General features: G+C 68.2%; 50 protein-coding genes (2 of these 50 running past the window's edge). 22 read left to right on the forward strand and 28 right to left on the reverse strand.

Annotated elements, in window-relative coordinates; all coding sequences use genetic code 11:
• From EV216_RS09740 to EV216_RS09750, 3 genes are all read right to left on the reverse strand, one after another.
• Positions 1-130: the beginning of an MBL fold metallo-hydrolase gene (locus EV216_RS09740; protein ID WP_132695007.1), read on the reverse strand. 701 nt of this gene lie to the left of the window's left edge; 130 of the gene's 831 nt are visible here — the first part of the coding sequence; it begins with the start codon at positions 128-130; its stop codon lies beyond the left edge, outside the window.
• 78 nt (positions 131-208) lie between these two features.
• Positions 209-550: a DUF427 domain-containing protein gene (locus EV216_RS09745; protein ID WP_132695009.1), complete on the reverse strand. Its 342-nt coding sequence runs from the start codon at positions 548-550 to the stop codon at positions 209-211.
• An 87-nt stretch (positions 551-637) separates the two neighbouring features.
• On the reverse strand, positions 638-2,443 hold the full coding sequence (locus tag EV216_RS09750; protein WP_132695011.1) for an aminopeptidase P family protein: 1,806 nt from the start codon (positions 2,441-2,443) through the stop codon (positions 638-640).
• A 150-nt stretch (positions 2,444-2,593) separates the two neighbouring features.
• Here EV216_RS09750 and EV216_RS09755 point away from each other — a divergent pair, with 150 nt between their 5' ends.
• A complete protein-coding gene (locus EV216_RS09755) occupies positions 2,594-3,034 on the forward strand; it encodes a BLUF domain-containing protein (RefSeq protein ID WP_132695013.1) in 441 nt (146 codons plus the stop codon).
• 6 nt (positions 3,035-3,040) lie between these two features.
• Here the strand turns inward: EV216_RS09755 and cobT are convergent, their stop codons facing one another.
• Positions 3,041-4,915 carry a cobaltochelatase subunit CobT gene (cobT, locus tag EV216_RS09760; protein ID WP_132695014.1) on the reverse strand — a complete coding sequence of 625 codons (1,875 nt, stop codon included), beginning with the start codon at positions 4,913-4,915 and terminating at the stop codon, positions 3,041-3,043.
• An 86-nt stretch (positions 4,916-5,001) separates the two neighbouring features.
• Positions 5,002-5,970, reverse strand: a complete 969-nt coding sequence (gene cobS, locus EV216_RS09765; protein WP_132695016.1) for a cobaltochelatase subunit CobS — start codon at positions 5,968-5,970, stop codon at positions 5,002-5,004.
• Positions 5,971-6,598: 628 nt separating this feature from the next.
• Between cobS and EV216_RS09770 the strand changes: the two genes are divergently transcribed.
• A complete protein-coding gene (locus EV216_RS09770; RefSeq protein WP_132695018.1) occupies positions 6,599-7,975 on the forward strand; it encodes an FAD-binding oxidoreductase in 1,377 nt (458 codons plus the stop codon).
• 151 nt (positions 7,976-8,126) lie between these two features.
• On the opposite strand, the gene recN is transcribed toward EV216_RS09770, so the two are convergent.
• From recN to EV216_RS09850, 15 genes are all read right to left on the reverse strand, one after another.
• A complete protein-coding gene (gene recN / locus EV216_RS09775) occupies positions 8,127-9,779 on the reverse strand; it encodes a DNA repair protein RecN (protein ID WP_132695019.1) in 1,653 nt (550 codons plus the stop codon).
• Positions 9,780-9,803: 24 nt separating this feature from the next.
• Positions 9,804-10,649, reverse strand: coding sequence for an outer membrane protein assembly factor BamD (locus EV216_RS09780; protein WP_132695021.1), 846 nt, complete (start codon positions 10,647-10,649; stop codon positions 9,804-9,806).
• 127 nt (positions 10,650-10,776) lie between these two features.
• The gene (gene lpxC, locus EV216_RS09785) at positions 10,777-11,694 is read right to left on the reverse strand and encodes a UDP-3-O-acyl-N-acetylglucosamine deacetylase (protein WP_132695022.1); all 918 of its coding nucleotides are present in this window, start codon (positions 11,692-11,694) and stop codon (positions 10,777-10,779) included.
• Between the two features lie 315 nt (positions 11,695-12,009).
• Positions 12,010-13,635, reverse strand: a complete 1,626-nt coding sequence (gene ftsZ, locus EV216_RS09790) for a cell division protein FtsZ (RefSeq protein WP_132695024.1) — start codon at positions 13,633-13,635, stop codon at positions 12,010-12,012.
• A 176-nt stretch (positions 13,636-13,811) separates the two neighbouring features.
• Positions 13,812-15,146, reverse strand: coding sequence for a cell division protein FtsA (gene ftsA, locus EV216_RS09795; protein ID WP_132695026.1), 1,335 nt, complete (start codon positions 15,144-15,146; stop codon positions 13,812-13,814).
• Entirely contained in the window at positions 15,143-16,021 is an 879-nt protein-coding gene (locus EV216_RS09800) for a cell division protein FtsQ/DivIB (protein WP_132695028.1), read from the reverse strand. Before EV216_RS09800 ends, ftsA begins: the two co-directional genes overlap by 4 nt.
• On the reverse strand, positions 16,009-16,887 hold the full coding sequence (locus tag EV216_RS09805) for a D-alanine--D-alanine ligase (protein WP_243642038.1): 879 nt from the start codon (positions 16,885-16,887) through the stop codon (positions 16,009-16,011). Before EV216_RS09805 ends, EV216_RS09800 begins: the two co-directional genes overlap by 13 nt.
• Positions 16,888-16,975: 88 nt before the next feature.
• Positions 16,976-17,896, reverse strand: a complete 921-nt coding sequence (gene murB, locus EV216_RS09810; RefSeq protein ID WP_132695097.1) for a UDP-N-acetylmuramate dehydrogenase — start codon at positions 17,894-17,896, stop codon at positions 16,976-16,978.
• 5 nt (positions 17,897-17,901) lie between these two features.
• Positions 17,902-18,168: a hypothetical protein gene (locus EV216_RS09815; protein ID WP_132695032.1), complete on the reverse strand. Its 267-nt coding sequence runs from the start codon at positions 18,166-18,168 to the stop codon at positions 17,902-17,904.
• Positions 18,165-18,425, reverse strand: a complete 261-nt coding sequence (locus EV216_RS09820) for a DUF2484 family protein (protein ID WP_132695033.1) — start codon at positions 18,423-18,425, stop codon at positions 18,165-18,167. The genes EV216_RS09815 and EV216_RS09820 overlap by 4 nt, the downstream gene beginning before the upstream one ends.
• A 43-nt stretch (positions 18,426-18,468) precedes the next feature.
• Positions 18,469-19,656, reverse strand: a complete 1,188-nt coding sequence (locus EV216_RS09825; protein ID WP_132695035.1) for an APC family permease — start codon at positions 19,654-19,656, stop codon at positions 18,469-18,471.
• A gap of 34 nt (positions 19,657-19,690) precedes the next feature.
• A complete protein-coding gene (locus EV216_RS18265; RefSeq protein ID WP_165899215.1) occupies positions 19,691-21,373 on the reverse strand; it encodes a hypothetical protein in 1,683 nt (560 codons plus the stop codon).
• 12 nt (positions 21,374-21,385) lie between these two features.
• Complete coding sequence (gene murC, locus EV216_RS09840) at positions 21,386-22,783, reverse strand: UDP-N-acetylmuramate--L-alanine ligase (protein ID WP_132695099.1); 1,398 nt, start codon at positions 22,781-22,783, stop codon at positions 21,386-21,388.
• A 28-nt stretch (positions 22,784-22,811) separates the two neighbouring features.
• On the reverse strand, positions 22,812-23,906 hold the full coding sequence (locus tag EV216_RS09845) for a UDP-N-acetylglucosamine--N-acetylmuramyl-(pentapeptide) pyrophosphoryl-undecaprenol N-acetylglucosamine transferase (RefSeq protein WP_132695039.1): 1,095 nt from the start codon (positions 23,904-23,906) through the stop codon (positions 22,812-22,814).
• The gene (locus tag EV216_RS09850) at positions 23,903-25,072 is read right to left on the reverse strand and encodes an FtsW/RodA/SpoVE family cell cycle protein (protein WP_132695040.1); all 1,170 of its coding nucleotides are present in this window, start codon (positions 25,070-25,072) and stop codon (positions 23,903-23,905) included. The genes EV216_RS09845 and EV216_RS09850 overlap by 4 nt, the downstream gene beginning before the upstream one ends.
• A 352-nt stretch (positions 25,073-25,424) precedes the next feature.
• Here EV216_RS09850 and EV216_RS09855 point away from each other — a divergent pair, with 352 nt between their 5' ends.
• A complete protein-coding gene (locus EV216_RS09855) occupies positions 25,425-25,817 on the forward strand; it encodes a hypothetical protein (RefSeq protein ID WP_132695041.1) in 393 nt (130 codons plus the stop codon).
• A 51-nt stretch (positions 25,818-25,868) separates the two neighbouring features.
• On the opposite strand, the gene EV216_RS09860 is transcribed toward EV216_RS09855, so the two are convergent.
• The 7 genes from EV216_RS09860 to thrC form a co-directional block, all read right to left on the reverse strand.
• Entirely contained in the window at positions 25,869-27,191 is a 1,323-nt protein-coding gene (locus EV216_RS09860; RefSeq protein ID WP_132695043.1) for a lytic murein transglycosylase, read from the reverse strand.
• Positions 27,192-27,278: 87 nt separating this feature from the next.
• The gene (gene rnr / locus EV216_RS09865) at positions 27,279-29,531 is read right to left on the reverse strand and encodes a ribonuclease R (protein ID WP_132695044.1); all 2,253 of its coding nucleotides are present in this window, start codon (positions 29,529-29,531) and stop codon (positions 27,279-27,281) included.
• A 54-nt stretch (positions 29,532-29,585) separates the two neighbouring features.
• Positions 29,586-30,734 (reverse strand): succinyl-diaminopimelate desuccinylase, encoded by a 1,149-nt coding sequence (gene dapE, locus EV216_RS09870; protein WP_132695046.1) that lies wholly within the window; start codon positions 30,732-30,734, stop codon positions 29,586-29,588.
• Between the two features lie 82 nt (positions 30,735-30,816).
• A complete protein-coding gene (locus EV216_RS09875; protein ID WP_132695048.1) occupies positions 30,817-31,995 on the reverse strand; it encodes a type III PLP-dependent enzyme in 1,179 nt (392 codons plus the stop codon).
• Positions 31,996-32,212: 217 nt separating this feature from the next.
• Entirely contained in the window at positions 32,213-32,803 is a 591-nt protein-coding gene (locus tag EV216_RS09880) for a GNAT family N-acetyltransferase (protein WP_132695050.1), read from the reverse strand.
• Positions 32,803-34,044, reverse strand: coding sequence for a M16 family metallopeptidase (locus EV216_RS09885; RefSeq protein WP_424511179.1), 1,242 nt, complete (start codon positions 34,042-34,044; stop codon positions 32,803-32,805). Before EV216_RS09885 ends, EV216_RS09880 begins: the two co-directional genes overlap by 1 nt.
• Before the next feature lie 17 nt (positions 34,045-34,061).
• Complete coding sequence (thrC, locus tag EV216_RS09890; protein ID WP_132695053.1) at positions 34,062-35,453, reverse strand: threonine synthase; 1,392 nt, start codon at positions 35,451-35,453, stop codon at positions 34,062-34,064.
• Positions 35,454-35,790: 337 nt separating this feature from the next.
• Here thrC and tldD point away from each other — a divergent pair, with 337 nt between their 5' ends.
• The 8 genes from tldD to EV216_RS09930 all read left to right on the forward strand — a co-directional run bounded on the left by tldD (position 35,791) and on the right by EV216_RS09930 (position 46,121).
• Positions 35,791-37,212 carry a metalloprotease TldD gene (tldD, locus tag EV216_RS09895; protein ID WP_132695055.1) on the forward strand — a complete coding sequence of 474 codons (1,422 nt, stop codon included), beginning with the start codon at positions 35,791-35,793 and terminating at the stop codon, positions 37,210-37,212.
• 425 nt (positions 37,213-37,637) lie between these two features.
• Entirely contained in the window at positions 37,638-38,792 is a 1,155-nt protein-coding gene (dprA, locus tag EV216_RS09900; protein ID WP_243642037.1) for a DNA-processing protein DprA, read from the forward strand.
• Positions 38,793-38,929: 137 nt separating this feature from the next.
• Positions 38,930-41,554, forward strand: a complete 2,625-nt coding sequence (gene topA / locus EV216_RS09905; RefSeq protein ID WP_132695057.1) for a type I DNA topoisomerase — start codon at positions 38,930-38,932, stop codon at positions 41,552-41,554.
• An 88-nt stretch (positions 41,555-41,642) separates the two neighbouring features.
• Complete coding sequence (locus EV216_RS09910) at positions 41,643-42,338, forward strand: CoA transferase subunit A (RefSeq protein WP_132695059.1); 696 nt, start codon at positions 41,643-41,645, stop codon at positions 42,336-42,338.
• 10 nt (positions 42,339-42,348) lie between these two features.
• Positions 42,349-42,978: a 3-oxoacid CoA-transferase subunit B gene (locus tag EV216_RS09915; RefSeq protein WP_132695061.1), complete on the forward strand. Its 630-nt coding sequence runs from the start codon at positions 42,349-42,351 to the stop codon at positions 42,976-42,978.
• A gap of 113 nt (positions 42,979-43,091) precedes the next feature.
• Entirely contained in the window at positions 43,092-44,090 is a 999-nt protein-coding gene (locus tag EV216_RS09920) for a lysylphosphatidylglycerol synthase transmembrane domain-containing protein (RefSeq protein WP_132695062.1), read from the forward strand.
• The gene (locus tag EV216_RS09925) at positions 44,071-45,387 is read left to right on the forward strand and encodes an FAD-binding oxidoreductase (protein WP_132695064.1); all 1,317 of its coding nucleotides are present in this window, start codon (positions 44,071-44,073) and stop codon (positions 45,385-45,387) included. The genes EV216_RS09920 and EV216_RS09925 overlap by 20 nt, the downstream gene beginning before the upstream one ends.
• Entirely contained in the window at positions 45,384-46,121 is a 738-nt protein-coding gene (locus EV216_RS09930; protein ID WP_132695066.1) for an SDR family NAD(P)-dependent oxidoreductase, read from the forward strand. The genes EV216_RS09925 and EV216_RS09930 overlap by 4 nt, the downstream gene beginning before the upstream one ends.
• A gap of 149 nt (positions 46,122-46,270) precedes the next feature.
• On the opposite strand, the gene EV216_RS09935 is transcribed toward EV216_RS09930, so the two are convergent.
• Positions 46,271-47,098, reverse strand: a complete 828-nt coding sequence (locus tag EV216_RS09935; RefSeq protein ID WP_132695068.1) for a lytic transglycosylase domain-containing protein — start codon at positions 47,096-47,098, stop codon at positions 46,271-46,273.
• Between the two features lie 363 nt (positions 47,099-47,461).
• Between EV216_RS09935 and EV216_RS09940 the strand changes: the two genes are divergently transcribed.
• From EV216_RS09940 to EV216_RS09990, 11 genes are all read left to right on the forward strand, one after another.
• Positions 47,462-47,665, forward strand: coding sequence for a Flp family type IVb pilin (locus tag EV216_RS09940; RefSeq protein ID WP_132695069.1), 204 nt, complete (start codon positions 47,462-47,464; stop codon positions 47,663-47,665).
• A gap of 233 nt (positions 47,666-47,898) precedes the next feature.
• Positions 47,899-48,735: a Flp pilus assembly protein CpaB gene (gene cpaB / locus EV216_RS09945; RefSeq protein WP_132695071.1), complete on the forward strand. Its 837-nt coding sequence runs from the start codon at positions 47,899-47,901 to the stop codon at positions 48,733-48,735.
• Between the two features lie 206 nt (positions 48,736-48,941).
• The gene (locus EV216_RS09950; RefSeq protein WP_132695073.1) at positions 48,942-50,312 is read left to right on the forward strand and encodes a type II and III secretion system protein family protein; all 1,371 of its coding nucleotides are present in this window, start codon (positions 48,942-48,944) and stop codon (positions 50,310-50,312) included.
• A gap of 4 nt (positions 50,313-50,316) precedes the next feature.
• Entirely contained in the window at positions 50,317-50,943 is a 627-nt protein-coding gene (locus tag EV216_RS09955; RefSeq protein ID WP_132695075.1) for an OmpA family protein, read from the forward strand.
• Positions 50,944-51,159: 216 nt separating this feature from the next.
• Positions 51,160-52,407, forward strand: a complete 1,248-nt coding sequence (locus tag EV216_RS09960; RefSeq protein WP_132695077.1) for a CpaE/TadZ family protein — start codon at positions 51,160-51,162, stop codon at positions 52,405-52,407.
• Positions 52,408-52,426: 19 nt separating this feature from the next.
• Entirely contained in the window at positions 52,427-53,839 is a 1,413-nt protein-coding gene (locus EV216_RS09965) for a TadA family conjugal transfer-associated ATPase (protein ID WP_132695079.1), read from the forward strand.
• A 3-nt stretch (positions 53,840-53,842) separates the two neighbouring features.
• Entirely contained in the window at positions 53,843-54,811 is a 969-nt protein-coding gene (locus EV216_RS09970; protein WP_132695081.1) for a type II secretion system F family protein, read from the forward strand.
• An 11-nt stretch (positions 54,812-54,822) separates the two neighbouring features.
• Complete coding sequence (locus EV216_RS09975) at positions 54,823-55,812, forward strand: type II secretion system F family protein (protein ID WP_132695083.1); 990 nt, start codon at positions 54,823-54,825, stop codon at positions 55,810-55,812.
• Positions 55,775-56,377: a tetratricopeptide repeat protein gene (locus EV216_RS09980; protein WP_132695085.1), complete on the forward strand. Its 603-nt coding sequence runs from the start codon at positions 55,775-55,777 to the stop codon at positions 56,375-56,377. The genes EV216_RS09975 and EV216_RS09980 overlap by 38 nt, the downstream gene beginning before the upstream one ends.
• Before the next feature lie 29 nt (positions 56,378-56,406).
• Positions 56,407-57,258, forward strand: coding sequence for a tetratricopeptide repeat protein (locus EV216_RS09985; protein WP_132695087.1), 852 nt, complete (start codon positions 56,407-56,409; stop codon positions 57,256-57,258).
• A gap of 96 nt (positions 57,259-57,354) precedes the next feature.
• Positions 57,355-57,671 carry the 5' portion of a prepilin peptidase gene (locus tag EV216_RS09990; protein WP_132695088.1) on the forward strand. The gene runs 304 nt beyond the window's last position, so only the first 317 of its 621 coding nucleotides appear in the window; it begins with the start codon at positions 57,355-57,357; the stop codon falls past the right edge of the window.

Here is a 57,671-nt window from a genome sequence, read left to right on the forward strand (position 1 = left end):
CGGCAAGCTGGACATATTCCAACGCGGGATCGGCCTCGGCGATGGCGATGCAATGGCTGGGGCGGCGGTCCTGGGCGGCAGCGGGCAGCGCCAGCAGGACGGCAAGCGCGGTCAGGCAGGATCGGATCATCGGCAGGCACCTCCTGCGCCAAAGGATAGGGCGCCGCCGCCCGCTGTCATGGTGCCACGCCGCCGGGGCTGGCCACGATCACAACTGCTCGACCGTCACCTTGTCGGCGTAAAAGGCCAGATGGCCCGCGATCCGCTCTACCCCCGGACCCGGGTTTTCGTAGCACCAGCCCGCATCGGGGATGTCATAGCTCTTGGCATGCAGGGTGTAATAGCTCGCCTCGCCCTTGAGCGGACAGGTCGTCCGGCTGTCCGAGCGTTCGAGGAAGGCCATCGCCACATCCCCGCGCGGGAAATAGATCACCGGGGCGCGGTCGCCCTCGACCAGTTCCAGCGCATTGCGGCTTTCGGCAATCACCGCGCCGCCCGCCCGGACCACCCAGGCCCCCTCGGCCCGATGAATCGCGACATGTTCGGCCATGGCTACACTCCCCTCGCTGGTTTCGGCGTCTGACGCGCCGCCGTTCAGTCACACGATCGTCAACGGAATGTCCAGACGGCGGAAAGGTCAGATCGGCAGGGTGGCCGCCGCCAGCCAGTCGCGCGCGGGCTGCGAGACCTCGGGGCCGACCAGATCGGCAACGCGCGCGTGATAGGCATTCAGCCACTCGCGCTCCCCGTCATTCAGCATCGCCGCGACGATCAGGCGTCGGTCGATGGGCACGAAGGTCAGCGTCTCGAAACCCAGCATCTCGCGGTCGTCGCCGCCGTCCGGCACCGGCGCGGGCTGGACCACGATCAGGTTCTCGATGCGGATGCCGAACGCGCCCTCGCGGTAATAGCCCGGCTCGTTCGACAGGATCATCCCCGGTTCCAGCGCCACATGCGACAGCCGCGAAATCCGCTGCGGCCCCTCATGGACCGACAGATAGGCACCGACGCCGTGGCCCGTTCCATGGTCGTAATCCTGTCCCGCCAGCCACAGCGGATAGCGCGCCAGCGCATCCAGATCGCGCCCCGCGACCCCCTTGGGAAACCGCGCGCGGGAAATCGCGATCATGCCTTTCAGCACCCGGGTAAAGGGCGCGCGCGCCGCCTCGGGCGCCGTGCCGACCGCCACCGTGCGGGTGATGTCGGTGGTGCCGTCCAGATATTGCCCGCCCGAATCCACCAGCAGCACCTCGCCCGGAGCCACGCGCCGGTTCGTCGCCTCGCTGACCCGGTAATGCACGATGGCCCCGTTCGGCCCCGCCCCCGCGATGGTGTCGAAGCTGATATCGCACAGCTTGCCGGTCGCCCGCCGGAACCCCTCCAGCCGCTTGACCACGTCGATCTCGGTCAGTTCGCCCCCCGGCGCCTCGGCATCGAGCCAGGACAGGAACTCGACCATGGCCGCCGCATCGCGCAGATGCGCCGCCCGCGCGCCCGCCAGTTCCGCCGCGCTCTTGCGCGCCTTGGGCAGGATGCAAGGGTCCTCGCCCCGCGCGACCTCGATCCCCGCCTCCTGCAACTGGCGCAGCACCCAGAGCGGCGCGCTGGCGGGGTCGATCCGCACCGGGCCGACAAGGCTGCGCAGCCCCGGGCCAAGGGCGGTAACGGGGCGCAGGGTGACATCGGGGCCAAGATGGCGGCGCAGGTCGTCCGAAACCTTGGCCGCATCGGCGAAAAGCGTCACGCGCGCATCGTCATGCAGCACCGCAAAGGCGTGCGGCACCGGGTTGCGCGGCACATCCGCCCCCCGCACGTTCAACAGCCAGGCAATGGAATCGGGCAGGCTCAGCACCGCCGCCGCCTGCCCGGCCTTGCGCAGGATCTCGGCCAGGCGCGCGCGCTTCTCGGCATGGCTTACCCCCGCCAGCGCCTCGGGATAGGCCGAGATCGCGCCCTGCGGGGCGGCGGGTTGGTCAGACCAGAGGCGGTCGATCGGGTTCTCGACCTCGCGCAGCGAAATCCCGGCATCCCGCAACGCCTCGGTCAGCTTTTCCACCTGCTCGGGCGTGTGCAGCCAGGGGTCGAGGCCCAAGACGCCGCCCCGTGGCAGCGCCGCGCGCAACCAGTCCGCAAGCTGCGTCTCGGGCCAGTCGACCGGCGTGAAATGGTCCGGATCCACCTGGCTCCTGACCTGCACCCGGTAGCGGCCATCCACGAATACCCCCGCGCGGTCCATCAGCACGCAGGCAAAGCCCGCCGACCCGGTGAAGCCCGTCAGCCAGGCCAGCCGCTCGTCGCGCGCGGCGACATATTCGCCCTGATGGGCATCCGCGCGCGGCACAAGGAACCCCGCCAGCCCCGCCCGGGCCATCTCGGCGCGCAAGGCGGCAAGGCGCGGGGGGCCATCCTGCGGCGATGTGGGGCTTTCGAAGCTCTGGAACATGGCGGGCCTTGCGCGGAAAGGCGCCCCGCAGGGCGCCGTCGGCGCCAGACTAGCAGCCCGCGCATCGACGGCAAGCCATGTGCATGCGCCTTCACCGATGCTTAAGCCGATCCGGCTATCGACAGGAAACCGTTTGGCCGGAGGTCGAGCATGAGCGCAGACCTGTTCTTCCTGCTCTATCGCAGCACCGCCCGCAGACCACTGGACAGGGCAACCGTCACCGACATCCTTGCCGCGAGCCTGCACAACAATCCCAGGGACGGCGTGACCGGCTTTCTGCATGTCGACCGGGGATGTTTCCTGCAATATCTGGAGGGGCCGCGCGCGCCGCTCCTGCGCATCGCCACGCGCATCAACAAGGACCGGCGCCACACCGATTTCCGGATTCTGGCCGAAGGCACGATCGACGAACGCTTCTTTCCCGACTGGGACATGGGCCAGATCGCCAGCGAGAACCTTCCGACCGACGGCCTCCTCGCCGAACGCTCCTGGCTTCGCTCCGAACCGGATATCGACCCGCTGCCGCTGATCCGGGCCTTCGCGGCCCATGCGAATCGACAGGACGGGCTGGACATCGCCCCGATCGACTGACCGCGCCTAGACCGCCTTGCGGATTCCGATCATCCGCGCCCGCCCGCGCGGATCCTTGTCGAACAGCGCGGCCAGTTGCTCGGTCATCGCGCCGGCCAGTTGCTCGACATCGGTGATCGTCACCGCGCGCTGGTAATAGCGGGTGACGTCATGGCCGATGCCGATGGCGATCAGTTCGACCGCCTTGCGCCGCTCGACCATCGCGATCACGTCGCGCAGGTGTTTTTCCAGGTAGTTCGCGGAATTCACCGACAGCGTGGAATCGTCCACCGGCGCCCCGTCCGAGATCACCATCAGGATCCTGCGCGCCTCGGGCCGGGCCATCATCCGCCGATGTGCCCATTCCAGCGCCTCGCCGTCGATATTCTCCTTCAGCAAGCCTTCCTTCATCATCAGCCCGAGATTCTGGCGCGCCCGCCGCCAGGGCGCATCCGCCCCCTTGTAGATGATGTGGCGCAGATCGTTCAGCCGCCCCGGCGCCATCGGCCGCCCCTCGGCCAGCCATTTCTCGCGGCACTGTCCGCCCTTCCACGCCCGCGTGGTGAAACCCAGGATTTCCACCTTGACATCGCAGCGTTCCAGCGTGCGCGCCAGAACATCGGCGCAGATCGCGGCAATGGAAATCGGCCGCCCGCGCATCGAGCCGGAATTGTCCAGCAGCAGCGTCACCACCGTGTCGCGGAACTCGGTATCCTTTTCAACCTTGAAACTCAGCGGCGTCGTCGGGTTCGCGACCACACGGGCCAGCCGCCCGGCATCGAGGATCCCCTCCTCGCAATCGAATTCCCAGGACCGGCTCTGCTGCGCCTGCAAGCGGCGTTGCAGCTTGTTGGCCAGCCGCCCCACCGCCCCCTTCAGCGGGTCGAGCTGCTGGTCCAGATAGGCGCGCAGCCGCTCCAGCTCGGCGGGTTCGGCCAGGTCCTCGGCCTTCACCTCCTCGTCGAAGACGGACGTGAAGACCTTGTAATCGGGATCGGCCTCGGAATGCGGCGCGGGCGGCGGCGGTTCAAGCGGCGCCTCGCCCTCGGGCAGTTCGGCTTCCTCGCCCATGTCCATATCGGCCATGTCGTCCGGGCTGACATGGGCCTGGGCGGCGTCCTGCAACTCGTCCTGCGACCGTTCGGAACTGGCGTCGGCCTCGTCGCTCTCCTCGCCCTGCTCCTCGCCATATTCCTCGGGCGCGTCCTCGTCGGTCTCGGCGCCCTCGTCCTCGGCCTCGTCCTGCTCGGCATCCGGATCGTCGCCAAGCTGGTCGCCATAACCCAGATCCGAGATCACCTGCCGGGCGAAGCGGGCAAAACCCGCCTGATCGGCAAGCACCTCCTCCAGCCGCTCCAGCGTGCCGCCCGCCTGCTCCTCGATGAAGCCGCGCCACAGCGCCATCGCATTGTCCGCCCCTTTGGGCAGCGGCCGCCCGGTCGCCAGATGCCGCAGCATGTAGCCCGCCGCCACCGACAAGGGCACCTCGCCCGCCTCGCGCGCCTGGGCATAGCCGCGCTTGGCGGCCTCGGCGGCGATCACCGCGTCGATATTTCCCGCCGTGCCGGGCATCGCGCGCGCGCCCACCGCCTCGCAGCGGGCGGTCTCCAGCGCCTCGTAGAGATCGCGCGCCATCTGGCCCTGGGGGCGATAGCGCGCATGCAGCCCCGCATCGTGAAACCTGTGGCGCAGCGCAAAGCCGTCCGCCGTGCCGCGCGCGATCAGCACCTCGTCGCGCGTCATCCGCCGGCTGACCTGCGGCAGGCGCACCGCATCCGCCATCAGCCCCGGCGGATCGACCGAATAGGACACGCCCAGATCGGCATCGTCGGCCAGCACGCGCGTGGCCTCGGCCAGCGCCTTCTTGAACGGATCGGCGGGGTTGTCAGATGGTTTGCTCATCCCGTCGCGGCGCCGCGCGCGCCCTCACCCTTCTTCTGGCCCGAAATATCCCCGCCGAAGGCACGCGCCCGCAAGGGCGCGTCCCCCTACCCGACGGCGACGCTCGCCGCACTTTCGGGCAGTTCCTCGTCGAACAGCCGCTGGTAGAACTCGGCCACCGTGGCGCGTTCCAGCTCGTCGCACTTGTTCAGGAAGGTCAGCCGGAACGCATAGCCCACATTGCGGAAGATCTCGGCATTCTGCGCCCAGGCGATCACCGTGCGCGGGCTCATCACCGTGGACAGATCGCCATTCATGAAGGCCGTGCGCGTCAGGTCGGCCACCGTCACCATATGGCCGATGGTCTTGCGGCCCTTGTCGGTGTTGTAATGCGGGCACTTGCCCAGCACGATCGCGCATTCGGCGTCATGGGACAGGTAGTTCAGCGTGGCGACCAGCGACCAGCGGTCCATCTGGCCCTGGTTGATCTGCTGGGTGCCATGGTAAAGCCCCGTGGTGTCGCCCAGGCCCACCGTGTTCGCCGTGGCGAACAGCCGGAAAAAGGGATGCGGCGTGATCACCTCGTTCTGGTCCAAGAGCGTCAGCTTGCCATCGGCCTCCAGCACCCGCTGGATCACGAACATCACATCCGCGCGGCCCGCATCATATTCGTCGAAGACGATGGCACAGGCATTGCGCAGCGCCCAGGGCAGGATGCCTTCCTGGAACTCGGTCACCTGCTTGCCGTCGCGCAGCTTGATCGCGTCCTTGCCGATCAGGTCGATCCGGCTGATATGGCTGTCGAGATTGACCCGCACGCAGGGCCAGTTCAGCCGCGCGGCGACCTGCTCGATATGGGTGGACTTGCCGGTGCCATGATAGCCCTGGATCATCACGCGGCGGTTATGGGCAAAGCCCGCCAGGATCGCCAGTGTCGTGTCGGGATCGAACTTGTAGGTCGGGTCGATATCGGGCACCCGGTCGGTGCGCTCCTCGAACCCCTTCACCACCATGTCGGTGTCGATCCCGAAGACCTCGCGCACCGAGATCTCCTCGGTCGGTTTGACTAGGCTCATGATGCTCGATCCGTCCAGCTCGCTTTCCTCGCGACGTAGTGGAACATATCGCCCGGTCGCGCAAGGGGAAGGGGCGTGTCCCCCGTCGCGGCGCGCGCCGTTGAACGGATTCTCAACCTTTTCGGGGCATCTTCCGGTCGAGGCGGATTGTCCGGATGACACCCCGCAAACAGGGTCACGGTCGGTCTGTCCGGTTCGACGGTTCCAGGAAACGTATCGCCGCCACGCGAGTGTCGTAGGTGCCAGTGCCATCGGCGATACCCGCATGTGCGCCCGTGGTCGGGACGCGCCTGCGGACCCCGCCCGCCATCGGAATGGCGGGCGGGGCATTTGCGTGCGGCCGCGCGCAGGGGAACCGGTCGGCAGACGGGCGTCGAATCCGGGGCGGCCGCGGCCTGCCCGGATCCGCACCGGCCCGGGCGGCCGCGCGGATTCCGTTCTCCCACGCACCCACCAAAGGTTGTGTACCAAGGCTGGCATTCGGACATGGGTTGACATTCATTGCACGGACGCACAATCGGAGACCCATTTTCCGCCCCTGTCGCAGACGCGGCGCGCGTTGCCCTTTCGCCTGCCGCCGGTCTCGCCTAGGGTGCCCGCCGTCGCCCGATGATCCAGGAGTTGCCGGATGCCCCTTCCCGCCGAAGCCGTGACCGCGTTGGGAAACATCCTGGGCAACCGGATCAGCCTCTCGCGATCCGATCTGGACCTGCACGGCCGCAGCGAGGCATGGTTTCCGCCAACCCCGCCCGAGGCGGTGGTCTATCCCGAAACGACCGAGGAGGTCGCCGCCATCGTGCGGGTCTGCGCCGCGCATGGCTGTCCGCTGACCGCCTGGGGCGCGGGCAGCTCGCTGGAGGGCCACGCGCTGGCGGTCAGGGGCGGCATCAGCGTCGATTTCACCCGGATGAACCGGGTGCTGAAGGTGAACCCCGAGGACATGGACGCGGTGATCCAGCCCGGGGTCACGCGCGAGGCGCTGAATGTCGAGCTGCGCGCCACGGGACTGTTCTTTCCGGTCGATCCAGGCGCGAACGCGACGCTGGGCGGCATGGCCTCGACGCGCGCCTCGGGCACGACCGCCGTGCGCTACGGCACGATGCGCGAGAACGTGCTGGGGCTGCAGGTGGTGCTGGCCGACGGGCGGGTGATCCGCACCGGCACGCGGGCGCGCAAATCGGCGGCGGGCTATGACCTGACGGGGCTGTTCGTGGGGGCCGAGGGCACGCTGGGCCTGATGACCGAGCTGACGGTGAAGCTATATGGCCAGCCCGAGGCGATCTCGGCTGCGGTCTGCGCCTTCGACGCGATCGGGCCCGCGGTCGAGACGGTGATCCAGACCATCCAGTCGGGCATCCCGATGGCCCGGATCGAATTCGTCGATGCCGCGACGGCGGCGGCCGTCAACGCCTATGCGGGCGCCAGCTTCCCCGAAAAGCCGCATCTGATGGTGGAGTTCCACGGCTCGACCGCGGGCGTCGCCGAACAGGCGCAAAGCTTCGGCGAGATCGTGGCCGACAATGGCGGCTCGGGGTTCGCCTGGTCATCGCGACCCGAGGAGCGCAATGCGCTCTGGACCATGCGGCACAACGCCTATTACGCCTGCCTCGCCTCGCGGCCCGGCGCGACGGCGCTGGTGACCGATATCTGCGTGCCGATCTCGCGGCTGGCCGAGACGGTCGAGGAGACCCGCGCCGATATCGCCGCCTCGCATGTGCCCGGGCCGATCCTGGGCCATGTGGGGGACGGCAATTTCCATGCGATCCTGCTTGTCGATCCGCGCAGCCCGGTCGAACTGGCCGAGGCCAGGCGGCTTGCGCACCGGATGGTCGAGCGCGCGCTGCGGCTGGGCGGCACGATCTCGGGCGAGCACGGGATCGGCATGGGCAAGCTCGGCCACATGGCCGCCGCGCATGGCGAGGCCTGGGACGTGATGGGCGAGATCAAGCGCGCGCTCGACCCCGCGGGGCTGATGAACCCGGGCAAGATGCTGCGCCAGGGCTAACCGGACCCGCATCAGCGAACTCTCCCGCCCCCGGCCCGCGCGGGGCTTGCGCCCCGCTTGTCCGGCGTTGGGCCGGGCGCACCCGCCAGGGCGGGCGCGCGCGCTCCGCGCGGGGGTATTTGAACCAAAAAGAAGCCCGGGCCGCGTGCCCCTACCCGGCCAGCAAGGCACGGGCGGCGGCGCGGGCCTCGTCGGTGATCGTGTCGCCCGAGAGCATGCGCGCGATCTCGTCCACCCGGGCCGGGGCGTCGAGCGGGGTGACAGAGGAAAGCGTGCTGCCATGCGCGACGCGCTTTTCCACGCGCCAGTGATGGCCGGCCCGTGCCGCGACCTGGGGCGAATGGGTGACGACCAGCACCTGCGCGCTGCGGCTGAGCTCGGCGAGGCGGCGGCCCACCGCATCCGCCGTGGCGCCGCCCACGCCGCGGTCGATCTCGTCGAAGATCAGCGTGAGCGGGCTGGAGCCTTGCGCGAGGCAGACCTTGAGCGCGAGCAGGAAGCGCGACAGCTCGCCGCCCGAGGCGATCTTGTCCAGCGGACCGGCCGGCGCGCCGGGATTGGTGGCGACCGTGAAGCTGACCAGGTCGATGCCTTCGGGGCCGGGCTCGGCGCGGGTGATGGCGGTGGCGAAACTGGCGCGGTCGAGTTTCAGCGGCGGCAATTCGGCGGCCATGGCGGCATCGAGCCTGCGGGACGCGGCATGGCGGGCCGCGCTCAGCGCTGCGGCGGCGGCATCATAGGCCGCCCCGGCAGCATCGCGCGCCTTTTCCAGCGCCGCAAGGTCATGCGCGCCCGCATCCAGCGCGGCGAGCCGGGCGCGCAGCCCGTCGGCGAAACCGCCCAGATCGTCGGGCAGCACCGAATGCTTGCGCGCCGCCGCACGGATCGCGAATAGCCGCTCCTCGGTGGCCTCCAGCGCGCCGGGATCGAATTCGAGCGCCTCGAGGCAGGTTTCCACCCCCTGCCCGGCCTCGCCCAGTTCGATCAGCGCGCGCGACAGCGCCGCGATCGCCCCGTCGAGCCGCCCCTCGGCGCGGTCGGCCACGCCGTCGAGCCAGCGTAGCGCGTCGCCCATCCGCCCCTCGGCGCCCTCGCCCGGCCCCAGCGCGGCCAGGGCGCGGGCGATATCCTCGCGGATGCGGTCCGCCGCCTGCATGGCGCGGCGGCGCGCGTCCAGTTCTGCCTCTTCGCCGGGCAGGGGGGAAAGCGCGTCAAGCTCGGCGACGGCATGGCGCAGGTACTCCTCCTCGGCGCGCAACGCGGCCAGCCCCGCCTCGGCCTCGGCCAGCGTGCGCTCGGCGCGGGCCCTGGCCGACCAGGCCGCGCGCAGCGCCTCGACCTCGGGCTCCAGCCCGCCAAAGGCATCCAGCAGCGCGCGATGGCCGCGCGGGTTCAGCAGGCCGCGGTCATCCTGCTGGCCATGCAGTTCCACCAACGCGTCGGACAGCGCGCGCAGCACCTCGCCCCCGGCGCGGCGGTCATTGACCCAGGCGGTCTTGCGCCCGTCCACGCTGTTGACGCGGCGCAGGATCAACTCGTCCCCGCCGGGCAGCCCGGCCTCGTCCAGCACCGCGCGCGCGGCATGGCCAGGCGGCAGGTCGAACACCGCCACCACCTCGCCCTGGCTGGCGCCTGCGCGCACCAGATCGGCCCGGCCGCGCCAGCCCAGCACGAAGCCCAGAGCATCCAGCAGGATCGACTTGCCCGCCCCGGTTTCCCCGGTCAGCACGTTCAGACCGGGCCGGAACGCAAGCTCCAGCCGGTCGATGATCAGCACATCCCGGATGTCGAGACTGCGCAGCATCGCCACCCCCCTCGACCGGTCAGATCAGAGCCATTCGCCCTTGATCATCTGGCGATAAACAGTCCGCAGGAAGCCGGTGCCGATCGGATCGGGCTCCAGCCCCCTGCCCTTGAGCAGCTTGTAGGCGTCGGCATACCAATCGGTGCCCTGGAAATTGTGGCCAAGGATGGCGCCCGCGGTCTGCGCCTCGGCATCGAGACCCAGCGCGAGATAGGCCTCGACCAGCCGCAGCAGCGCCTCGGGCGTGTGGGTTGTGGTCTGGAAATCCTCGACCACGACGCGGAACCGATTGATCGCGGCGGTGTGGTGGCCGCGTTTCAGGTAATAGCGCCCGACCTCCATCTCCTTGCCCGCCAGATGGTCGAAGGCCAGGTCGAATTTCAGGATCGACGAGCGGGCATACTCGGTGTCGGGATAACGCTCGATCACCGTGCGCAGCGCCTGCAACGCCTGGAAGGTCAGGCCCTGGTCGCGCCCGACAAGGTCGATCTGGTCGTAATAGGACAGCGCCAGCAGGTATTGCGCATAGGCGGCGTCGTCATCGGCCGGGTAGAAGTCGATATAGCGCTGCGCGGCGGTGCGGGCGTCCTCGTAGTCGCGCGCGCGGTGATGGGCATAGGCCTGCATGATCAGCGCGCGCTTGGCCCATTCGGAATAGGGATACAGCCGCTCGACCTCGCCATAAAGGCGGGCCGCTTCCTGGGGCTTGCGGTTGGTCTCCAGCTCGACCTCCGCCTTCTGGTAGATCTGTTCGGCGGTGAAGGTCTCCAGCGGCTGCTCGCGCCGCGACCCGATCGCCCCGCAGGAGGCCGTCAGCGCAAGGAGCACGACCGCCCCCACTGCCCGGATGCGTATGCTGCGCTTCGCCATCTGCCCGCTACCCCGTCCTCGGATCGTCCGACCACCGTTCATGCGCGTTCGCCGCGCGCGATTATGCGGCTGTCCTAGCACAGATAATCGGGAGGCAAAACGCCTTTGGGGCGGAAAAAAGTGCGCCTCAGGCGACCGCGCGCAGGTCGGCCGCCTCAAGGCAGGCCCCCGGCAGCCGGGCGGCCTCGGCGGGCGAACAGGTCACCAGCCGGAACGCACCGGGACGGGCGAACAGCGCGCGAAGCAGCCGGTTGGTCAGCGCATGCCCGGCCCGTTCGCCACGATAGCGGCCAAGGATCGGCGCACCCGCCAGCGCCAGATCGCCCAGCGCGTCCAGCATCTTGTGGCGCACCGCCTCGTCGGCATGGCGCAGCCCGCCGGGGCTGAGCACCCGGTCACCCTCGACCACGACGGCATTCTTCAGCGTGCCGCCCAGCGCCAGACCCGCCGCGCGCATCGCCTCGACATCGGCATTGCGGCAGAAGGTGCGGCTGTCGCTCAACTCGCGCAGGAAGGCACCGTTGGCCATGGTCAACCGCTTGGCCTGATGGCCGATGGCGCGTTCGGCGAACTCGATCTCGAAATCGATCTCCAGCGTATCGGACGGCGACAGGCTGGCCCGCGCATCGCCCTCGCTCACCTCGACCGGTTCCAGGATGCGCAGCGCGCGCACCGGGGCGGACAGCCGACGCAACCCGCGCGACAGGAAGCCCTCGACAAAGGGCTGGGCCGATCCGTCCATCACCGGCACTTCGGGGCCGTCGATCTCGATCAGCGCGTTATGAATGCCGCAGCCCGCCAGCGCGGCCATCAGATGCTCGACCGTCGAGACCTCGGCCTGGCCATTGGCCAGCTTGGTGCACAGCCGCGAGGGCACGACCGCGTCCCAGCGCGCCGGGATCATCGCGTCGGGGCCGTCCAGGTCGGTGCGGCGGAACCAGATGCCGTATTCGGCCGAGGCCGGATGCACGGTCATGCGCACCGAACGACCGGAATGCAGGCCAATGCCGGAAAAGGTGATCGGGGATTTCAGCGTCGTCTGCACGGGGACACCTGCTCTTTATCTGTGGACTTCGACCGGTCCGTGATTTCAGAACTAGGCCTGCGGCGTTTTCGACACAATTCAAACTTTGCAACCGCGTGAAACATCCCCGCGGTGACGCCCCTTGCCTGAAGGACGGGCCGGAAGGGCACGATTTCGTTTTCCTTTCCGAAAAACTCCCGCCGCGCCGACCGCCCCGGCCCGTTGGCGCCGGATCACGCGCGAACCCTGCGTGACACCGCTTCGTGACGGCCCGCAAAGCAGGAAGGGGCCGGTTTCCCGGCCCCTTGCAGGGGATTTCCGCGGCAGGATGCCCGCTCAGTTCGCCTGACGGCGCAGGAAGGCCGGGATCTCGATGCGCTCCTGCTCGGGATCGAGCTCTTCCTCTTCGCGCTGATGCAATGCGGGTCCGCGGCCATAAACCGGAGGTTGCTGGCGCATGCTGTGCCCGCCCCGGTCAAACGGCTCGTTGCCATGGCCCGACATGCGGTTGATCAGCGAACCGATGCCGAAGCGGCCCCGGGCTTCCTCGGGATGGGGCTGCGGCGCTGCGCGCTGGGGCGCGATCGTCGCGGCACCCGGCCGGGGCGCCTTGTTGACGGCGGCACGCAAACGCTCCAGCGCCTCGGGCGTCGGCGTTCCCGGCGCGCGCGGACGCGGCGCGACGAACGCGGCCTCGGACTCGCGCTCGGGCTCTTCCGCGGGCTGGTAGGCCGGCGGCGGCACCTCGTCATGGGCGGTTTCGACTGGGGACCGGGCCTCGGCGGCGGCGGCGGCCGGATCGAACCCCGCGAACAGCGAGGGCTCCTGCACCGGCTCCTGCGCGGCCACTTCGCGCGCGACTGCCGGTTCGGCAGGCCGGGGCGTCGCGCTCTGGGCCGGGGCCGGCGCCGGCGCCGGCGCCGGGGCGGCTGCGGCCTGACGGTGCAGCGGTTCGCTCATCGGGCGACGCGGCACCGGGATCTCGTTCTTCTTCTCGGCCGCGTCGATGCCGGTCGCCACGACCGACACGCGCATCATGCCTTCCATGTTCGGATCGAGGGTCGAGCCGACGATGATGTTGGCGTCCGGGTCCACCACATCGCGGATGCGGTTGGCGGCCTCGTCCAGCTCGAACAGCGTCAGGTCATAGCCGCCGGTGACATTGATCAGCACGCCCTTGGCGCCGTTCAGGCTGACCTCGTCCAGCAGCGGGTTGGCGATCGCCTTCTCGGCGGCCTGGATCGCACGATCCTCGCCGCTGGCCTCGCCCGTGCCCATCATCGCCTTGCCCATCTCGTCCATCACCGACCGCACATCGGCGAAGTCGAGGTTGATCAGGCCCGGCCGCACCATCAGGTCGGTCACGCCCTTGACGCCCTGATACAGCACGTCGTCGGCAAGACTGAACGCCTCGGTGAAGGTGGTCTTCTCGTTCGCCAGCCGGAACAGGTTCTGGTTGGGAATGATGATCAGCGTATCGACCACCTTCTGCAGAGCGTCCACGCCTTCCTCGGCCTGGCGCATCCGCTTGGCGCCCTCGAACTGGAACGGCTTGGTCACCACACCCACCGTCAGCACGCCCAGTTCGCGGGCCGCCTGCGCGATGATCGGCGCCGCACCCGTGCCGGTGCCGCCGCCCATGCCCGCGGTGATGAAGCACATATGCGCGCCCGCAAGGTGATCGACGATCTGCTCGATCGATTCCTCGGCCGCCGCCGCACCGACCTGGGGCCGGGCACCTGCGCCCAGACCCTCGGTCACCTTGACCCCCATCTGGATGCGCGCGGGCGCATTCGACTGTCGCAGAGCCTGCGCGTCGGTATTCGCCACCACGAACTCGACGCCCTCAAGGCTCTTCTCGATCATGTTGTTGACGGCGTTGCCGCCGGCGCCTCCGACCCCGAAGACCGTGATCCGGGGCTTCAGCTCGTCCTGCTCGGGCATGGATAGGTTCAAAGCCATTGGTATGTCCGCCTGCTGTCGTTTCTGGTGCCCCGCCGGGCGTTTTTCCCAAGATCTTGCGTCATCCTACGCAAGGGCTCACGCGACGTCACGAAAAAAACGTGGTTTTCACACAAAATATACACTGTGCCGCTATGCGATCCGCGGGATTTTGCCGATAAGACCACATCTAGCGATCACCAGTTCTCCTTGAACCACCTGACCGCCCTTTTCAGCGAGCGCGCCGGGTAGCGTTCGGCGGGAATGTCGAAATCCCACCATTCGTCCTGCGGATGGGCCGCGAACAGGCACAAGCCCACCGAGGCCGCGAATCCCGGCCCCGTGGCCGATTGCGGCAGGCCCTGGATGCGCAGCGGTCGGCCGAAACGCACCTGCTGGCCCAGGATGCGCGCCGCCAACCCGTCCAGCCCGGGGATCTGGCTGCCCGCCCCCGTCAGCACGATCTGGCGCGAGGGCAGATGATCGAACCCCGCCACGTCCAGCCGGGTGCGCACCTCTTCCAGGATCTCCTCGACCCGCGGGCGCATGATGCCGATCAGTTCCGTCCGGCTGATCCGCCGCGTGTCGCGCTCGTAATCGCCGCTGTCGCCGCCCAGGTCGATCATCTCGCGATCGTCCACCCCGGTCGCGACCACGCCGCCATGCAGCGTCTTGATCCGCTCGGCGGTGGAGATCGGCACATGCAGCCCCTTCGAGATGTCCGAGGTGACATGCTCGCCGCCCATGCGCACGCTGTCGGCATAGATCATGTGCTTCTTGATGAAGATCGACAGGCCCGTGGCCCCGCCGCCCATGTCGATGCAGGCCGCGCCCAGTTCCTGCTCGTCCTCGACCAGCGCCGACAGGCCCGCGGCATAGGCCGAACTGGCCAGCCCCGCCAGTTCCAGGTCGCAGCGCTTGACGCATTGCACAAGGTTCTGGATCGCGCCCGCATCCACGCTGAGAAGATGCATGTCGCAGGCCAGCCGGTTGCCGGTCTGCCCGCGCGGATCGACCAGCCCGGACCGGTGATCCAGCGCGAAATTCACCGGCTGGGCATGCAGCACCTCGCGCCCCGGGCCGATATCGGGCATCTCGCAGGCCGACAGCACGCGCGCGATATCGGCCTCGGTCGCCATGCTGTCGGCAAGCTCCACCTGCCCGTCCAGCCCGTAGGAGCGCGGCTCGGCCCCCGAGAAGCTGGCGATCACATGATCCACCCGCACCTGCGCCATCTTCTGCGCGGCCTGAACGGCGGTGCGGATCGCGCGCTCGGCCTCGTGCATGCCGTGGATCTCGCCGAAACGCACCCCGCGCGAACGTGTCGTCGCCGCGCCGATCACCCGGAACCGCGACTGGCCCGCCAGCGCGCCGATCTGCTCGACGCCGCCCACCGGCCGGATGCCGTCAAAGCGCAGCACGAGGCAGGCGATCTTGGAACTGCCCACATCCAGGATCGCGATCACGCCCCGGTCCATCGCCTGCTTGCGCATCCGCCGCATCGCCCGCTGCGCCTGGTAGAGATCGGTCATCCGTTGGTCGCTCCTGCCCCTGATCTTCTGATCTTCCTGAATTCCTCGACCGCGTCCGGCGCCAGCCGCACCGTCGGCCGCCCCGGATTGCGCAGATCGACCACCGCGATGTCGCGCCCCAGCATGTCCGTCACGCCGTCCAGCGCGATCACCCGCTCCAGCGCCGCCACCGCGTCCTGCCCGGGCAAGAGGATGCGCTGGTTGCGGTCCAGCACAACGTCCCAGCGCCGTTCGCCCACCCGCACCAGCCCGCGCAGCCGTTCCTCGATCGGCGCGGCGGCCGCGACCAGCGCCAGCGCCTCGGGCACCGCACGCTGCGCGCCCTCGCCCGCGATCAGCGGCAGATCGGCGCGCAGGCTGCGGGTCTCGATCGGCGCGACCCGGTTGCCCTGCGCGTCCAGCAATTCCAGCCCCGCGGCGCCCCGCCAGACCACCGCCGGAACCCGCTCGACCACCTTCAGTTCCAGCACCCCGCCCGGGCGCACCCGCAACTCGGCGGCTTCGACAGCGTCCAGCGCCTCGGCCGTGCGGCGCATCTGCTGCAGGTCCAGGTCGAAGGACGACACCGGAAAATCCAGTGGCAGCACCTCGCGGATGTCCTCGGCGACCAGGTCGGTCGCGCCCTCGATCGCCATCAGCTTGACCATGAATTCGGGCCGCGTCTCGACCTGGCGGCGAATGTCGGCGATCTGGCCCGCGACCTCGGCCCGCCGGTCGGCATCCGAAAACCACAGCGCCGGGATCGCCAGAACCGCGGCCAGCGGCAGCCCGCGCAGCACCGCAAGCCGGAACAGCGGCGTCAGCCACAGCCGCTGCATCCGGTAGGTCAACCGCGAGGGCGCAGGATCGCGCGGCGGCAGGATCACCGCGCACATGAGGCATCCTCCACGATCCAGCGGCAAAGCGCGCCGAACGGGATGCCGCAATGGGCCGCCTGTTCGGGGCTCAGCGAGGTGGGCGTCATGCCGGGTTGCGTGTTCGTCTCCAGCAGGATCAGCCCGTCCAGCCCGCGCGCCTCGTCCCAGCGGAAATCCGTGCGGCTCAGGCCCCGGCAGCCCAGCGCGCGATGGGCGCGCAGCGCGTAGTCCAGACAGGCGTCGAACACCTCGCCGGGCAATTCGGCCGGGACGACATGGCGCGAGCCGCCCGTCGCGTATTTCGCGTGATAATCGTACCAGCCTTCGGTCAGGATATCGGTCACGCTCAGCGCCCGGTCGCCCATGACGGTCGTGGTCAGTTCCCGGCCCGGCGCATAGGCTTCGACCATGACCAGATCGGGCATGTCCTCGCCCATCCGCGGCGGCGTGTTCGCATCGGCCTGCACGATATGGATGCCGACCGAGGACCCCTCGTTGTTGGGCTTGACGACATAGGGCGGCGGCAGGACATGGCGCGCGGCGACCTCGGCCTTGTGCGCAATCACGCTGTCCACCACCGGCAGGCCCGCGGCGCGATAGACCTCCTTGGTCCGCTGCTTGTCCATCGCCAGCGCCGAGGCCAGAACGCCCGAATGGGTATAGGGCAGGCCCAGCCATTCCAGCAGGCCCTGCACGCAGCCATCCTCGCCCCAGCGGCCATGCAGCGCGTTGAACACGACATCGGGGGCACACTCGGCCAGACGCGCGGGCAGATCCCGACCGGCGTCGATCTCGACGACGTCGAAGCCTTCCCCACGCAGCGCCACGGCACATTCGTGCCCCGAAGACAGCGACACCTCACGCTCGGCCGAGGGGCCACCCATCACTACCGCCACGCGGAGGGCTGACCTGCTCGGCTTGCCCGCCACCTTTGCCTCTTGTCCCGGGGCGTCTGCCGGCCCCGTTCGCCTATTAGTTGTCAGGGGCCGGTTCACCGACCCTCATGATTTCCCACTCTAACTGTATTCCGGCATTTTGAAAAACCCTTTTTCGGACCTCCTCGCCCAGCCCTTCCAGGTCCGCCGCGCTCGCCCCCCCGGCATTGAGCAGGAAGTTCGAATGCTTCTCCGACATCTGCGCACCGCCGCGCCGCGCACCGCGCATCCCCGCCGCGTCGATCAGCGTCCAGGCCTTCAGCTCGTGGCTGTCATCCGCGCGCCCCGTGGAACTGAACCCCGCCGGGTTGCGAAAGGTGGACCCCGCGCTGCGCTCCTTCGTGGGCTGGCTCGCGTCGCGTTTCGCGATCTGATCGGCCATCGCCGCCTCCAGCGCCGCAGGATCGCCCTGCGGCCCCTCGAATGTGGCCTCGATCAGCACCCAGCCCTCGGGCAGGTCGGTCTGGCGATAGCGAAAGCCCAGATCGGCTGCGCCCAGCGTCACGATCCGGCCATCCCGCGTCACCGCCCGGGCCGAGACGAAGACATCGGCCACATAGCGCCCGTAGCAGCCCGCATTCATCCGCACCGCGCCCCCCACGGCGCCGGGAATGGTGCGCAGGAAGGTCAGGTCCACGCCTGCCTCGGCCGCACGCCGCGCCACATGGGCATCCAGCGCCGCCGCCCCGGCGGTGACGCGGCACCCCTCGACGGAAATGCCATTGAACGCGCGGCCCAGCCGGATCACCACGCCGCGGATCCCGCCATCGCGCACGATCAGGTTCGACCCCACCCCCATCGGAAACACCGGCACATCGGCGGGCAAGGCGGCGAGGAAGGCGGCCAGATCCTCGGCATCCGCAGGCTGGAACAGCCAGTCCGCCGGCCCGCCCACGCGCAGCCAGGTCAGATCGGCCAGCGGCCGGTCCGGTGTCAGGGTGCCGCGCGCGGCGGGCATCGGGGTCATCTGTCGCGTCCGATCCATGCGCCCAGGGCATAAAGCAGCCCCGAAAGCACCGCAACGCCCGCCCATGGGCCGATCACCGACATCGGCGCAACCGGACCGCCCGCGCCGCGGACCAGCGCCGCCCAGGTCAGCCAGACGAAGACCGAATAGCCCCCGATCAGCGCCAGGAATTCGGGCAAGGCCCGGCGCAGCCCGTGCGACAGCGCGGCATAGACCACGATCGGCCCCGCCGCCCAACCGGCAAAGACCAGCAATATGGTCATTCCTCGCGCTGGCCGCGGCGCAAAGGCCGCGCCAGCCAGCGCAGCAGGTAAAGCGTGGGCCAGCGCAGCACCGAAACCCCCGCCGCCATCGCCACCATGCCCAGCATCGGCCCGTTCTGATAGGTGACATAACCCAGCAGCGGGATGCCCAGCGCGATCAGCCCATAGGCCGCGGGCCAGTGATACCGCTGGGGCAGCATCCCCAGCCCGGCCGCGACAACGACCCACAGACAGGCCAGGATCAGCGAAACGGTCATGGCGTGGCCTCCTTCTCCGCGCGACGGATGCACCCCGCCCCGCTCATGCCAGCCCCCCAAGCGACAGCACCAGCGCCGCAAGCGCCCCGCCCAGACCCGCCCAGGGCACCCAGGCGGGCACCCGGAACGGCGCCTCGGGCGCGCGGCGCTTGAGCACGATCAGCGACAGGTTCACCACCGCGAACACCAGCAGCAGCACGACCGAAGTCGCCCCCGCAAGGGCCGCGACCGGCAGCACAAGCGCCGCGACCAGCACCGCGCCACCCACGACAAGCGTCGCCAGAACCGGCGTGCCGAACCGCGGATGGGCATGGTGGAATGCCGCCAGCCGCGCCTCGCTCCGGCCCAGGCCGAACAGCACGCGGGCGGCCATCACCACCTGCGCCAGCACCCCGTTCAGCGCCGCCGCCCCCGCGATCAGCGACAGGAACCCCGCCGACCCGCCCGTGCCCCGCTCCCAGACCAGCGCCAGCGGGCGCTCGCTCGCGGCCAGGTCGGCCACGGGCACGGCGCGCAGGGTCACTATGGACACGACCGCATAGACCAGCGTCGTGATCGCCAGCGCCAGCAGGATCGCGCGCGGCAATGTGCGGGAAGGGTCGGCGACCTCCTCGGCCATGTTCACCATGTCCTCGAAACCGATGAAGGCGAAGAAGGCCAGCACCGTGGCCAGACCCAGCCCCGCCAGCGGCAAGGGGCCCGGCCGGATCCAGTCCTCCACCGGCGCGGCCAGAACCCCGGCATAGACCACCAGCCCCAGCCCGATCAGTTCCACCACCGTCAGCACCGCGGCCAGCACCAGGCTTTCCAGAACCCCCAGCACCGCCACCAGCACCAGCCCGCCCCCCAGCACCAGCATCAGCGGCGCGAAAGGCAGGCCAAGCACCGCCACCAGATAGCCCGTGCCGCCGCGCAGCACCGCCGCGGCCGAGATCGTGCCCGCCAGCACGATGGCCAGCCCCACCGCCACCGCCAGCCAATGCAGCCCCAGCGCCTGCTCGACATAGGACGCCTCGCCCGCGGCCTCGGGAATGCGCGCCGAGAGTTCCGCATAGGACAGCGCCGCAGGGGCGGCGACCAGCGCCGCCAGCAGGAAGGCCAGCGGCGTCCACACCCCCACCACACCCGCAATCGCGCCGACAAGCACATAAATGCCCGCCCCCACGATCACCCCCACCCCGTAAGCCGTCAGAAGGCCAAGACCGATGCGCCGCTTGAGGGTTTGGGTCATCGCGCCGACCTCGCTCTGTCCACGACCGACCGCATCAGAAGAGTCCCAACAACAAGTTGATCACCGCCACGACCGCGGCCGAAGACCCGGCGATAACGGCAACATCCCTCGAGATGCCCGCAACCTCCGCCAGGGCACCCCGCGTCGTCTTGTAGATCAGAGACCCAATCCGGAAACAGCGGCTCGCGAAACGGTAGATCGCATGGGCGCGTGTCGTGGGGTCGGCCCGCGGATCGGCCGCGACGGCGGCATCTTCGACCAGTTCCTCGGCCAATTCCCCTTCGGCGGCTTGCGCAAGAACAGCAGCGGCGGCGGGCAAGCCCACGGCGGCCTCCGGGGAAACCTCGATCAATCGCTCTGTGGTCCGCGCAAGCGCGACCTCGCGGACCTTTTCGTCCTGCTGGCGGAAATCGGCAGCAATCCCGATCAGTTCCAGCTTGAAATCGGCGATCAGCGGGTCTTTCGCCGCCTCGGGACATTCGCCCAGCGCTTCCTTGTGGTCCACCCGGCGCGCGACCTGAAGCGCGATGTCATGCAGGCGCTGCGGCCGATCGCGATAGCGGTCGAGACCCGACCTGAGCTGTTCGACCTCTCCCTTGAGTCCCCCGTATTGATTGTCGGCTCTCGCGAGATCCCCGAACATCCCCGCCGCATCGGTCATGCGGTCGCGCGCATCCTGCAGGAAATCCCGGTCGATATCCGACAGCGGAACGGCACGGGCGAGGTGCGTATCGGGGTTGACCTCGACGATCTCGGCATTCGGGGTTCTGGCGGCGGCAGCATCCAGAACGGCCGGATCCGGTGCTTCCTCCCGCGACCGACTTTCGCCCTCACCGCCCTGCAACCGCGCGATTTCGGCGGCGACGGCCTCGGGCCCGGCCTTCCACACCGCGTCGTCGATCAGCGCGATCTTGCGCAGCAGGTCCCAGCGCGTCTCGGTGCCGTCGAGGGCGCGTTGATACCAGTCGATCCAGAAGGCCCAGGGGTGATCGCCATCTAGCGGGTATTTGGCGCGCAGGGACCGCCATGCCCCGTCGAAGGGCCGCTCCGCCGCGTGCCAGAGCGGGGCGGCCATGAGCCGCGGAACATCGGCGCGCGCGGCGCAATCCTCGCGCAGCGCAGCCCAGACGGCGTAGACGGGGGCGGCGTCGGCGGCGGCGGCGTAGGCGGCGGCGTCGGCGGCGGCGACGGCAGAGGCAGAGGCAGAGGCAGAGGCGGTGGTCGAGGCGGTGGTCGAGGCGTCGGCGGCATAGGTCGAGGCGGCATTTGCGGCTGCGATGACGGAGCCGCCTCCAGCGTAAATCGAGGCGGCGGCCGCTGCGGCACGAGCGGAAAACTCGACATCGAGTGTCACAGGATTAGTTAAAAGCCTAGCCGCGGGACTGCGCATTCGAAGTCGCTTGGACAAACCCGAATTCGTTGAATCTTGCATTGTAGAATCGCGGGCTGCATCGGCAGCGGCGAATCTTCTTTCGGCGATTTCACCACGCGTCGAAATGGCAAACGCCCCTGAAATAGCGTTGCACCACAACACCGGTACAGGTGTTAGACCACCTTTGCGCGCCCAGTCTGCGGTATCAACCCCCGCCCACCACACCGGAAAAACCCGCATCGCCGCACGATGGGCCAGCGCCACCATGGCCTCTCGCGGCAGGTCTTCCTGGTCGAGCCACGCCCGGAACGTCTTTTGGTCCGTGATCTCCGCAATCTCGACCATCGGCCTCCGCCCCTAGCCCCCCAGCCGTTTCGGCAGCCCGTTCGCCCAGGCGCTGATCGTACCTGCGCCCAGGCACACCACCATGTCGCCCGGACCGGCCTCGGCGCGGACCAGGCGTTCCAGGTCGTCCTCGCACAGGATCGCGTGGGCGTGGCGGTGGCCGTGGCGGATCAGGCCCGCGACCAGGTCGTCGCGGCTGATGCCGGGGATCGGGTCCTCGCCCGCGGCATAGACTTCGGCGATGCCGACCACGTCGGCATCGTTGAAGCAGGTGCAGAACTCCTCGAAGAGCGAATGAAGCCGCGTGTAGCGATGCGGCTGGTGCACGGCGATCACCCGGCCCGTCGTGGCCTGGCGGGCGGCGCGCAGCACGGCGGCGATCTCCACCGGATGGTGGCCGTAATCGTCGATGATGGTGACGCCGCCGACCTCTCCGACCTTGGTGAAGCGCCGGTTCACGCCGCGAAAGCCCGCCAGCGCCGAACGGATCTCGTCGCCCTTCATCCCCAGATGCCGCGCCACGGCCACCGCGCCCAGCGCGTTCGAGACATTGTGATCGCCCGGCATCGGCAGAGTGCAGCCCTCGATCAGGACATCCTCGGCCTGCAACGCGATGTCGAACTGCGCCACGCCCGCCTTGTAGCTGAGGTTCACCGCGCGCACATCGGCCTGCGCGTTGAAGCCGAAGGTCACCACCCGGCGGTCGGTGACGCGGCCGACCAGCGCCTGCACCTCGGGGTGATCGGTGCAGCAGACCGCCAGCCCGTAGAACGGGATGTTCGAGACGAAATCGTGAAAGCCCTGCCGCAGCCGGTCGAAATCGCCCCAATGCTCCATGTGCTCGGGGTCGATATTGGTCACGATGGCGATGGTGGCAGGCAGCCGGGTAAAGGTGCCGTCGGATTCGTCGGCCTCGACCACCATCCATTCGCCCGCGCCCAGCCGCGCGTTCGAGCCATAGGCGTGGATGATGCCGCCATTGATGACGGTCGGATCCAGCCCCCCCGCATCCAGCAGCGTGGCGACCATGGTGGTGGTGGTGGTCTTGCCATGGGTGCCGGCCACCGCGACATTCGACTTCAGCCGCATCAGCTCGGCCAGCATGTCGGCCCGGCGCACCACCGGCAGGCCCGCCAGCCGCGCAGCGTCAAGCTCGGGATTGCCCGGCTTGATCGCCGAGGAAATCACCACGACCGCCGCGCCGCCCAGATTCTCGGCGCGCTGGCCCTCGAAGATGGTGGCGCCCATCGCCCGCAGCCGGTCGGTGATCCTGGAGCCCTTCAGATCCGAGCCCTGCACCCGGTAGCCCAGGTTCAGCAGCACCTCGGCAATGCCCGACATGCCGATCCCGCCAATGCCGACGAAATGGATCGGCCCCACATCGGTCGGAAGCTTGGTCGCCGCGTTCATCCAGTCCTGTCCCGTTACAAGGTTCATGCTATCGCCCTTCTCCGCCCAGCGCCTCGACGATCTCGACCAGCCGATCGGCCGCATCGGGCCGTCCGCAGGACAGCGCGGCATGGGCCATGCGCATGGCCCCTTCGGGTTGTTCGAGAACCGTGGCGATTTGCGCCGACAGGGCAGCGGGGTCAAGGGCGGATTCGGGGATCAGGATCGCCGCGCCCGCCTCGACCAGCCCGCGGGCATTGGCGGTCTGGTGATCGCCCGTCGCGTAAGGGTATGGAATCAGGATCGAAGGCCGCCCGATCACGGAAATGTCGGCAATCGACGAGGCGCCCGCCCGGCTGATCACAAGTTGCGCCTCGGCCAGACGCGCGGGGATGTCCTCGAAGAAGGGCCGCACCTCGGCCTCGATGCCCGCCTCGGCATAGGCCAGTTCGACCCGCGCAAGATCCTCCTCGCGGGCCTGGTGGGACACGCGGATATGGCGGCGCAGATGCCCGGGCAGCGCGGCGATGGCGGCGGGCACGTTGTCCGACAGCGCCCGCGCGCCCTGGCTGCCACCGATGGCGACGATGCTCATCGGGTAATCGCCCGGCGGGATATAGGGCGCGCCTGCGCGTTCCATCACCGCGGCGCGCACCGGGTTGCCGACATGCCAGCCCTCGACGCCCTCGGGCAGGTCGGTGGGCCAGATACCGCAGCCGATGGCATGCACGCGCTTCGCATAAAGCTGGTTCACCTGCCCCAGCACGCCGTTCTGTTCGTGGATCATCCGCGGCAGTTTCAGCACGATCGCGGCCGTCAGCGCCGGGAAGGACGGATAGCCGCCAAAGCCCGCCACCACCGCCGGACGGTCGCGCAGCATGCTCACCAGCGCCGCCAGAACGCCCACGCCCAGCCGGAAGGGCGCCGCGATCCGCTCGACCAGCCCGCCGCGCGCCAGGCTGTCGGCGGCCACGCGGGCGATCTCGACCTGCCGCGGAAATCCGCCCGCATAGCGCGCGCCGCGCGCATCGGTCGAGAGCTTCACCCGCCAGCCGCGCGCCAGCATCGCCTCGGCCAGCGCCTGGGCCGGGAACATGTGCCCGCCGGTGCCGCCCGCGGCGATGACCAGAAGCGGCGCGCTCATGCCAGCCCCCTGCGGCGCAGGATGTCGCCGATCTCGCCCTGCGGCCGGCTGCGGGTCAGCGCCAGCAGCATGCCGACCATGATCCCCATGGCGATCAGCGACGAACCGCCATAGCTGACAAAGGGCAGCGTCATGCCCTTGGCGGGCAGCAGTTTCACCGCCACGCCCATGTTGATCAGCGCCTGAACGCCGAAGGTGCAGGCCAGCCCCGTGCCCGCGATCCGGATGAAGTTGTCGCGTTCGCGCATCAGCCGGAACAACGAGCGTACGACGATCACCGCGTAAAGCCCGATGATCGCGGCCACCAGAACCAGCCCGTATTCCTCGGCCGCAACCGCGATGATGAAATCGGTATGCGCATCGGGCAGCGACCATTTCACCTGCCCCTCGCCCACACCCACGCCGAAGAACCCGCCCTCCTGGATCGCGTTCACCGCATAGCCAAGCTGGGTGCGCGGGTCGATCTCGGGCGACAGGAAGCCGTCGATGCGGCGGGCGAAATGTTCGGAACTCTGATAGGCCAGCGTGCCGCCCGCAACCACCGCACCCGCCACGGCGACCAGCAGCAGGAACGGCGCGCCCGCCACGAAATACATCACCCCCCAGGAAAACAGGATCAGCGCCGCCTGCCCGAAATCGGGCTGGAAGGCCAGGAACAGCACCACCACCAGCGTCACGCCCAGCGACATCATGCGTCCCGGCGGGCCGTTCAGCGCCTGCGCCGCGGCCAGCATCCAGGCGGCCAGAACGATGAAACCGGGCTTCAGGAATTCCGAGGGCTGCACGCTGGCAAAGCCCAGCGAATACCACCGCACCGCCCCCTTGCCGAAATCCGTGCCCAGGACGGGCAGCAAGGCCAGCGCCAGGAACGCGCCCAGAAAGCCGATCACGCCCAGCCTGCGCACCATGTCCGGCGACATCATCGAGACAAGCATCATCGCGCCCAGCGCCAGCGCTCCGAACAGCATCTGCCGCTCGACATAGTAGAACGCGGTCAGCCCGTGCTTGGCCGCCAGCGGCGGCGAGGCGGCCAGCCCCAGCAACAGCCCCACCCCGAACAGCACCAGGATGCAGGAGATCGCCCACCTGTCCACCGTCCGCCACCAGCGCGGCAGAACCGGTTCGCCCGCGCGAATGGGCGCGGATCCATAGACCATTTCCGTCATGGGCGTACTGCCTCGACTGCCTCTGCTCTTGCCCGTTTGCCGGGTCTGGGGTCGAGTGTAACGCCAAAGCGGGCCTGACGCCAGTCTGCAAAGGTTACCAGCCCGCGCCCCCGGAGCCGGGGCAATCGGGACTCCGGGCAGGAACAAGGCATGAAGGTTCCCCCGACTCGCCCTGTCGCCAAACGTTCCGCCCCCTCGACCATCCCCCCCGACCGGCGACTCGCATCCCGGGGCACATATGCGCCGATCCGCGACCGCCGGACGCCCGGCTTTTCCCGAACCGAAAGAATGTCTTTGCAGAACGGCAAGAGTTGTTCATCCTTTCCCCGGAAACGTCGGAAGGATCCGCCCCATGCACAGCCTGACCCCCCGCAGCCGACCGGCGCGAACCACGCGACCGCTCGGTTCCGCAAAGCCCGCGCCGACCGCCGCCTCCGTCCTCCAGCGGGTCGCCGATCGCAGCGCGCCGGTCGGCCAGCTCGCCCGATTGCAAGGCGCCGCCGATCGCTCGACCATTCAGTTGAAGGGCGATTTCATCGGCGACCCCGGCGGCTGGCATTGCCACCTCATCGGCCCGCGGGGTCAGGAACATGTGAAGATGGGCAACAACCAGGGCAGCCGGAAGGACTATTACCCGAACCGGCCCGCCAGCGTGCGCACCGCGCTGGCCCATCTGGAAGAGGTCGGCAATGACGGACAGCCCGGATATACGGCATGCCACGCCTATCTGACCGGCCTGCTCTGAGATGACCGCCCCGGTCCGCCGGGCCGGAACGATGCCCTGCGCGCCGCCGCCTCACCTCAGCCGCTTGAGGATCTCCAGGCTGGCATAACCGTCCGGGATCAGGCCCGCGGATCGCTGGAAGGCGCGCACCGCGGCGATGGTGTTCGGCCCGATCCGGCCGTCGATCCCCCTCGTGTCGAATCCCGCCCGCGTCAGCCGCTCCTGCAATTCCTGGCGTTCGGCAAAGACCAGCGCGCGGTCCTCGCGCGGCCAGTCGGCCCGGATCGGCCCGCCGCCCCGGATCCGGTCGGACAGATGCCCCACCCCGATCACATAGGCATCCGCCGTGTTGTAGCGTTCGATCACCGCGAAATTGTCGAAGATCATGAAGGCCGCGCCGCGCGCCCCCGCGGGCAGCAGGATCGAGGCGCGCCCGTGATCGGGCACCGCCCGCCCGTCCATGTCGCGCACCCCCAGCGCCGCCCAGTCGGACGGCATCCGCTTCTCGCCGCGATCGGCCAGCCGGTAGTCGAAATTGCCCGGCAGCCGCACCTCGACGCCCCAGGGCTGGCCCGTCTTCCAGCCGAACCGCGCCAGATAGGCCGCGGTCGAGGCCAGCGCATCGGCCGGATCCTCCGACCAGATGTCGCGCCGCCCGTCGCCGGTGAAATCCACCGCATAGTCCAGATAGGAGGTGGGGATGAACTGGGTATGCCCCATCGCCCCCGCCCAGCTTCCGGTCATGTTGCGCGCCTCGGTATCGCCCGCCTGCACGATCTTCAGTGCCGCGACCAGTTGCTGTTCGAAAAAGGCCCCGCGCCGCCCGTCATAGGCCAGCGTGGCCAGCGCCTCGATGATCGGCGTGGTGCCGCGGAACGTGCCATAGGCGCTTTCCAGCCCCCAGATCGCGACCACCACCTCCTTGTCGACGCCGAACCGCGCCTCGATCCGCTCCAGCAGGGCGCGATGCCGCGCCAGCGCCTCGCGCCCGTTCGCCACCCGCGTTTCCGAGGCCGCGCTGTCGAGATAATCCCAGATCGTGCGGGTGAATTCCGACTGGTTGCGGTCGCGCCCGATCACATCGGCATTGTAGCCCACCCCCCGGAAGGCCCGGTCGAAGACCGCCGGCGCGATGCCCTGGGCCAGCGCCCGGCCGCGGAACTCGCCGATCCAGCGCTCGAACCCGATATGCGCCATCGAATGCTGCGCCTGGTCCATTGCGGCCTCCCTCGTGACGGTGGCGCGGGCCGCAGGGCGCGCGCTTTCGGCCAGGTCGGCCAGCGCGGGGCGCGGCGTCGGGCGCGGCGAGGTTTCCAGCGCCTGGGCCGGGGCGGTCATGCTCAGGGCGCACAGCAACGGGGCAAGGGCCGCAGCCCGGGCGGGGAAAAATGACATCTGCTCGAACCTTTCCGGTTTTGCCGCAAATGTACCCGCTCCCCGGCCGAACGCAAAGCGCCATTCCCGCCGCCCGCCGGATTTCGCCTAGCGTTTGCGCGTGACCTTGCGCTTCGCCTTGTCGGTCCGCGCCTTCGACCGGCCAAGGTTGCGCTTGGGGATCTTGCCACGGGTCTTGCGCGGGCCGGGGCGCATCGCCTTGTCCTCGATCGACAACAGTTCCAGCACCAGCCCGCCGGTGACCGGCACCGCCTCGGACAGCCGCACGGTCACGCGCTGGCCGATGCCGATGGTCAGCCCGGTATCGGCGCCCATCAGCGTCTGCGCCTCGCGGTCATGGTGGAAATATTCCTGCCCCAGTTCGCGGATCGGGATCAGCCCGTCGGCGCCGGTCTCGTCCAGCTTCACGAACACGCCGAACCGCGCGATGCCCGACACCCGCCCCGCGAACTCGTTGCCCACCCGTTCGGACAGATAGGCGGCAAGGTAACGGTCGGTCGTGTCGCGCTCGGCCTCCATCGAGCGGCGCTCGGTCTCGCTGATATGCTGCGCGGTCGCCTCCAGTTCCTCGATCTCCTGCGGCGACAGCCCGTCCTTGCCCCAGCCATGCGCCGTGATCAGCGCGCGATGCACGATCAGGTCGGCATAGCGGCGAATGGGCGAGGTGAAATGCGCATAGGATCGCAGCGCCAGCCCGAAATGGCCGAAATGTTCCGGCGTGTAATAGGCTTGCGTCATCGAGCGCAGCGTCGACAGGTTGATCAGTTCGGAAAACTCGGTCCCCATCGCCTGGTCCAGCAGGTTGTTCAGGTGCCGCGTCTGCAACACCTGCCCCTTCGCCAGCGTGAAGCCCGAGGCCGCGGCCACCTCGCGCAGCGCGTCCAGCTTCTCGGGGCTGGGTTCCTCATGCACGCGAAAGATCAGCGGGCGGCGCAGCCGGGTCAGTTCCTCGGCGGCGGCGACATTGGCCAGCACCATGAACTCCTCGATCAGCCGATGCGCCTCCAGCCGGTCGCGGAAATTGACCGAGGCGACGTGACCATCCTCGGACAGCACGATCCGCCGCTCCGGCAGGTCCAGATCCAGCGGCTGACGTGCCTCCCGCGCCCGGGCCAGCGCCCTGTAGGCGGCATAAAGCGGGCGGATCACGTCCTCCAGCAGCTCCGCGCTGCGTTCGTCCGGCTGGCCATCCTGCGCCGCCTGCACCTGGGCATAGGTCAGCGCCGCGGCCGAGGCCATCAGCCCCCGGGTGAAGCGATGCGACAGCTTGTTGCCATGCGCGTCGATCACCATGCGCACCGCGATACAGGCGCGCGGCACGCCCTCATGCAGCGAACACAGATCGCCCGACAGCCGGTCGGGCAGCATCGGCACCACGCGGTCGGGGAAATAGGTGGAATTGCCGCGCTCGCGCGCCTCGCGATCCAGCGCCGAGCCGGGCCGGACGTAATGGGCCACATCGGCGATCGCGACCCACAGCACATGCCCGCCCTCGTTCTTCGGGTCGTCATCGGGCATCGCCAGCACCGCGTCGTCGCGGTCGCGCGCATCGGCCGGGTCGATGGTCACCAGCGGCAGATGGCGCAGATCCTCGCGATCCCCCAGCCCCGCGGGTTTCGCCCGGTCGGCCTCGGCGATGGCGTCGTCGGAAAAGACATCGGGGATGCCATGCTGGTGGATCGCGATCAGGCTGACAGCCTTGGGTGCCGACGGATCGCCCAGCCGGTCCACGACACGCGCCCGCGGCAGCCCCATGCGGGTGCGCGGGCCGATCTGCTCGGCCTCGACCAGTTCGCCATCCTTCGCGCCATGGGTCGCATCGCGCCCCACCATCCATTCCAGATCGGCGCCCTTGTCGATCGGCACGATCCGCCCGCCCTCGGCGCCGGTGCGAAAGATGCCCAGCACCCGTTTCGGGTTCACGCCGATCTTGCGGATCAGCCGCGCCTCGTACTGGTGATCCTCGCCGCGCACCTCCTGCAGGCGGGCGAGGATCCGGTCGCCCTCGGCCAGCGCGGGTTCTTCCTTGCGCGCGACGAACAGAACGCGCGGCTCCGCCCCCTCGCCATGCCATTCCAGCGGTTTCGCGAACAGATCGCCATCGCGGTTCGGCGCCAGCAATTGCAACACGCTCACCGGCGGCAGCCGGTCGGGGTCGCGATAGCTCCGGCGCCGTTTCTCCAGATGGCCCTCGTCCTCCAGCTCCTTGAGCACGCGCTTGAGGTCGATCCGGTCGGCCCCCTTGATGCCGAAGGCCCGGGCGATGTCGCGCTTCGAGCTTTCGCCGGGATGCGCGGCGATCCAGTCGAGGATTTCGGTCTTGGACGGTATCTGGCTCATGCACGCAGAGCTAGCACGCGCGCCCGCCCCCGTCAGCCGGAAAGCGGGGCCGGATCAGGCGAAATAGGCGGCAAGGATGCGGCCATAGACCCGTTTCAGCGCCTCGATCTGGGCCAGCTCCACCCGCTCGTCCACCTGGTGCATCGTCTTGCCCACCAGACCGAACTCGACCACCGGGCAGAAATCCTTGACGAAGCGCGCATCCGATGTCCCGCCCGAGGTCGACGGCTCGGGCCGCAGCCCGGTTTCCGCCTCGACCGCGCCCGCCACCAGGTCGGACAGCGCGCCCGGCGGCGTCAGGAAGCTTTCGCCCGAAACCTTCACCTCCAGATCGAAACGGATGCCGGTCTCGCCGGTCACGCGATCCGCCTCGGCGCGCAGCCACTCGGTCAGGCTGTCGGACCCGTGCGCCTCGTTGAAGCGGATATTGACGGTGGCCCGGCACAGCCCCGGGATCACGTTGGTCGCGGGATTGCCGGTATCAAACGTGGTGACCGCCAGCGTCGAGGGATCGAAATGGCGCGTGCCCTCGTCCAGCGGATAGGCCGACAGCCGCTCGACCAGCCGCGCCAGCGCCGGGATCGGGTTCTGCGCGCGCTGCGGATAGGCCGAATGGCCCTGCACGCCATGGGCGGTGAACCAGGCCGACATCGACCCGCGCCGCCCGATCTTCATCATGTCGCCAAGGCGCTCGCGGCTGGTCGGCTCGCCCACCAGGCAGACATCCATCCGCTCGCCCTCTGTCGCCATCCAGTCCAGCAGGGCGACCGTGCCATCCGTCGCGTCGCCCTCCTCGTCGCCGGTGATCGTCAGCACGATCGCACCCTCGGGCGGCGTGTCGGTCACAAGGTCGATGGCCGCCGCGACAAAGGCCGCAACCCCCGACTTCATGTCGGTCGCACCGCGCCCCCACAGATAGCCGTCGCTGATCTCTGCCCCGAACGGGTCATGGGTCCAGGCCGCGGTATCGCCCGCGGGCACGACATCGGTATGCCCGTTGAAGCCGAAGGTCCGGCGATGCCCCTTCGCCCCCCAGCGCGCGAACAGGTTCGGCACGCCCGCACGGTCCACCCGGCGGCACTCGAACCCCGCCGCGGCCAGCCGGGTTTCCAGCAGGCGCAGCGCGCCCGCCTCGCTCGGCGTGACCGAAGCGCAGCGGATCAGATCGGCGGTCAGGGCAACGGGGTCGGTGGGTCGGGTCATGGGCGCGGATCCTGATGATGCGCCCAAGCGATAGCCCGACCCGCGCCGCGCCGCAATGCAGCAGCGCGGCGCGCAGGCCGTGTCAGATCACCACGACATCGAGCGGCGGAAAGCCGTTGAAGCCGACCGAGGCATAGCTCGACGTATAGGCCCCCGAATTGCGGATGATGACCCGGTCGCCCGCGCTCAGCCCCAGCGGCAGCAGCACGGGGCGCTTTTCATACAGCACATCCGCGCTGTCGCAGGACGGCCCGGCCAGGATGCAGGGGCCGACCGGCTCATGCTCGCGCCCGGTCAGGAACTGGTAGCGGATCGCCTCGTCCATCGTTTCGGCCAGCCCCGAGAACTTGCCGATATCGAGATAGACCCAGCGATAGGCATCGGTGTCGCATTTGCGCGAGACCAGCATCACCTCGGCCGCGATCGCGCCCGCCTCGGCCACCATGCCGCGGCCGGGTTCGGCCATCACGCGCGGCACCGCCCCGAACAGGTCGGTGACCAGCCGCATCACCTGGGCGGCATAGATGTCGGGCTGCTCGACCTCCTCGCCGTAGAAGGCCGGGAACCCGCCGCCGATATTCAGCAATTCCAGGTCAAAGCCCGCCGCATGCGCCGCGTGCCAGATGCCCGCCACCTCGTCCAGCACCGACAGCCACATCCGCGCCACGCGCGTCTGGCTGCCGACATGGAACGACAGGCCCACCGGCCGCAGCCCCGCCGCAAGGGCGCGCGCCAGCAGCGGCTGCACCTTGCCCGGCGCACAGCCGAACTTGCGCGACAGCGGCCAGTCGGCCTCGCTCGCGGTGACCAGCACGCGGATATAGACCTGCGCGCCGGGGGCATGTTCGGCGATCTTGTCGATCTCCTCCTCGGCATCGGCCGCGAACAGCGTGATCCCCGCCTGATGGGCAAAGGCGATGTCCGAGGCCCGCTTGACCGTGTTGCCGAAGGAAATCGCGGACGGCGCCGCCCCTTGGGCCAGGCACAGCTCGATCTCGGCGCGCGAGGCGGCGTCGAAGCCCGAGCCCAGCGCCGCCAGCCGCGCCACGATCTCGGGCGCGGGGTTGGCCTTGACGGCATAATGGATCGCCGCCCGGCCCAGCCCGGCCTTCAGCGCGGCATAGCGCTCGGCCACCGCCTCGATGTCCAGCACCAGCGTCGGCCGCTCGAAGCGGTGCGCGCGGATGAAATCTTCGGCGCGGGTGGATTCGAATACGGGGGATTGGCCGGCAAAGCCGACTTGCGTAGCGTACATGGTCATCTCCAATAGACCCGGCCATGACATGGCCGCTCAGTTCCAAGGGAGACGTTACCGTCGCTACGTAACCCGTGAGGGGACAGAGGCGCGTGCGTTGGCGTCCGTAACGGGGTCAGATAGGGATTTGCGTGAGTCGGCGCAACAGAAATTAGGTTAAAACCGGATATTTTCCGCTGCCTGCACCCGGGAACGGACCCCCGCCGTACCACGGGGCGCGGCGTCAGGCCAGCCCGGTCTCGGTCCGCCCGCGCCGGTCGCTGCGCAGGTTCGCGTAAAGGACGTGGTTGCGCCAGCGATTGTTGATCTGCAGATAGCTCTGCGCCACGCCCTCATACTTGAAGCCGGATTTCTCCAGCACGCCCCGCGAGGCGACGTTCTCGGGCAGGCAGGCGGCCTCGATCCGGCTCAGATCCCGCATGGCAAAGGCATGGTGAACCACCGCCTCGATCGCCTCGCGCATATAGCCCTGCCGGGCAAAGGGCTGCCCGATCCAGTAGCCCAGCGTCCCCGATTGCGACGGCCCGCGCCGGATATTGTCCAGCGTGATCGCGCCCAGCAGCACGTCATCGGCCCGCCGGAACAGGAACAGCGGGATCGCAGACCCCGAGCCCATCGCCCGCTGCGCCCAGTAGACCCGGTTGGTGAACGCCTTGCGCGTCAGGTGATCGGGCGCCCAGGCCGGCTCCCACGGGGTCAGGAAGGCGGCACTCGCCGCCCGCAGCGCGGCCCAGTCGCGGAAATCGGCATGGACCGGCGGGCGCAGGAACATCCGGTCCGTCTCGACCCGGACCTTGCGCCTGAGGCCCAGCATCAGGCCGCCAGCCTGCCCTGCAACGCATCCAGCCCCGGCGCCTTCGAGACAGGGCCATAAAGCGCAAGCGCGGCCTGCCCCGCCCCGGCCATCCGCCCGGCGAAGTCGCGCACATCGCCCGTGGTCACCGCGTCGATATGGGCGATGGTCTCCTCGATGCCGGGCACCCGGTCCCAGATCGACACCAGCCGCGCCAGCCGCTCGGTCCGGTTCGAGGGGCTTTCCAGCCCCATCAGCAACCCCGCCTTCATCTGCGCGCGCGCCCGGGCCACCTCGGCGGGCGTCATGTCCTGCGCCGAACGCGCGATCTCGGCCATGGTCAGTTCCGCCAGTTCGCCGATCTGCGCCGCACTGGTCCCGGCATATAGCGTGATGAGCCCGGTATCGGCATAGGCGCCGGCCTGGGCAAAGACGGTATAGCAAAGCCCCCGCTTTTCCCTGAGTTCCTGGAACAGCCGCGAGGACATGCCCCCGCCCAGCGCGGTGGCAAAGATCTGCGCGGTATAGATCGCGGGGTCACGATAGCCGGGGCATTCGAAGGCCAGCGCCAGATGCGCCTGTTCCAGCTTCTTGACCTCGCGCCGCTCGCCGCCGGTAAAGCGGGCGGGCTCATGCGCTGCCTGCGTGCCGGGCGCCAGATGGCCGAACAGCCCCTCGGCCAGCCGCACGATCTCGTCATGGTCCACCGCACCGGCCGCCGACAGGATCATCCGCTCGGGCGTGTAATGCCGCCCGATGAAGGAAAACAGATCGTCCCGGGTGAAGCCACGCACCCGTTCCGCAGGCCCCAGCAACGTGCGCCCGATGGACTGGCCGGGATAGGCGACCTCCTGCAACCAGTCGAAGATCACGTCGTCTGGCGTGTCCAGCACCTGCCCGATCTCCTGCAGGATCACGCCGCGCTCGACCTCGATCTCGGCTTGCTCGAACAGCGGGTTCAGCAGGATATCGGCCAGCACGTCGAGGGCCAGCGGCACATCGGCCTCCAGCACGCGGGCGTAATAGGCGGTCATCTCGCGGCCCGTGTAGGCGTTGATATAGCCGCCCACATCCTCGATCGCCTCGGCGATCTGCAGGGTCGTGCGCTTGTCGGTGCCCTTGAAGGCCATGTGCTCCAGGAAATGAGCGATGCCGTTTTCCTCGGCCCGCTCGTCGCGGCCGCCCGCCATGATCCAAATCCCGATCGAGGCCGATTTCAGCCCCGGCATCCGCTCGGTCACGACACGGAATCCGTTGGCCATCCTGTGCAGCTCTACGCTCAATCCGCGCGCCTTTCCTCGATCAGGGACTCGATCGCGCCAAGGTCGTTGTCCACGACCGTCACGCGCTCGGGGCGCTCATACAGATCCGCCATGCGCTTGGGAAGGGGCGGCCTGATCCCGGTGGCCGCCGCGACCGCATCGGGGAATTTCGCGGGATGCGCGGTCGCCAGCGCGATCATCGGCGTGGCGCTGACGGGCTGGTCCTGCGCCACCTTCACGCCCACCGCCGAATGCGGGCACAGGATCTCGCCCGTCGCTTCATGGGTGGCGCGGATCGTGGCGCCGGTCTCCTCCTCGGAGGCCCGGCCCGAGGCGAAGACCTCGCGCAGCGCCTGCAACGCACCCTGGCTGATGGTGAATCCGCCCTGGTCCTTCAGCGCCTGCATCTGCTGGGCCACCGCCGCCCCGTCGCGGCCATAGGCCTCGAACAGCGCACGCTCGAAATTCGAGGAGACCTGGATATCCATCGACGGGCTGATCGAGGGCGCAACCCCATGGGTTTCATAGGCCCCCGTCGACAGCGCCCGGTGCAGGATGTCGTTCTGGTTCGTCGCGATCACGAGCCTTTCGATCGGCAGCCCCATCCGCCGCGCGACATGGCCCGCGAAGATGTCGCCGAAATTGCCCGTGGGCACGGTAAAGCTGACCGCCCGGTGCGGTGCGCCCAGCGCCACGGCCGAGGTGAAGTAATAGACCACCTGCGCCAGCACCCGCGCCCAGTTGATCGAGTTCACGCCGGCCAGCCCCACGGCATCGCGAAAGGCGAAATCGTTGAACATGTCCTTCACGCGCGCCTGGCAATCGTCGAAATCGCCCCGCACGGCCAGCGCATGCACATTCGCCTCGGACGGCGTCGTCATCTGGCGGCGCTGCACCTCGCTGACCCGCCCCTCGGGGAACAGGATGAACACATCCACATTGTCCAGCCCCCGGAACGCCTCGATCGCCGCCGACCCGGTATCCCCGCTGGTCGCCCCCACGATGGTCACCCGTCGGCCCGACCGCGCCAGCGCCGCCTGGAACAGCTGGCCGATCAGTTGCATCGCGAAATCCTTGAAGGCCAGCGTCGGCCCGTGGAACAGCTCCAGCAGGAAATGATTGGCCCCAAGCTGCACCAGCGGCGCGCGCGCGGCATGGCCGAAGCCCGCATAGGCCCGGCCGATGATCGCCTCGAACTCGGCATCGGTGAAGGCCTCGCCGATGAAGGGCCGCATCACCCGGAACGCGGCCTCCTCATAGGACAGCCCCGCCAGCCCCGCGATCTCGCCGGGCGCCATCGCGGGCACGGTTTCGGGGACATACAGCCCGCCATCGCGCGCCAGCCCCGTCAGCATCGCCTCTTCGAATGTCAGGATCGGGGCCTGCCCCCGCGTGGACACATAGCGCATCTGCCTGCCTTCTCTCGCTCTGCGGCCTGATACGCCAGACGCGGGGCGCTGTCACCCCGGACGGAAACGAGATTTTCGGGCAGGTCTTCGGGGGGGGGGGAGGGCGTCCGGGCCGCGGGAGCGCGCGGCACCGGACATTTATCAGGGAAAACCCGGCAGTCGAAGTCCGGGCCTCGCGCTGTGCGCTATTCCCCGGTTCCCTTTTCGGGCGTTGGCCGCCCTTCGTCGCGATCTCTGCGGAGACAGTTGTATCGCCCCGCCAAAGAAACATATTGAACGGCAGGATACAAGCGAAAGCTGCGACATTCTGCCGCCTTTCTTCACCCAGAGGACGCGCATGCCCCAAGGCCCCTTCCGCCCCTTCGAGACGCTGCTCGACCGCGACCGCGCGCTGGCGCTTCTGCAACAGGCGACCGCCGGGGCCGATGACGGCGAATTGTTCCTCGAACGCACCCGCTCAGAGGTTCTCAGCTTCGATGACGGCCGCGTGCGCACCGCCAGCTACGACGCCTCCGAAGGGTTCGGGCTGCGCGCCGTGCGGGGCGAGGCCGCGGGCTATGCCCATTCCACCGAGATCTCCGAACAGGCCCTGACCCGCGCCACCCGGACCGCGCGGCTGGCGGTGGCCGAGGGCGGCGGCACGCTGGCCGATCCGCCGCAGCCGACCAACCGGCGGCTCTATTCGGATGCCGACCCGATGGCCGACGCCAGTTTCGGGGTCAAGCTCGACACGCTGCGCGAGATCGACGCCTTCGCCCGGGCGCTGGACCCGCGCGTGGTGCAGGTGACCGCGACGCTGGCGGCCTCGCTGCAGGAGGTGGTGATCCTGCGCCCCGACGGGATGCTGTTTTCCGACATCCGCCCGATGGCCCGGCTGAATGTCGGCGTGATCGTCGAACAGGATGGCCGCCGCGAATCCGGCAGCCATGGCGGCGGCGGGCGGCACGGCCTTGCCGGGCTGATCGCGCGCACGAACTGGGAGGCCGCCACCCGCGAGGCGCTGCGCATCGCGCTGGTCAATCTCGACGCCGAAGCCGCACCCGCGGGCGTGATGGATGTGGTCCTCGGCCCCGGCTGGCCGGGCGTGTTGCTGCACGAGGCCGTGGGCCACGGACTGGAGGGCGATTTCAACCGCAAGGGGAGTTCGGCCTTCGCCGGGCTGATGGGCCAGCGAATCGCCGCACCGGGCGTCACGGTGCTTGACGACGGGACGATTCCCGATCGCCGCGGCTCGATCAGCGTCGATGACGAGGGCACGCCATCGGGCCGCACCGTGCTGATCGAGGACGGGATTCTGGTCGGCTACATGCAGGACCGCCAGAACGCGCGGCTGATGGGCGTTTCCCCCACCGGCAACGGACGGCGCCAGAGCTTCGCCCACCCGCCGATGCCGCGCATGACCAATACCTACATGCTGTCGGGCAGTTCCGATCCCGCCGATATCGTGGCGGATCTCAAGGACGGCCTCTATGCCGTTGGATTCGGGGGCGGACAGGTCGACATCACGAATGGAAAATTCGTCTTCTCCTGCACCGAGGCCTATCGCGTCAGGAACGGCAAGGTCGGCGCCCCGGTCAAGGGCGCGACGCTGATCGGCGACGGTCCGACCGCGATGCAGCAGATCCGCGCCATCGGAAACGACATGGCGCTCGACCCCGGCATCGGCAATTGCGGCAAGCAGGGGCAATGGGTGCCGGTGGGCGTGGGACAGCCGACCCTGATGATCGGCGGGCTGACCGTGGGCGGGGCCGGATCCTGATCGGGGCGCCCAATTATCGGCAAAAATCTGCCGATCCCTGCCCCAAGGCGGCAAAAAAAACTCTCCTTAAAGGCGAATTTCTTGAATCTGTTCACCTTGTGTTAACCATTTGCGGCGAAAGCTTGTCTCACGGATGAGCGAAGTTGCGAAAACGTGGAGAATTTTTCTTCCTACCACCCCCTCGCACCACCCACCCGGGAAGGCTCCCTGGTCTAGCAGCTTCGTCTCATCCGGTCGCGCCCCCCTCGGGCGCGACACGACTTTCAGGCCCCGCCACATGGCCGCCAATCCCTCCCCTCCCCCCGACCGCAGCCAGCCCCCCCTCGGCATCCGTTCTGCCGCGCGCCCCGCGAAGCGCGCGGATTCACCTTCCGTTAACCCTGGCTGCGGCACTCTCCGCCGGTCCCCGACCGGAGTCCCGCCCCGTGCCCGCCCAAGCCGCCCTGCCCCTGTTCGCCGCCCCCCTCGCCGAGGATGACCTGCTCGACCGGCTGCGGCTGATCCGCTCGCGCCGCGTCGGCGCGACGACCTATCACCGGCTGATGGCCGAGCACGGCACCGCACGGGCCGCGCTGGACGCCCTGCCCGACATCGCCCGCGCCGCCTGCGTCGATGGCTACGAAACCTGCCCCGAAGGCGTCGCCCGCGCCGAACTGGCAAGGGGCCGCGCGCTGGGCGCGGTGCCGCTGGTGCATGGCGGGCCGGGCTATCCGGCGGCGCTGGCCGATCTGCCCGACGCGCCCGCGATCCTCTGGGCGCTGGGCCGGACCGATCTGCTGGACCGGCCGATGGTGGCGCTGGTAGGCGCGCGCAATGCCTCGTCGCTGGGCACGCGCATGGCCCGGAAACTGGCCGAGGGGCTGGCGGATGCCGGCCATGTCGTCGTCTCGGGGCTGGCGCGCGGCATCGACCGCGCCGCGCATCTGGCCGCGCTGGAAACCGGCACCATCGCCGTTCTGGCGGGCGGCGTGGACGTGGTCTACCCCGCCGAGAACGAGGCGCTGTTTCACGACATCGGCGCCCGCGGCCTGCGCCTGTCGGAACATCCCGCCGGGCTGCACCCGCAGGCCCGCCATTTCCCGCAGCGCAACCGCATCATCTCGGGCCTTGCCCGCGCGGTCGTCGTGGTCGAGGCCGCGGCGCGCTCGGGCAGTCTCATCACCGCGCGCACCGCGCTCGATCAGGGGCGCGAGGTGCTGGCGGTGCCGGGCCATCCCTTCGACGCCCGCGCCTCGGGCTGCAACCTGCTGATCCGCGACGGCGCGACGCTGGTGCGCGGCCCCGAGGACGTGATCGAGGCGCTGGACAGCACGCCGACCCGCATTCCGGCCCCGAAACCGAAACCCCGCATCACCGAGGTGCCCGCCACCCCCGCCCATGCCAGCCGCCCCGCCCCCGCGGACCCGGCCGCGCTGCATGCCCGGATCCTCTCGCGCCTCGGCCCCTCGCCGCTGGCCGAGGACCAGCTGATCCGCGACCTTGCCCTGCCCCCCGGCCGCATCGCGCCCGAGCTTCTGACGCTGGAGCTTGAGGGCCGGATCGCACGGGCGCCGGGCGGTCTGCTGTCCCGTCTGGATTGATCCGTCAGCACCGCGAACGACCGGGGCGCGCGCCCGACCCGGCGCGCCCTTCTCATTGACAATCCCCCGCTCCCCCCCACATTTTCGCCCGCCTAGGCCGCCCGCCCCCGCCAGCGGCCCGAGTCGAAAGGAAGTCCATGCCCGTCGTCGTCGTCGAATCCCCGGCCAAGGCCAAGACAATCAACAAGTATCTTGGCGACGACTACACCGTTCTGGCCTCCTACGGGCATGTGCGCGACCTGCCGCCCAAGGATGGTTCGGTCGATCCCGACCACGGCTTCGAGATGAAGTGGGAGGTCGCCGCAGAGTCGAAAAAGCACATCAAGGCCATCGCCGACGCCCTGAAAGGCGACAATGCGCTGATCCTCGCCACCGACCCCGACCGCGAGGGCGAGGCGATTTCCTGGCATCTGGAAGAGGCCCTGCGCGCCCGCAAGGCCATCGGCAAGGATACCCAGGTCAGCCGCGTGGTCTTCAACGCGATCACCAAATCCGCCGTGACCGAGGCGATGAAGAACCCCCGCCAGGTGGACGAACCGCTGGTGCACGCCTATCTCGCGCGGCGCGCACTGGATTACCTCGTCGGCTTCAACCTCAGCCCCGTGCTCTGGCGCAAGCTGCCCGGCGCGAAATCGGCGGGCCGCGTGCAATCGGTCTGCCTGCGCCTGATCGTCGAGCGCGAGATGGAGATCGAGGCGTTCCGCGCCCGCGAATACTGGAGTGTCAAGGCGATCCTCGCCACCCCCCGCGGCCAGAGCTACGAGGCGCGCCTGGTCACGCTGGGCGGCCGCAAGCTCGACAAGTTCGACATCGCCACCGAGACGGCGGCCGAACTGGCCGTGCAGGCGATCCATTCGCGCGACTTCACCGTGGCTTCCGTCGAGGCCAAGCCCGCCCAACGCAACCCCGCCCCCCCCTTCATGACCTCGACCCTGCAACAGGAGGCCAGCCGCAAGTTCGGCTTCGGCGCGCGCCAGACCATGCAGGCGGCGCAGCGGCTGTATGAAGCGGGGCACATCACCTATATGCGGACCGACGGCATCGACATGGCGCCCGAGGCGGTGATGGCCGCGCGCGATGCCATCAGGGACCGGTTCGGCGCCGATTACGTCCCGAAATCCCCGCGGATGTACAAGAACAAGGCCAAGAACGCGCAGGAAGCGCATGAATGCATTCGCCCCACCGAAATGGCCCGCGACCCCTCGGCGCTGAAACTCACCGACGAGGATCAGCGCAGGCTCTACGACCTGATCTGGAAACGCACGCTGGCCTCCCAGATGGAGGCCGCGCGGCTGGAACGCACCACCGTCGACGTGACCAGCGCCGATGCCCAGGTGGCCCTGCGCGCCACCGGCCAGGTGGTCCTGTTCGACGGCTTCCTGCGGATCTACGAGGAAGGCCGCGACGATGTGGTGCTGGACGACGAGGATGACGGCCGCCTGCCCCAGATCACCCAAGGCGAACCCGCCCGCAAGGAACAGGTGACCCCCGAACAGCATTTCACCCAGCCCCCGCCCCGCTATACCGAGGCCACGCTGGTCAAGCGGATGGAGGAACTCGGCATCGGGCGGCCCTCCACCTATGCCTCGATCGTCACGACCATCCAGGACCGCGGCTATGTGCTCAAGGACAAGAACCGCCTGATCCCCGAGGACAAGGGGCGGCTGGTGACGGCCTTCCTGTCGAACTATTTCAGCCGCTATGTCGGCTATGAATTCACCGCCAATCTCGAGGACGAACTCGACGACGTGTCCGCGGGCAGCCGCGAATATCTTGATGTTCTGTCCCGCTTCTGGCGCGATTTCTCGGCGGCACTGGCCGAAACGGCGGATCTGCGCATTTCCGAGGTGCTGGAAAAGATCGACGAGGTTCTGGCCCCCCATCTCTACCCCCCGCGCGAGGATGGCTCCGACCCGCGCATCTGCCCCAAATGCGGGGTGGGACGGCTGAACCTCAAGACCGCGCGCTCGGGCGGGGCCTTCATCGGCTGCGCGAATTACCCAGAATGCCGCTATACCCGCCCGATTTCCGCCCCCAATGGCGATGACGGCGCGGCCGAACTGGACGGCAAGGTGCTGGGCATCGACGAGGGCGAGCCGATCACCCTGCGCAATGGCCGCTTCGGCCCCTATGTGCAGAAGGGCGAACCGACCGAGGACCAGCCCAAGCCGCCCCGCGCCAGCCTGCCCAAGGGCTGGGCGCCCGAGGCGATGGATCTGGACAAGGCGCTGATGCTGCTGTCCCTGCCCCGCCCCATCGGCCCGCATCCCGAGGATGGCGAGCCGGTCGAGGCCAGCATCGGCCGCTACGGGCCCTACGTCCGGCACGGCAAGACCTATGCCAACCTGCCCGAGGTGGACGAGGTCTTCACCATCGGCATGAACCGCGCGGTCGAGGTGCTGGCCCAGAAGAAATCCCGCGGCCGGGGCGCCACGGCCGCCGCCCCCCTGCGCGAACTGGGCGAGCATCCCGAACAGGGCGGGCCGGTCAACGTGATGGCGGGCCGTTATGGCCCCTATATCAAATGGGCCAAGGTCAACGCGACCCTGCCCAAGGGCATGGAACCCGAGGATGTGACGCTGGACCTCGCCGTGCAGATCATCGCCGAAAAGGCCGCGAAACCCGGCGGCAAGAAACCCGCGGCAAAAAAGCCCGCGGCCAAGCCCAAAGCCGCCGCGCCGAAGAAGACCGCCGCCAAGAAACCCGCCGCCACGAAGAAGACCGCGGCGAAAAAGCCCCCCGCGAAGAAGGCCAGCGGCTGACCGCCCCCCCGCCGCGCCGCGGCGCCAAGTTGACAGGGCGGGGTGGCTTCGCCACTACTCGGACCGACGGTTCAGAGGGGAGCGATCCATGAGCAAGGTATATGGCAGCGCCGCAGAGGCCCTAGACGGGCTTCTGTTCGACGGCATGTTCATCGCGGCAGGCGGCTTCGGGCTGTGCGGCATTCCGGAACTGCTGATCGACGCGATCAAGGCGGCGGGCACGAAGGATCTGACCTTCGCCTCGAACAATGCGGGCGTGGACGATTTCGGCATCGGCATCCTGCTCCAGACCCGGCAGGTGAAGAAGATGATCTCCTCCTATGTGGGCGAGAATGCCGAGTTCATGCGCCAGTATCTCTCGGGCGAACTGGAACTTGAATTCAACCCGCAGGGCACGCTCGCCGAACGCATGCGCGCGGGCGGCTGCGGCATCCCCGGTTTCTACACCAAGACCGGCGTCGGCACCGTGATCGCCGAGGGCAAGGAACACAAGGAGTTCGACGGCCAGACCTATATCCTGGAACGCGGCATCGTGGCCGATCTGTCCATCGTCAAGGCATGGAAGGCCGACACCACCGGCAACGCCGTCTTCCGCAAGACCGCGCGCAACTTCAACCCGCCCGCGGCGATGTGCGGAAAGGTCTGCGTGATGGAGGTCGAGGAAATCGTCGAACCCGGCACGCTCGACCCCGACAAGATCCACCTGCCCGGCATCTATGTGCACCGCCTGATCCAGGGCAGCCACGAAAAGCGCATCGAACAACGCACCACCCGCGCGGCGTAAGGAGGACATCATGCCCTGGGACCGCAACCAGATGGCGGCGCGTGCCGCGCAGGAACTCAAGGACGGGATGTATGTCAATCTCGGCATCGGCATCCCGACGCTGGTGGCCAATTACATCCCCGAGGGCGTCCATGTGACGCTGCAATCGGAAAACGGGATGCTGGGCATCGGCCCCTTCCCGACCGAGGACGAGGTCGATGCCGACCTCATCAACGCGGGCAAGCAGACCATCACCGAACTTCCCCATTCGGCCTATTTCGACAGCGCGCAAAGCTTCGGCATGATCCGCGGCGGCAAGATCGCCATGGCGATCCTGGGCGCGATGGAGGTGGCCGAGAATGGCGACCTGGCGAACTGGATGATCCCCGGCAAGCTGGTCAAGGGCATGGGCGGCGCGATGGATCTGGTGGCCGGCGTCGGCCGCGTGGTCGTCGTGATGGACCACACCAACAAGGCCGGCGAATCGAAGGTGCTGAAAGCCTGCACCCTGCCGCTCACCGGCAAGGGCGTGGTGAACCGCATCATCACCAATCTGGGCGTCTTCGACGTGGTCGAGGGGGGCTTGCGGATCGTCGAATGCGCCGATGGCGTGACCGAGGACGAGTTGCGCGCCGCGACCGAGGCCGCCATCGTGAACTGACAGCCCGGGCGGGGGCCGCGCGCCCCCGCCTGCCGGGTCGGGGGCCGTGGCTGTTGCCGAAACCGAAACGGCTTCAAAAAATCGCCCCAATCTGTCGCTATGCGCGCGGTGACATGACGATGAACCGCCTTGCCCCCCCTGCCCCCCCGCACCCGTGGCGCGACCCGCTGCTGATGGCGGGTCTGCTGCTGCTGGTCATCGCCGGGCTGGCGGGACTGGCCGCCGCCACCGGCTGGCAGGCGACGCGCGACCAGATCCTGCGGCTCGGGGCGATGCAGGTCGCAATCCTGCTGGCGCTGTCGGTCCTCAACTACCTGATGCGCGCGCTGCGCTGGCATGTCTTCGGCCGTTGCGCGGGCCTGCCGCCCGGGCTGATCCGCGACCTGCGCCATTATCTCGGCGGCTTCCTGATGAGCGTGACGCCCGGCCGCGTCGGCGAACTGGTGCGCATCCGCTGGATTCGGCGCGAGACGGGCCTGACGCTGGAACGCAGCGCGCCGCTTTTCCTGATGGACCGGGCGGGCGATCTGGTGGCGATGGGGCTTTTGCTGGCCGGGGCGCTGGCGCTCTCGACCAGCGGCATCGCAGGCGCGGCCCCGCTGGCGCTGATCGCGGTTCTCGCGGCGCTGGCGCTGACCCGCGCGCGGCTGCTGACCGCATTGGTCACCCGCCTCTACCGCGTGATCGGGCTCTGGCCGCGGCTGTTCGGGCGGCTGCGGGCGATGGCGCGGACGCTGGCGCAATTCTCGCATTCGGGCGTGCTGGCCGGGGCGGTCGCGCTGGGCCTGATCGGCTGGGCGGCCGAGGGCTATGCCTTCCACCTGCTGCTGGTCTGGATGGGCGCCGAAACCGGGCTCTGGACCGCGATGGCGATCTTCACCTTCGCCACGCTTGCGGGCGGGCTGACCGGGGCGCCGGGGGGCCTGGGCGGGGCCGAGGCCGCGATGATCGCGCTCCTGACCCTCGAAGGGGTGCCGCCCGAAACCTCGGTCGCGGCGACGGCGGTGATCCGGGTGACAACGCTGTGGTTCGCCGTCGGGATCGGGGCCATGGTCTTCCCGCTGGCGGAAAAGCTTTCGAAAAGGAACAGGCATGCAGTGGAAAACCGCTGATTACGCGGGCTGGGGCCGGGCGGTCCGGGCGCGCGGCACGCTGGCGCGGCCCGAACGGCTGCCCGCCCTTGCCGCGGCGTTGGCCGCGCGGGGGCCTGCCATCGGCAATCGCCGCTCCTATGGCGATGCGGCGCTGAACGCGGGCGGCGCCGCGATCCAGATGACGCGGCTCGACCGGCTGCTGTCCTTCGACGCCGAGACCGGCGTGATCGAGGCCGAGGCGGGCGTGACCATCGCCGAGCTGCTGCGCCTTTTCGCGCCCCGCGGCTGGATGCCGCCGGTGATGCCCGGCACCGGATTCGCCACGCTGGGCGGCTGCATCGCCTGTGACGTGCATGGCAAGAACCACCATGGCGCGGGCAGCTTCGGCCAGCATGTGCTGGCCGTCACGCTGATGACCGATACCGGCCCGCGCGCGGTGACGCCCGGGACCGATCCGGGCCTGTTCCGCGCGACCATGGGCGGGCTGGGCCAGACCGGCGCGATCCTGTCGGCCCGGCTGCAATTGCGCCCCATCCCCGGCCAGCGGATGCGCGTGGTGGAAACCCGCATCCCCGATTTCGACGCCTTCATCGCAGCCCTCGACGCCTCGACCGCCGAATTTGCCGTGGGCTGGGTCGATGCCACCGCCCGGCGCAAGCGGCTGGGCCGCGGCATCCTCGAAGAGGGCGAATTGCTCGACGGCAGCCGCCCCGGCCCCGTGCGCCGGGCGAAATCCGTGCCGCTGGACGCGCCCGGCCTTCTGCTGTCCTGGCCCGTCATCCGGCTGTTCAACCGCTGGCGGCTGTCGCGCATCCCCGACTCGGGACGCAAGCGCATCCGCGCGCTGGACGATTTCTTCTTCCCGCTCGACGCCCTTCAGGACTGGAACCGGCTGTACGGCAAACGCGGCTTTCACCAGTTCCAATGCGTCGTCCCGCAGGACGCCGCCCCAGCGCTGCGCGAGATCCTCGCGGCAATCGCGAAATCCGGCATCGCCTCGCCGCTGGCGGTGCTGAAACGGATGGGACCGGGCCGCGCGGGGCATCTGTCCTTCCCGATGGCGGGCTATACGCTGGCCGTCGACCTGCCCGCGCGCAAGACCCGCGCCGCCCCCCTTTACGCACGGCTCGAAGACATGGTGCAGGCCGCGGGCGGGCGGCTTTACCTGGCCAAGGACGCGCTGGCCCGGCCCGGCACGATCGCGGCGATGTATCCCGAACTGGACGCATGGCGGGCCGAGATCGCCCGTGCCGACCCCGAGGGGCATATGACAACCGACCTCATGCGCCGGTTGAAACTCAGGAGTGCGGCATGACCGAGACCTGGCTGATCCTCGGCGCCTCCTCCGCGATGGCGCGCGCCTTCGCCCGCAAGCTGGCCGAACGCGGCGATGGGCTGATCCTTGCGGGCCGCGACACCGCCGATCTGGACCGCGACGCGGCCGATGCAAGCCTGCGCGGCGCGGCGCTGGCCGAAACGATCCGCGTCGACCTGCGCGACCCGGCCGGTTTCGATGCAATCCTCGCCCGCATGAGCGAATGCGAGGGCACGGTATCGGTGGCCGTCTTCACCGGCTCGATGCCGCCGCAATCCGAAATCGACGCCGACCCCGCGCTGATCGAGGGCGTGGTGATCGACAATTTCACCGGGCCCGCGCGGCTCCTCCAGATGCTCGCGCCGCTGATCGAGGCGCGCGGCGCGGGCACGATCGTCGGTGTCGGCTCGGTCGCGGGCGACCGGGGGCGGATCGGCAACTATGTCTATGGCGCCGCCAAGTCCGGGTTTCACACCTATCTCTCGGGGCTCCGCAACCGGCTGACCCGGGCGGGCGGGCATGTGGTCACGGTCAAGCCCGGCTTCACCGATACCGCGATGACCTGGGGGATCGAGGGCATGTTCCTGGTCGCCCCGCCCGACAAGGTGGCCGCCGACATCCTGAAAGCGGTCGAGAGGAAGCGCAACGTGATCTACACGCCGCTCTTCTGGCTGGGCATCATGTCGATCATCCGCGCGATCCCGGAACCCGTCTTCAAGAAGATGTCGATCTGATGAATGCACCGCCCGCACCGCCTCCCGGCAGGCGGGCAGGCGGGAATTTCCCATATGGAATTCATATGGATTTCATATCGCGGAATCCGGCCCCGGAACCCGCCCCGTGCGGCATCGGCTGCAAGGCCGGCGCCACCTCGCCCTCATGCCTAGCTGGCCCCCCGCACCCGGAAAACACAGCCATCGGTGATCAGTTCGGGCGGCGTCAGACACAGGCCCCGGGCGACCGACCAGGCGGCCAGAACGCGGGGCACATAATGCCGCGTCTCGGCATAGGGGGGCACGCCGGAATGGTTGCGCACCGCACCCTCTCCGGCATTGTAGGCCGCCAGCACCAGCACCGGATCATTGCCGAATTCCCGCATCAGCCAGTCGAGATAGGCCACCCCGCCCCGGATATTGGCCACCGGATCAAGGCTGTCGGACACGCCGAACCGCGCGGCGGTGGCGGGCATCAACTGCATCAGCCCGGTCGCGCCCTTGGGGCTGACCGCGGCCCGGCGCCCGCCGCTTTCCACGCCGATCACCGCCAGCGCCAGAGCGGGCGAGACCCGCGTGCCGACCGTCGCGCGCAGGATGTCGGTCCCGTAGGAGGCGGCGATGTCCTGCAGATGCTGCAATCGCGGCTCGGGGATCGAAGCGCCCACCGGCGGGCTGGAGATCGCCGCCAGCGCCAGGCCAAGCCGTCCGGGCCCGCCATCGGCCAGCGCAGGCGACACCCGCGCCCAGAACCAGTCCGGCCCGGGGCCCGGCTTGTGGTCGCGCTCCGGCGCCGCCTCGCGCACCGCGGGCGGTTTCGGGGGGGGAGCGAGCCGCGGCTGGACGGGCGGCACCTGCACGGTGATCCGCTTGACCGCGCCCGGCTCGGGCGGCTTGACCCGCTTGAAGGTGAAATCCGGCCAAGGCGGCGGATCGGCCGCTGCCGGTGTCGCCACGAAAAGCGCGGCGAGCGTCACCACGATGTATCTCGACGCCATGACCTTTTTCTGCCCTGCTCGATCCGAAGGTCTTGCCGGAATTTTGCAGAATCCGTCATCAAAAGCCACAACCAATGGCCGATCGTCCCCCGCCGCGGGCGCAACCCGAGATCCCGGGATCAGCGGAAAGGAAGAATTTGTCTTGAATTTTATGAGACTTGTCTAATGATTTCATGCACTTGTAGGAAAATTCGGCAGGTTTTCCCCTTTGGCGGAAAATGACAAGCCTCAGCCCAACTCCTGCCCGATTCGGATGGCCTTATCCGCCCATGCCGAGGTGGTTTCGGGCGAGGACAATGACAGACCCCGCGATCCCCGACATGGCAGGTTGAAGTGACCGAACATCCTATTGGAGGGACCAAAATGAAACTTTTCGATCTGATCAAGCGTTTCCACAAGGACGAATCGGGCGCCGTGACCGTGGACTGGGTCGTCCTGACCGCCGCGATCGTGGGCCTGGGCATCGCGGTTCTCGCCTCGGTGCGCAGCGGCGTGGAACATGTGGCCGACGAAATCGAATCCGCCCTGACCTCGGCCGAGGTTCGCCAACTCGGCACGCTGAACTGATCTTCGGCTTACCGAACCGGATGCCTGGCAAGGCCGCATCCCCGGATGCGGCCTTCCCTGTTCCGGCGGCCCCGGAACCGGACCAGGCATTGTTTCGCAATCTTTCGAAATCCGCTTCTCCGCCAAGCCGTGACCCAGATTTCGCCGCAATTGCCGGTCAGTCTGCATACCGATCACAGGATTGGACATGCCCGGCCCCCGCAGCCGGGGCGTGAACACGGAAAGGACATGCCATGCGATTGATCTTCGGACTGGTGCTCCTGGTGGGTTTTGGCCTCGCAGGCTTTGCCGTCTACATGGCCCAGGGTTACATCCAGACCTACGAGCGCCAGCTTGCCGAAGAGCGCGCCGCGCGCGCCAGCCAGGTCGAACTGGTGCCCGTTGTCGTGGCAAAGGAGGCCCTGCGCTATGGCCAGCAGGTGACGGTGGAGAATCTCCAGCTTGTGGAATGGCCCAAATCCTCGCTGCCCAAGGGCGTCTTCCAGTCGGGCGCAGAGGTGTTCCCCGAGGGCAAGCCCAAGTTCCGCACCGTGCTGCGCGCGATGGAGGCGGGCGAACCGCTGCTGGCGGTCAAGGTCACCGAACCCGGCACCGATGCGGGCCTGACTTCGCGCCTGGGCCGCGGCATGCGTGCCTTCGCGATCCGCGTCGACGTGGCCTCGGGCGTTTCCGGCTTCCTGCGGCCGGGCGACCAGGCCGATGTCTACTGGACCGGCCAGGCGCAGAACAAGCAGGTGACCCGGCTGATCCTGCCCGGCATCCAGCTGATCGCCATCGACCAGATGGCCGACGAGGACAGCTCGCGCCCGGTGATCGCGCGCACCGTCACCGTCGAGGCCACGCCGCAACAGGTGGCCGCGCTGGCCCAGGCGCAGTCGACGGGGCGTCTGTCGCTGTCGCTGGTCGGCTCGGGCGATGACACGGTGGCCGAGGTGATCGAGGTCGATCAGAAACTGCTGCTGGGCATCGAGGATGCGCCTGTCGTCGTCGAAGACAAGGCGCCGGTCTGCACCATCCGCACCCGCCGCGGCGCCGATGTGGTCGAGATTCCGATCCCCTGCACGAACTGACCCGCTTACACAATATATGGCGCATCGTACCGCATCTTGCGGTCGCGGTGCGCCCTCCTGCCCGATCTCGCGGTTGTTGCGGGATATCCACATAAAGGAAATTCGTTAATTAACTGAAGATTGATTTAAATCTTCGGTTGACGCATCCTGCGCGGGAATTGGGCAAAAAGACCCGTCCCGAGGCGTGATCGGAAAGGCAGGATCACATGAAAACCAAGAGTGTTCTGGTGGCGGCCCTGGTGGGCCTGGCCGCCGCGGCGGGGTCCGTCACCGACGCGCAGGCCCAGACGCTGCGCACGTTGAGTGGCCAGGCGACGGGCCAGTTGACCGTTCCCATGAACCGCGCCGTGGTGGTCGAGAGCGACGAGACTTTCGCGGAACTGTCGATCTCGAACCCGCAGATCGCCGACATTTCGACCCTGTCGGACCGCACGATCTATGTGCTGGGAAAATCGCCGGGCCGCACGACCCTGACGCTTCTCGGCCCCGATGGCCGACTGATCACGAATGTCGAAGTCCGCGTAACTCCCGACATGAGCGAACTCAAGGAACGCCTGCGCGAGGTTCTGCCGGGCGAGCCGATCGAGGTCCGCTCGGCCAATGACGGGCTGGTGCTGTCGGGCACGGTCAGTTCCGCGCAGGCGGTCGACCGGGCGCTCGACCTGGCCTCGCGCTATGCGCCAGAGCGGATTTCCAACCTGATGATGGTCGCGGGCAGCCAGCAGGTGATGCTTAAGGTGCGCTTTGCCGAGATGTCGCGCAACGTGTCCAAGGCGCTCGGCTCGCGGCTGGGGATCAATGGAACCTTCGACGGCGGCGACGGCACCATCATCGGCGGTCTGGGGGCTGGCCTGACGACCAGCACCGGGAACCTGACGATCAGCGGCGATCTGGGCGCGTTCCAGCTCAATCTCGCGCTGCAGGCGCTTGAGGGCAAAGGCTTTGTGCGCACGCTGGCGGAGCCCAACCTGACGGCGCTCTCGGGCCAGCAGGCAAGCTTCCTGGCGGGGGGTGAATTCCCGATCCCCGTCTCGCAGGAGGGGGGAACGATCACGCTCGAGTACAAGCCCTTCGGCATCGGGCTCGACTTCACCCCGCGCGTGGTCGGCGAGAACATCAATCTCCGCCTCGACGCCGAGGTCAGCGGCCTGGATGACACCGCAAGCTACAATGTCGGCGATATCAGCGTGCAGGGCTTCCGCACCCGCCGCACCTCGACCACGGTCGAGCTGCGCGACGGCGAGAGCTTTGCCATCGCGGGCCTGCTGCAGGACGATTTCTTCGCAAGCAACGCGCAGGTGCCCTGGATCAGCGACGTGCCGATCCTGGGCGCGCTGTTCCGCAGCTCGGATTACGAACGCCGCAACAGCGAACTGGTGATCATCATCACCGCCCATCTGGTCAGTCCGACCCGCGGCGAGGCGTTGGCCCTGCCCACGGAACGGGTACAGCCGCCGAGCGAGCGCGACCTTTTCCTGTCGGGCAGGCTCTCCTCGCCCAGAACGCCGAAATCGGGCGCGGCCGGCGAAGTGGCCCGCCAGGATTTCAGCGGTTCCTACGGCTATGTGATGGAGTAAGACCATGCGCGCCACCCTTGCCTTCCTGACGCTCGGCGCCGCGGTCGCGCTGTCCGGCTGTTCGACAGACAGTTACCGCGACTTCACCCAGCAGGCCGGCGCCAGCCTTGACGATGGCGCCTTCGGCAATGCGACGATGAACAACACGATGGTCCAGAGCGGCGAAAGGGCGATGGCGATCGACCTGAACCACCGCTTCGCCTCCGAGGTCGACACTACGATCACCTTCGCCTTCGACAGCGCCGTTCTGGATGCCGAGGCGCGGGCCACGCTGGACCGCCAGGCGGCGTGGATCGCGCGCTATCCCAATGTCCGGTTCCGCGTCTACGGCCATACCGACCTGGTTGGCCCCGTAGCCTACAACAAGACGCTTGGGATGCGGCGGGCGCGGGCGACGGTGGATTACCTGGTCACACGCGGAATAGCGCGGTCGCGGCTCGACGCGGTCGTTTCCTATGGCGAGACGCAACCTCTGGTGGTGACCGAGGGCCGCGAGCGACGCAACCGCCGCACGGTGACAGAGGTCTGGGGTTTCCTGGAACCCAAGCGGATGCTGCATGACGGAAAGTACATGCAGCGCACCTACGGCATCTATGTCGACAGCGCCCAGGAAGAGCACACATCCGAATAGGCATCCCGCCTGACCGCCGCGCCCGGGTCCGAACAGGCTCAGGGCGCGGCATGGCTGGACTTCCAACAATTTCGGCTTTTGGGCCGTAATGTTGCCCAGATTGACCTTCACATTCCTTCCTTGAGAGCGGTGCGCACGGCGGCGAGTCGTGCGCGGACCAGGTCCGGCATGACCAGAAGGTCGGCGGGACGGTCCGCAAGGAGGGAATTGGACGACATGACGAGTACGGCGGCTTTGCAATCCGACCCGGCCCCGGTGATCGCCTGCACGGTGTCCCGGGACATCCAGAACTTCGACCTCCTGATCGAGGACATGGAGGCGGAACTGGGCGAATGCTGGGGCGACATCGCCTTTCAGGACGCCAACAGCTTCTTCGACCAGCCCGACGCAAGAACCCTGGAATTCATCGCGGTCGCCGTCGACGACCAGGACGAGGACAACATCACCTTCATCGGCGAGATCGTCCGCAACGCCAAGCGCCGCAATGTCAAGGTCATCGTCATCGCCGAGGAACTGAGCCCGATCGCGCTGCACCAGCTGATGCGCGTCGGCGCCGACGATTTCGTTCCCTATCCGCTGCCCGAGGGTGCGCTGCACGACGCGATCGACCGGGTGCGCCGACCTGCCCCGGTGGCGCCGGTCCCGGCCAATGGCGCGTCCGTTCCGGCAGTCTCGCGATCAAACCGCGACGGCGTGGTGCTGCCCGTGCACGGGCTTGCGGGCGGGGTCGGCGCGTCGACCTTCGCGGTCAACCTCGCCTGGGAATTGTCCCTTGCCGCCAAGGCGACGCAGGGTCGGATCTGCCTGCTCGATCTCGACCTTCAATTCGGCTCGGTCTCGACCTATCTCGACCTGCCGCGAAAGGACGCGGTGTTCGAGATGCTGTCGGATATCCCCTCGATGGACAGCGAGAGCTTCATGCAGGCGCTTCAGACCTACAGGGACGGGTTGCACGTCCTGACCGCGCCGACCGACATCCTGCCGCTCGACATCATCACTCCGGACGACGCGAAGCGGCTGATCGAGATGGCCCGCTCGCAATTCGAATTCGTCGTGATCGACATGCCGACGACGCTGGTGCAATGGACCGAAACGGTGCTGAGCCAGTCCCATGTCTATTTCGGGCTGCTCGAGCTTGACATGCGCTCGGCGCAGAACGCCCTGCGCCTGATCCGGGCGCTGAAATCCGAGGATCTGCCGCATGAGCGGCTGCGCTACGCGATGAACCGGGCGCCGAAATTCACCGATCTCTCGGGCAAGAGCCGGGTCAAGCGGATGGCCGAGAGCCTGGATATCGACATCGAGATCCATCTGCCCGAGGGCGGCAAGGTCGTCACCGAGGCCGGGGATCACGGCCTGCCGCTGGCCGAGACCGCCGCCAAGGCGCCGCTACGCAAGGAAATCCAGAAACTCGCCGCCTCGCTTTACGAGCTTGGCCGGATGCCGGCCACGGCCGAGGTGTGACAGACAGGACGCAAGCCCCATGTTTTCCAGATACAAGAAAGCCGATGCAGGGGCCGCGCGGCCAGCGACCACGCCACAGGGCCAGGACACTCCCGTTCCCGTTCCGATGCCCAAAGCCGCCCCCGCAAAGCCTGCGCCCGCCGACAAGGAGCGCAAGCGCAAGGAGCGACTTGGAGAACTGAAGGTCGAGCTGCACAAGCGCCTTCTCGAGAATCTCAACCTCTCCGCGCTCGAACATGCCGAGGAAAAGGAGCTGCGCGCCGAAATCCAGGCCATCGCGGCCGAGGCTCTGGAAGAGTTGGGCATCGTTCTCAACAAGGAGGACCGCCAGCAGCTGAACCAGGAGCTTTACGACGAGGTGGTCGGCCTTGGTCCGCTGGAACCGTTGCTCAAGGACGAGAGTATCAACGACATCCTGGTGAACGGTCCCAAGCAGATCTTCGTCGAGCGCGGGGGCAAGCTTACGCCCACCGACATCACCTTCAAGGACGAACGCCACCTTCTGAGGATCATCGACAAGATCGTGTCGGCCGTGGGTCGGCGTGTCGATGAATCGAACCCCTATGTCGATGCCCGCCTGGCGGATGGGTCGCGCTTCAACGCGATGGTGCCGCCGATCGCGGTGGATGGCAGCCTTGTCTCGATCCGCAAGTTCAAGAAGGACAAGCTGGGGATCGAAGATCTGGTGAAATTCGGCGCCTTCACAGATGAAATGGCCGCCTATCTTCAGGCAGCGGTGGCCACGCGGCTGAACATCGTGGTCTCGGGCGGGACCGGCTCGGGCAAGACCACGACGCTGAACGCGCTGTCCTCCTTCATCGACAATTCCGAACGCATCCTGACGATCGAGGACACCGCGGAGCTTCAGCTTCAGCAGACCCATGTCGGCCGGATGGAAAGCCGCCCGCCCAATGTCGAGGGCAAGGGCGCGGTCACCCAGCGCGACTGTCTGAAGAACGCGCTCAGGATGCGGCCCGACCGCATCATCGTCGGCGAAACCCGCGGCGAGGAAGTGATCGACATGTTGCAGGCCATGAACACGGGCCATGACGGTTCGATGACCACGATCCACGCCAACAACGCGCGCGACGCTGTCTCGCGGCTTGAAAACATGGTGGCCATGGCCGGGATCGAGATGCCGCTCAAGGCGGTGCGCAGCCAGATCGCCTCGGCCGTCAACCTGATCGTGCAGGCCAGCCGCCTTCAGGACGGTTCGCGCCGCATGGTCTCGATCACCGAACTCACCGGCATGGAGGGAGAGGTGATCTCGATGCAGGAGGTGTTCCGCTACGAACGCCTCGGCCTGGCCCCCGATGGCAAGATCATCGGCCGGTTCACCGCGACCGGCGTGCGCAGTCACTATTCCGAACGCTTCCGGCAATGGGGCTATGACCTGCCCGCCAGCCTCTTCGAACCCAACAGGGGGACGTAAGCCATGCAGATCAGCGCGGAACCCATCATCTACGGCCTGATCTTCATCGCGGTCCTCGCATTGGTCGAGGGCCTGTATCTCACGATCTTCGGCAAGTCGATCAGCCTGAATGCCAAGGTGAACCGTCGGCTGGAAATGCTGGAAAAGGGCACGGACCGCGAGAAGGTTCTGGAACAGCTCCGCAAGGAGATGAGCCAGCACATGAACGCCCGCGGCATTCCGCTCTACTCGCTGCTCGCAGAGCGGGCGCAGAAGGCCAATATCGCCTTCACGCCGAACCAGTTGATCATGATAATGGCGCTTCTGTCCGTGGTAGCCTTTCTCGGGCTGACCGTGGGCACCGATGCCGCGCTGCCGGTGCGGGCGCTGGTCGCCGTCGCGATGGGCGTCGGCGGGGTCTATGTCTGGGTCAACGGCAAGGCCAAGAAACGCCTCGGCCTGATCGAGGAACAGTTGCCCGACGCGGTCGAACTGATGGTCCGCAGCCTGCGCGTCGGCCACCCCTTCGTCTCGGCGATCAACATCGTCGCCAAGGAGGTTCCCGACCCGCTGGGCACCGAGTTCGGCATCATCGCGGACGAGGCTGCCTATGGCCGCGACGTGGGCGAGGCGCTGAAGGATCTGGCCGAACGCGTGGACATGCAGGATCTGCGCTTCCTGGCGGTGGCGGTGACGATCCAGCAGCAATCTGGCGGCAACCTGGCCGAGGTGCTGGACGGGCTGGCCAAGGTCATCCGCTCGCGCTTCAAGCTGTTTCGCAGGGTCAAGGCGATCACCGCCGAGGCGAAGTGGTCCGGTATGTTCCTCTCAGGCTTCCCGATCGCCGCGATCCTGATGATCTCGGTAATCAAGCCCGACTATTATGACGAGGTCAAGCAGACCGCCGCCTTCATCCCCGCCGCCATCGCCGTCGGCGTCTTCCTGGTCGTGAACGTGATTTTCATGCGGATCATGGTCAACATCAAGGTCTGAGGAGCCGCGCCATGGACATCATCTCTTCCCTCAACGGCGTTCTCATCGACCGTTTCGGCGCGCTCGGCCCGCTATACATGGTGGGTGCGCTGGGCCTTCTGTTGATTGCCCTGACTGTGCCGGCGCTCCTGAAAAAACGCGTCGACCCACTTGACAAGCTCCGGCGCGAGACCCGCGAGATGAAGGCCGCGTCCACGCGCGACCCGATGACGACGCTGCGGCCCACCTCGCACGCGGACAAGCTGGAGCGGTTCTCCCACTTCCTCGAACCCCAGAACGAGGAGGAGTTCTCGGCCATCCGCCTCAAGATGATGCGGGCGGGCTACCGCTCCAAGAACGCGATCCGGCTCTTTCATTTCGCCCAGCTCGCGCTGGGACTCGGGCTGCTGGTCCTCGGCGTTCTCTACACCATCGTGAACAGCGCCAGCGACGAGGTCGACACAACCAAGCTGATCCTGTCGGTGATCATTCCCGGTGCGATCGGCTATTACCTGCCGCGCTACTGGGTGGAACGGCGGCTTCAGACCCGCCAGGAAGCGATTACAAACGGCTTTCCCGACAGCCTCGACATGATGCTGGTCTGCGTCGAGGCCGGCCAGTCGCTCGACCAGTCGATCGTCCGCGTCGCACGCGAGATGCGCGCGGGCTTTCCCGACCTTGCCGAGGAATTCGAGATCGTCGCCCAGGAGATGAAGGCCGGCAAGGACAAGGTACAGGTTCTCAAGGACATGGCCGAACGCTGCGGCGTGACCGACATCTCGTCCTTCGTCACCGTGCTGATCCAGTCCGCCACCTTCGGCACCTCGATCGCCGAGGCGCTGCGCGTGTTCTCGGCCGAGATGCGCGACAAGCGTGTCATGCGCGCCGAGGAAAAGGCGAACGTCCTGCCGACCAAATTGACACTGGGCACGATGATGTTCACGGTTCCCCCGTTGCTCATCATCCTGATCGGCCCCTCGGTCTATGCGATTTACGACACCCTGTCGAATTCGAGCTTCTGACCTCGTCCGACGCGGCCCGATCCTGGCCGCGCTGCTTGCGCTGGCGGCCTGCCAGCAGACCGGCCGACTGGACCCCGGCTTTCAGGGGCTGCCCCCGCCCCCGGGCACGCCTAGGGTCACCGAGGCCGTCGACGGGCTGACCGTCGGCCACCGGCTTATGGCGGCAGGCGAATACGAACTGGCCCTCGACGCCTATTACCGCGCTGCAGCCGAGCAGGGGCTGAGCGTCGACGTTCTCTCGGCGGTCGGATCGGCCAATCTGCGCCTAGGCCGGCTTGGGCAGGCCGAGACCATGCTGCGCCGCGCGCTGAAGAAGGACGAGCGCTTCGTTCCCGCCTGGAACAATCTGGGCGTCGTCCTGATGGAGAAGGGCGAGACCGGCGAGGCCCGGCGCGTGTTCGAGACGGCCTTCGCCCTCGATAGTGGCCAATCGGACGACATCCGGCAGAATCTGCTTCTGGCTATCGAAAAAACCGCCAATCCATCCTATGATCCTGCCAACGATAACGACTTCAAACTGGTGCGGCGCGGCAGCGGCCAATACCTGCTGATCGCCACGCCCTGAGGCCAGAGCAGCAGAGGACGCAGGATTCCATGCGCCACGTTTTTCTTGTCGCGTTTTGCGCCGCAGGCGCGCTCGCCTTGTCCGGATGCCAGCGTCCGGGCGAAGCGGATGTCGACCGCGCAATTCAGGACGTGCTGTCCGGCGACGAAAGCGCCATGAACGACATCATGATGAATGTGGCCGATCCCGGCGAGGCGGTCAGCTATTTCCGCCGGGGACTGGAAGGTCAGCCCGAAAATATCGCCCTGCAGCGCGGTCTTGCCCAATCGCTGCTCAGGGCGGGGCGCAACACCGAGGCGGTGGGCGCATGGGCGCGGGTGACCAACCACCCCGAGGCGACCGCGGAGGATCGGGTCACACATGCCGATGCGCTGATCCGCGTCGGCGAATGGAAAAAGGCCGAGGCGGTGCTGCACGCGATCCCACCGACCCACGAGACCTATCGCCGCTACCGGCTGGAGGCGATGGTGGCCGACGCGAACAAGCAATGGGCCAAGGCCGACAGTTTCTACGAAACTGCCGCGGGGCTGACGACGCGGCCCTCGGGGGTGCTGAACAACTGGGGCTATTCCAAGCTGACACGGGGCGATTTCAAGGGCGCAGAGCGGCTGTTCACCGAAGCGATCACCTATGACCCGTCGCTCTTCACCGCCAAGAACAACCTCGTGCTCGCCCGCGGCGCCCAGCGCAATTACGATCTGCCGGTGGTCAGGATGACGCCGACCGAGCGGGCGCAGCTTTACCACACGCTGGCCCTTACCGCGATCAAGCAGGGCGATGTGGGCATCGGCAAGGGGTTGTTGCAGGAGGCGATCGACGCCCATCCCCAATATTTCGAACCGGCGGTGCGCGCGCTCGAGGCACTGGAGGCCCGCGGCTAGCCCGGCGCGACGCCGCGCCGAGGCCACCGGTCGGCCTTGCCCCTGCCCGAATTCGACCCGACCCTGCCTGCGTCGGATTTCGTTCCGGGAGACCGCATGACCTCGCTCGATCCTTCCGCAGATGGCGCGCGCGCAAACGGGCGGCTTCTAACCGTCGCCGTCGGGCTTGCCTTCGCAGCGATATTCGCCGGGCTTGCCGCGCGGGCCGTCACGCTTGGCACGCCGCTGGGCGCGGGCACCTTCCTGCCCTTCGTGCTGCCGATCGCGTTCTGGGTGGCCCGCAGCGACATGAAGACGATGAAGATTCCGAATCAGGCCGTTCTGGCACTGGTCTCCGTCTTCGCGCTGGTCGGGCCGGTCGCATTGCCGCTGGATATCTGGGCCTGGTGCTGGGTGCATCTGGGCGTCGTTCT

Origin of the sequence: Rhodovulum steppense, assembly GCF_004339675.1 — a bacterium.
Lineage (GTDB): Bacteria > Pseudomonadota > Alphaproteobacteria > Rhodobacterales > Rhodobacteraceae > Rhodovulum > Rhodovulum steppense.

Coding starts and splice junctions, on each gene's coding strand:
- EV216_RS09755 (WP_132695013.1), top strand. CDS start 2,594: ATGAGCGCAGACCTGTTCTTCCTGCTCTATCGCAGCACCGCCCGCAGA.
- ftsZ (WP_132695024.1), bottom strand. CDS start 13,635: ATGGCTTTGAACCTATCCATGCCCGAGCAGGACGAGCTGAAGCCCCGG.
- EV216_RS09910 (WP_132695059.1), top strand. CDS start 41,643: ATGAGCAAGGTATATGGCAGCGCCGCAGAGGCCCTAGACGGGCTTCTG.
- EV216_RS09885 (WP_424511179.1), bottom strand. CDS start 34,044: ATGGCCAACGGATTCCGTGTCGTGACCGAGCGGATGCCGGGGCTGAAA.
- EV216_RS09920 (WP_132695062.1), top strand. CDS start 43,092: ATGACGATGAACCGCCTTGCCCCCCCTGCCCCCCCGCACCCGTGGCGC.
- EV216_RS09935 (WP_132695068.1), bottom strand. CDS start 47,098: ATGGCGTCGAGATACATCGTGGTGACGCTCGCCGCGCTTTTCGTGGCG.
- EV216_RS09940 (WP_132695069.1), top strand. CDS start 47,462: ATGAAACTTTTCGATCTGATCAAGCGTTTCCACAAGGACGAATCGGGC.
- murC (WP_132695099.1), bottom strand. CDS start 22,783: ATGAACGCGGCGACCAAGCTTCCGACCGATGTGGGGCCGATCCATTTC.
- EV216_RS09805 (WP_243642038.1), bottom strand. CDS start 16,887: ATGGGTGGCCCCTCGGCCGAGCGTGAGGTGTCGCTGTCTTCGGGGCAC.
- tldD (WP_132695055.1), top strand. CDS start 35,791: ATGCCCCAAGGCCCCTTCCGCCCCTTCGAGACGCTGCTCGACCGCGAC.
- EV216_RS09825 (WP_132695035.1), bottom strand. CDS start 19,656: ATGACCCAAACCCTCAAGCGGCGCATCGGTCTTGGCCTTCTGACGGCT.
- EV216_RS09950 (WP_132695073.1), top strand. CDS start 48,942: ATGAAAACCAAGAGTGTTCTGGTGGCGGCCCTGGTGGGCCTGGCCGCC.
- EV216_RS09845 (WP_132695039.1), bottom strand. CDS start 23,906: ATGAGCGCGCCGCTTCTGGTCATCGCCGCGGGCGGCACCGGCGGGCAC.
- EV216_RS18265 (WP_165899215.1), bottom strand. CDS start 21,373: ATGGTCGAGATTGCGGAGATCACGGACCAAAAGACGTTCCGGGCGTGG.
- topA (WP_132695057.1), top strand. CDS start 38,930: ATGCCCGTCGTCGTCGTCGAATCCCCGGCCAAGGCCAAGACAATCAAC.
- EV216_RS09975 (WP_132695083.1), top strand. CDS start 54,823: ATGGACATCATCTCTTCCCTCAACGGCGTTCTCATCGACCGTTTCGGC.
- EV216_RS09955 (WP_132695075.1), top strand. CDS start 50,317: ATGCGCGCCACCCTTGCCTTCCTGACGCTCGGCGCCGCGGTCGCGCTG.
- EV216_RS09860 (WP_132695043.1), bottom strand. CDS start 27,191: ATGTCATTTTTCCCCGCCCGGGCTGCGGCCCTTGCCCCGTTGCTGTGC.
- EV216_RS09745 (WP_132695009.1), bottom strand. CDS start 550: ATGGCCGAACATGTCGCGATTCATCGGGCCGAGGGGGCCTGGGTGGTC.
- rnr (WP_132695044.1), bottom strand. CDS start 29,531: ATGAGCCAGATACCGTCCAAGACCGAAATCCTCGACTGGATCGCCGCG.
- dapE (WP_132695046.1), bottom strand. CDS start 30,734: ATGACCCGACCCACCGACCCCGTTGCCCTGACCGCCGATCTGATCCGC.
- EV216_RS09965 (WP_132695079.1), top strand. CDS start 52,427: ATGTTTTCCAGATACAAGAAAGCCGATGCAGGGGCCGCGCGGCCAGCG.
- cpaB (WP_132695071.1), top strand. CDS start 47,899: ATGCGATTGATCTTCGGACTGGTGCTCCTGGTGGGTTTTGGCCTCGCA.
- murB (WP_132695097.1), bottom strand. CDS start 17,896: ATGCCCGCCGCGCGCGGCACCCTGACACCGGACCGGCCGCTGGCCGAT.
- EV216_RS09970 (WP_132695081.1), top strand. CDS start 53,843: ATGCAGATCAGCGCGGAACCCATCATCTACGGCCTGATCTTCATCGCG.
- EV216_RS09800 (WP_132695028.1), bottom strand. CDS start 16,021: ATGTGCGCGGTGATCCTGCCGCCGCGCGATCCTGCGCCCTCGCGGTTG.
- EV216_RS09985 (WP_132695087.1), top strand. CDS start 56,407: ATGCGCCACGTTTTTCTTGTCGCGTTTTGCGCCGCAGGCGCGCTCGCC.
- EV216_RS09855 (WP_132695041.1), top strand. CDS start 25,425: ATGCACAGCCTGACCCCCCGCAGCCGACCGGCGCGAACCACGCGACCG.
- EV216_RS09960 (WP_132695077.1), top strand. CDS start 51,160: ATGACGAGTACGGCGGCTTTGCAATCCGACCCGGCCCCGGTGATCGCC.
- EV216_RS09820 (WP_132695033.1), bottom strand. CDS start 18,425: ATGACCGTTTCGCTGATCCTGGCCTGTCTGTGGGTCGTTGTCGCGGCC.
- ftsA (WP_132695026.1), bottom strand. CDS start 15,146: ATGACCGATCTCTACCAGGCGCAGCGGGCGATGCGGCGGATGCGCAAG.
- recN (WP_132695019.1), bottom strand. CDS start 9,779: ATGCTGCGCAGTCTCGACATCCGGGATGTGCTGATCATCGACCGGCTG.
- cobS (WP_132695016.1), bottom strand. CDS start 5,970: ATGAGCCTAGTCAAACCGACCGAGGAGATCTCGGTGCGCGAGGTCTTC.
- EV216_RS09980 (WP_132695085.1), top strand. CDS start 55,775: ATGCGATTTACGACACCCTGTCGAATTCGAGCTTCTGACCTCGTCCGA.
- EV216_RS09880 (WP_132695050.1), bottom strand. CDS start 32,803: ATGCTGGGCCTCAGGCGCAAGGTCCGGGTCGAGACGGACCGGATGTTC.
- EV216_RS09925 (WP_132695064.1), top strand. CDS start 44,071: ATGCAGTGGAAAACCGCTGATTACGCGGGCTGGGGCCGGGCGGTCCGG.
- EV216_RS09815 (WP_132695032.1), bottom strand. CDS start 18,168: ATGACCATATTGCTGGTCTTTGCCGGTTGGGCGGCGGGGCCGATCGTG.
- EV216_RS09750 (WP_132695011.1), bottom strand. CDS start 2,443: ATGTTCCAGAGCTTCGAAAGCCCCACATCGCCGCAGGATGGCCCCCCG.
- EV216_RS09780 (WP_132695021.1), bottom strand. CDS start 10,649: ATGGCGAAGCGCAGCATACGCATCCGGGCAGTGGGGGCGGTCGTGCTC.
- EV216_RS09915 (WP_132695061.1), top strand. CDS start 42,349: ATGCCCTGGGACCGCAACCAGATGGCGGCGCGTGCCGCGCAGGAACTC.
- EV216_RS09770 (WP_132695018.1), top strand. CDS start 6,599: ATGCCCCTTCCCGCCGAAGCCGTGACCGCGTTGGGAAACATCCTGGGC.
- cobT (WP_132695014.1), bottom strand. CDS start 4,915: ATGAGCAAACCATCTGACAACCCCGCCGATCCGTTCAAGAAGGCGCTG.
- EV216_RS09930 (WP_132695066.1), top strand. CDS start 45,384: ATGACCGAGACCTGGCTGATCCTCGGCGCCTCCTCCGCGATGGCGCGC.
- EV216_RS09850 (WP_132695040.1), bottom strand. CDS start 25,072: ATGACGGAAATGGTCTATGGATCCGCGCCCATTCGCGCGGGCGAACCG.
- thrC (WP_132695053.1), bottom strand. CDS start 35,453: ATGCGCTATGTGTCCACGCGGGGGCAGGCCCCGATCCTGACATTCGAA.
- EV216_RS09875 (WP_132695048.1), bottom strand. CDS start 31,995: ATGACCATGTACGCTACGCAAGTCGGCTTTGCCGGCCAATCCCCCGTA.